A 57,671-nucleotide genomic window follows, 5' to 3' on the forward strand; every position below is an offset into this window, starting at 1 on the left:
GAGTGGAATCTGGACCACCGGCCGGGTCCGTTTGAGGATCGGGCACCGAGGTGGCCAGCGGAATTCATCCGTGGCCTCCGCTCCTACTCTGGACGGTGCCGTGGTCCCCGCTTTTGCAGAAGTACCGTATTCACAAGGTCACTATCGACCGTGATCTGCGGCGAGGTCGCCGCCGGCCACGCGTCGAGCGAGTCAGTGTTCAGCACATCATCGATACATCGGGTACTGCCGCCGAGATAAGCGCATGGGAAGTCGAAGTGTGTTGCCACGTACCAGGCTCGATCGTCTGGCCACCACAAGTGAGCTTCCAGCCCGTGGAACGTGTCTGCTGCCCAAGCGACCCACGTAAGTCGATCCCTTGGGGGTTCTTGCGGTGGTCGCAACACTGAGCGAGTGGAGAGTGTTGTGGCGGAGTTGCCGTTAGCGTATCGGCCTCAGTTGGTGCAGCGGTGCCGGGCGGCGTTGCAGGCTGGTCAACTCCTGAGCGAAGCGGCGGCCGGTACCGCCGCCGTGGGGATGGCGTTGTCGACGAGGACGGCTGCGATGGCGGCGGCGGTGGCGAAGGTGTCGGTGTTGAGGACTCGACTTCGAGCAGAGGCGCCGTCCAGGAGCAGCGCCAGCTGCTCGCCGAGCCGCTCCGGGTCGTCGGCGCCGGCCTCGCGGGCCGCTTCGGTGAGCCGCCCCGCAAATGCCTTCTTGTAGTCGCGGGCGAGTACACGCGCAGGATGGCCCGGGTCCGGGATTTCGACGGCCGCCGCGATGAACGGACACAGCGGCGCGTGGATGTCGAAGACGGCCAGGAGTCGTTCGCGCGGTGTGAGGTCGGTGCGCTCGAACACCTCGGGCAGGATGTCGGGATCGAATCGGCGTAGGTGTTCGGCGATCAGCTCGTCCTTACCGGTGAAGTGCTGGTACAGCGTGCGCTTGGACACCTGGGCCACCGCGCAGAGCTGCTCCAGGCCGGTGCAGTTGATGCCCTGATCGCGGAACAGTTGTTGTGACGCGCCGAGGATGCGCTCTCGTGCGCCCCTACCGCGGCGCAGGCCTCGCGGCCCCTTCTCCACCTCTGTCATGAGCCCAGCGTAACCCACTTGGGTACCGATCGGTGTGCATAACTTGCACCCCGCGCACCGGTTCGCTACGTTAAGTACTCAGATCGGTGTACATAACATCGGCACGGCACGTGAATGGAGTGGTCATGGGAAAGCTCGATGGCAAGGTTGCAGTGATCACCGGCGGATCCACCGGCATGGCGCTGGCCGGTGCCACACTGTTCGTCGAGGAAGGAGCGCACGTCTTCATCCAGGCCCGGCGCCAGGAAGCACTGGACGACGCCGTCAAGCTGATCGGCCGCAACGTCACCGCCGTCCAAGGTGACGCGGCCGAACTGGACGACCTGGACCGGTTGTACGACACCGTCAAGCGGGAAAAGGGCTCGATCGACGTGCTGTGGGCCAGCGCCGGGATGGGCGAACCCGCCGTCCTCGGCGAGATCACCGAGGAACAGTTCCACCGCGCCTTCTGGCTCAACGCGCGCGGCACCCTGTTCACCGTGCAGAAGGCACTACCGCTGATCAACGACAACGGCTCGATCTTGATGACCGGATCCAACGCCTCCCTCGGCGCCTTCCCCGGCTGGAGCCTCTACGCGGGAAGCAAAGCCGTCCAGCAGGCCTGGGCCCGCGTCTGGCTCAACGAACTGCGCGACCGCAAGATCCGGGTCAACGTCCTGACCCCCGGCCAGGTCGCCACCGCCAAACAGGAAGAACTGTTCGACGAGGCAACCAAGGCCGCATTCGAGTCCCTCATCCCCCGCGGAAAGATGGGCCGCCCCGAAGAAATAGCCAGCGTCGCCCTGTTCCTCGCCTCCGACGACTCCAGCTACGTCAACGGCCTGGAACTGGTCACCGACGGCGGCACCACCGCCATCTGAACCACACACCAGCAATGCCGCGGGCACACCCCCACACCAACCCAGTCGCCACAACCAACTGATCTCGAACGTGCACGAACGAGACACAGCGACATCTTGAACAGGAAGCGAGCACATCTCATGAGCAGCATCACCCTCATCGGTACGGGGAACATGGCCCGCACCATCGGCACGCTCGCGGTGGCGGGCGGCAATACCGTCGAGGTCATGGGACGCGATCAGTCCAAGGCCGACGCCCTGGCCAAGGCCCTGGGTGGCGGCGCCACGACGGGCACGTGGGGCGCCATCCCGGCCGGGGACATCGTCATCACGGCCCTGTTGTACGACGGTGTCGTACCGGTCGTCGCCGAGTACGCAGACGCCCTCGCGGGCAAAGTCATCGTCGACATCAGCAACCCCTTCAACGCCACGTTCGACGGACTGGCCCACAGCGAGGAGACCTCGATCGCGCAGGAAGTCGCCAAAGTGGCCCCGGCCAGCGCCAGCGTGGTGAAGGCATTCAACACCATCTTCCGTAATGTCCTTCAGAAGGGTCGACCCAACGTCTGAGGCTGCCCCCTTGGAGTGGACACCCCTGACAATGGTTCCAGGAGAGCCAGGAGGGATGTCGAAGTGGGACGCCAGTCTCTATACCCGGAGGAATTCCGGAAGGATGCGATCGCGCTGTACCGCGCGGCCGACGGCAAACGCACCTACGCGGCGGTCGCCGCGGACCTGGGCATCAGTGGCGAGACGCTACGGACGTGGGTCCGTAAGGACACCGCCCGCAATGGTCGCCATGAGGCCCGCAGCACCGCCGGTGGGGAAACCCAAGCGGACGAGCTCGCGCGGCTGCGGGCAGAGAACGCTCGGCTGCGCGGTGCCGAGAAGGAATGGCAGCTCGAACGCGAGATCCTGCGCCGGGCAGCCGCGTATTTCGCAAAGGAGGTGAAGTGAAGACCCGCCGCTGGGACTTCATCTCCGCTCATCGCGCCGAGTTCGGCGTGCAGCGGCTGTGCCGGGTGCTCGGGACCTCCCGCTCCGGTTACTACAAGCACCTGGCCACCGAACCGGCCCGCGCCGAGCGCGAGGCCGAGGAGGCCGCGACGGTGGCCGAGATCCGCGCCATCCATGCCGAGCACCGCAGCGCCTACGGCGCCCCTCGGGTGCATGCCGAACTCCGGTCCCGCGGGCGCAGGATCAACCGCAAACGGGTGACCCGGCTGATGCGAATCCACCACGTGGTGGGCCGGCACCTGCGCCGCAGCAAGCGCACGACCATCGCGGACAAGTCGGCCCCGTCGGTGCCGGATCTGGTGATGCGAGACTTCACCGCTACGGCTGTCGATAGCAAGTGGTGTGGGGACATAACCTACATCCCGGTGGGATCCTCGTGGTTGTATTTGGCCACGGTGATCGACATCTTCTCACGCCGGGTGGTGGGCTGGTCGATCGCCGACCACATGCGCACCGATCTCGTCACGGACGCGATCGACATGGCGGTGCGCACCCGCGGTGGTGACGTCGATGGCGTGGTCTTTCACAGCGACCGCGGATCTCAGTACACCGCAGCAGCTTTCGCCGATGTATGCCGCCGTCATGGGATCCGCCCGAGTCGAGGCCGCGTCGGGTCAAGTTACGATAATGCTCTCGCCGAATCGTTCTTCCAAGGACTCAAGAGGGAATGGCTGCACGGACGGAGCTGGACGTCGAAGTCGCAGGCACGGCTAGAGTTGTTCGAGTGGCTCTCGTACTTCAATCGACGTCGCCGTCACTCCGCCCTCGGATATCTCACCCCAGTGGAGTTCGAACAGCGGCTGATCGCGTCGTCTACGCTGTCAGTCGCCGCATGAAATCGGGTGTCCACTCCCGAGGGGCAACCTCACTTCCTGTCCCGTCACGATCTGGCAGGGACAACCCGGAGCGCCGTCCGATCACCGGGCCCGTCGTCGTCGGCGTCGACGACCCCGAGCTCAGTGCAGGAGCGGTCGCGTTCGAGTACGCCCACCTGGTCGATGCACCGGTGGTCGCCGGCCACGCCTGGTCGGCGTTTCACCACACCGGAGGCGGTCGACGAGCTGGTTCGGCCGGTGAAAGTCGTTCGTGCCCGGTGACCCCGGGGCCGGGCGTTCCCGCAACGACACCGGTACTGGCCGCAAGCCCGGGCATTGTCGGAGCCGGCGTCCTACGATGCGGGCATGCTCTCCCGCCGTATCTTCCTCGGGACCCTCGCGTTCAGCGCGGCGGTCATCACCGGCTGCACCAACGACAGTTCGGGAGGGAGCGCGAACCTGCCGGACGCGGACAGGCTGCTCGCCGAGTCCGCGGCCGCCCTCCGCGACATCACGAGCGCACACTTCACGATGACCGTCACCGGCTCGATTCCGGGCATCAGCGTGCAGACCGCCGAGGGCGACCTGACCAGGGAGGGCGGCCCGGCCGGTGGCGCGAAGGGCACGGTGAAGCTGACCCTGGCCGGGCAGTTGATCGAAGGTGAATTCGTGCTGGTCGACGACTCGCTGTACCTGAGGGGCCCGACCGGCACGTTTCAGCGGTATCCGTCCTCGCTCACCTCCGAGTACTACGACCCGACCGCCATCCTCGACCCGGACCGGGGCTTCGCGAAGGTGCTGACCGGCATCACGGATGCGAAGACCGAGGCGAGGGAGAAGGTTGACGGGACACCGGCGTACAAGATCACCGGACGGGCGGACAAGGACGCGGTGGGCAACATCGTTCCCGGGGTCGAGTCCGAGGTGGACATCACGGTCTGGCTCGAGGAGGACGGCATGCACCTCCCGATCAGAGCGCTGGTTACGTTCCCGAAGCCGGACGGCGCAGACGCCCCGACCGTCGACGTGGTGGTGTCCGAGCTGGACAAGCCCGTGACAGTGACTCCCCCGCCGTGAGTGTCGAGCTGATCCCGCGGCGGCGCAGGACCGTCGCCGTCGGCGCCGCGGCGCTCGCCGTGCTGCTCGGCGCGCTGGACACCTACGTCGTGGTGAGCATGTTCCGGCAGATCATGGACGACCTGCTGATCCCGGTGAACCGACTGGAGCGGGTGACCCCGATCGTCACCGGGTACCTGCTCGGCTACATCGCCGCGATGCCGCTGCTCGGCCAGGCATCGGACCGGTTCGGCCGCAAGCTGGTGCTGCAGAGCTGCCTCGCCGGGTTCCTGGTCGGCTCGGTGATCACCGCGTTCGCCGGCGACCTGCCCATGCTCGTTGCCGGGCGGGTCGTCCAGGGTGTCGCCAGTGGGGCGTTGCTGCCGGTGACCATGGCGCTTGCCGCCGACCTGTGGGCAACCCACCGGCGGTCGAACGTGCTCGGCGCGGTGGGTGCCGCGCAGGAGCTGGGCAGTGTCCTGGGTCCGCTGTACGGGGTGGCGATCGCAGGCCTTGAATTGTGGTCCAGCGCGTTCGGCATCGCCGGCTGGCGCGGCGTGTTCTGGATGAATGTACCGCTCGGCGTGCTCGCGATGATCGCGGTGCAGGTTTCGGTGCCGCGCCGCGATCCGGCGCACCAGCCCGTCCGTGTGGACGTGGCCGGGGGGCTGCTGCTCGCGGTCGCCCTCGGGCTGGCCGTCGTCGGCCTGTACAACCCGGACCCGCGCACCGCCGTGCTGCCACCGTGGGGCGGGCCGATGCTGGTCGGGGTCGGTGTCGCTACCGTCGCCTTCGTCGGCTGGGAGCTGCGCGCTAAGACCCGGCTGATCGACCCGGTCGACGTGCAGATGGGCGCATTCCTTGCCGCGCTCGGGGTTTCCGGAGCGGCAGGCATCGCGCTGATGGTGACCCTGGTGGACGTCGACCTGTTCGCCCAGTCGCTGCTCGACCGGGACGATCGGGGAGCGGTCATACTGCTGCTGAGGTTCCTGGCCGCGCTCCCCGTCGGCGCGCTGCTCGGCGGCCTGCTGGCAGCACGGCTGGGCGACCGGGTGGTCACGGCGGCCGGCATGCTGCTGGCCGCGGCGGGCTACTTCCGGATGGCCAGGTGGCCGATGGACGTGCTGTCCGCGCCGTACCAGGTCGGGCCGATTGGGGTGCCCCGGCTGGACATCGACCTGGCCATCGCCGGGCTCGGTCTCGGCCTGGTGATCGCGCCGCTTTCCGTTGCGGTGCTCCGCGCCGTGCCGCCGACCCAGCACGGGATCGCCTCGGCCGCCGTGGTGGTCGCGCGGATGACCGGGATGCTCGTCGGGATTGCCGCGTTATCCGCGTGGGGTCTGCACCGCTTCCACGGCCTGACCGCGAACCTGCAGGTGCCGTTCCCCATGGGCAAACCTCCCGAGCAGGCAGCACGGGAGCTGGCCGAGTACACCGGGGGAGTCGACCGGGCTCTGCTCACCGAGTACACCGGGATATTTCTGGTCACGTCGTTGGTGTGCGCGGCGGGAGCGATGCTGGCACTGTTCCTCGGCCGCCACCCAGCCAACGCTTCGGTCTCCGCCGACAACAGCATCACCAAGCGGACATGACCCGTCGAACGGTGACCTGACCGAGTACGAGCACACCGGGCGAGGCGATCTCTTCCGGCACCGTCGTGCATTGCCGCGCCCTTCGCCGACCTCCGCCGTGAGTGCCGGGCACCCGGGACGTGGGCACGCCGCTCACCTCACGGGTGAAGCCCGCCCGCGCGACCGCGGGGAACCAGTTCGAACCACGCGCTCGTTCCGCCACGTAGATGCGGATCCGGATAGCACAACCGAGGCCTTGCGCATCGAACGCGGTGAACCGCTCCTGCCAGGAAATGTGCACGAGCTCGCCGGTGCGGACCCCGGAAAAATCGATATGCAGAGCGCCTGCGGTGTCGGTGTGCGCCGCCGATCGTGCCGGCGCGCCGCGATGCGCCTGAATCCACCCGCGGATCTCGTCATGATCGATGGTGACGTGCCGGTGTGAGGTCATCGGATTTGTCCTGCTTCGGAGCAGCCGTACGCGGGTGTCGCCTCGGATGGGGTTTTCGGGTTACCCGCGACAGCGCGACTCGAATCCCACCCCGGGAACGGCTGCGAGCCGAAGCCGGACCCCCTGTTTTCCGCATCAACAATCCCCAGGCTGTCCCACACGACATATCGATCAAGTTACGATCCGCGGTGTGACGCTCGGCGGCCTCACGATGGCCCTCCTCCGGTTCCCCTACCGGCTGCTGCGCGTGCCCCTGCAGCTGGTCGAGGTGATCACGCAAACCCACCTCGACGAGCAGGCACCCACCCGGCTCGCCTTCGAGCGGTTCCTCATCGACTGCGACCGCGCCGCCGCGTACCTGCTGGGCGACGAGAACGCGGCCCGCCGCGCCGACACCCTGACCCGACACACCGCCGCCGTCCACCTGCTGATCGCCCGCGAGCATCACCGGGTCCGACACCGGGGCCTGATCCTGCTCGACGAGTAGCGGGACCGCTTCTACGCGCGACGACACCACCGGCCGAACCGAATCGATGTCGTTCCGTCGACACTGCCGCTAGCCTGGGCACCGGTCACTGCCGTCCACGAAGGGGAGCTGACCGCCCGGGTGGTGCGTAGCGCAGTTTCAGGGACGTGTCGGCGGCGCTGGCCGCTTGGCCCCACGGCTTGTGCGGCGCGCGGGTGCGCAGGCGGTGCGCTGGGCGCCGAGACGGGGACTTCGCATCAGACGTCGTCGTGCCTCGCCCGTCCGAGACGGTTGGTCCTCGGGGAGCGTGGCGATGAAACCAGGTGGCATAGCGGTCGGCCAACGGGCTGCACTGGGCCCGTGGGCGAGAACCGAGAGTGCGAACGTGATGGGGCGATGGTCAGGAGCAGATCCACGTGGAGCAGCTCGCCGGGTTCTTCGCGGATGAGGATGACGAAGACGATGCGGCAAGCCGGCCGCCCGACACATCAAGAAACGCAATCACATTCGTGGGCCGAGGCTCTGAGTTACACCGTCCCCCTCCACCCCGGCAGCCTGATCCGAACCACCACCGATCCGAACCTCGGGAGACCACCTCACACCGACAACACAGCGCGTGTCCCGACGCACGCACCTCACCCCATTTTCGGATGAGAGCCCGAGGGTGGGGATTTCGGGAAAGGATTTACTGGTGAATAGAACCGACCATTTACTCTGCCAATCACAACCGGAGTGGCGACCTTGTATCCACAGACTTTTGTGACTTAAGGTGAGGTGCGCGCATCGCGCGGGTTGTCGGGGTCTGGGCGAGTTGCGTTGATAGACATGCTAATTAGCCCTTCAAAGGATCAGACCATGTCGACCAGACCCACGGGACCGACGCTACGAGTACTCCGATTCTCCTCTTTCGGCTCGTCACTGAAAATGCACGAGCGGGCATCACCTGCAGTCAGGCGCATCTAGTCAGTTTCTTCAGGGTCGGCGGCGCCTCCCGCCCGCGCCGACGGGTCGCGAGGTCTTGGTGGCAATCATCCGCACCATCGCCGGTGCGGCCGGACTTCACGGCGTGGCGCCTCATCCCACAACGTCGGCCGTTTCGCCTCCAGTCGGTGAATCACACGAGCTTTCCCGCGCTGGAGGAGGGCGCTCGGGGGGCGCGCTCAGACGAAAGCTCCTGCACTAAGTCGAGGGACCTCATCAAGTCGTTGCACCGGCGAGAGACAACGTAGTGTCGCATCCCTCACGCTGAAACTGGGCACAGCGATGTTCACAAAGACGTTGTTGATCGACAACTACGACTCCTTCACATACAACCTCTATAGCTTTCTCAGCGACGTCAACGGGTGCCCGCCGACGGTGGTGCGCAACGACGTGGACTGGTGTGCGCTGGAACTGACCGAGTTCGATAATATCGTCATCTCTCCGGGGCCTGGTCATCCAGCGAGCGAACGTGACTTCGGCATCAGCTCGCGGGCAATTCTGCAGGGCGGGCTTCCGACATTAGGAGTGTGTCTCGGCCATCAGGGGTTGTGCCAACTGTTCGGTGCGCATGTCGTCTTGGCACCGGAGCCGAGGCACGGTCGCAACTCAGAGGTATTTCACAACGGTAGAGAACTGTTCGCGGGTCTCCCCTCGCCTCTGTCGGTCGTCCGCTATCACTCTCTCGCCGTCGAAGACCTCCCTGATGAGCTGGAGGCGACGGCGTGGACCTCCGACGGGGTCCTCATGGGGGTAAAGCATCGTTTGCGCCCGCTGTGGGGGTTGCAATTTCATCCGGAATCGGTCTGCACCGATCACGGACATGAGCTCCTGGCCAACTTCCGTGACCTCACCCCGACCCGCCGGAAGGGATCCGCACCGAGGCCTCGACGTAGGCCGCGGACCTTATCGCCGTATGTGGTGGAAACCCAGCGGATAGAACGGCGAGTCGATTCACAGACGGTGTATGAGCGCCTTTTCGCGCACGGCCCCAACAGTTTTTGGCTCGATGGCAGCTCCACGGTGGAGTCGGAGGCGCGCTTCACCATCATGGGCGACGCATCTGGCCCGCGTGCCGAGTACGTCACGTACAGCGTTGCGGACGGCACGGTCCTGGTGCATCGTTCGGGCGTTCCGGACGAGAAACGACGCGTACCATTCTTCGACTACCTCGACGAACAGTTGCGGGTTCGTGCTGTGCCGCGATCCCAGGACCTGCCGTTCCCGTTCGATCTGGGCTACGTCGGCTATCTGGGCTACGAGTTGAAGGCTGAAGCCGACGGCAATGCGCAACACTCCGCGGACACACCAGACGCGGCCCTGGTGTTCGCCGACCGCGCAGTCGTGATCGACCACGCCGACGGCAGCTGCTACTTATTGGCCCTCAGCGAGCAGGCACACGACCCCGACAATCGTGACTGGATGCGCCGTACGGCGAGGGTGATCTACCGGATGCCCGTCACGACCGACGAGGCTCATCCCGCGCGGCCGCTCATCAGGTCGGCGGCGGACCCGCGCATGACGCTGCGCCACAACCGCGAAACCTACCTCAGCAAGATCCGTACCTGTTTGGAGAACATTCGGGTTGGAGAAACGTACGAAGTGTGCTTGACGAACCATGCCCAGATCGATGTCGAGATAGACCCCGTCCAAACCTTCGCCTACCTCCGATCCCTCACTCCGGTGCCTTATGCAGCACTCCTGAGGTTCGATGCGGCGGACATTCTCAGTGCCTCACCCGAGAGGTTTCTGCGCGTGGGCACCGACCGGGTCGTTGAGTCCAAGCCGATCAAGGGCACCCGGCCTCGGGGTGCAACCGCTGCGGCGGATGATGCGCTTCGCCAGGACCTGCTGACGAGCGAAAAGGACCGTGCCGAGAATCTCATGATCGTCGACCTCGTGCGCAACGATCTCTCACGGGTCTGCACGCCCGGTTCGGTGCACGTACCGCGATTGTTCGACGTCGAGACCTACGCACCGGTACATCAACTCGTGTCGACGGTACGGGGGACGCTGCGCAGTGACGCGACTGCGGTCGGGTGTGTGCGCGCCTGCTTCCCAGGTGGCTCGATGACCGGGGCGCCGAAGATCCGGACCATGGAAATCATCGATCGGTTGGAAGAGGGGCCGCGCGGTGTGTACTCAGGCGCCCTCGGCTGGTTGTCGATCAACGGAACCGCCGACCTCAGCATCGTCATCCGAACCATGGTGTCCCGGCACGGGACCGTGAGTTTCGGGATCGGGGGCGCCATCGTCGCATTGTCCGATCCCGACGAGGAGTTCACCGAGACCCTGGTCAAGGCGGCCGCCATGCGCAGAGCCCTCACGATCAGCACCGGCAGATCGCCCGCCCGCGCCCACAGCGTTAGTCCGCAGACCGAGAGTGCCACCATCGATCGAGCTGGGCGACGACTCTCGCGGGCTGAATTGGGCGGTGTCGAGGTGTGGGTCTGCCCCGGTGTGCCAGAGCCCATGGCCAACGCCGAACTCGTCCTTGCCGAGGCTCTCGCCGATATTTCACATGTCACGACACCAGTGGTCGTGGACCTGTGCACCGGTTCGGGAGCGATCGCCCTCGCAATCGCACATGCCCGAGCCGATGCCGGTGTGCACGCCGTAGACGTGGATCCGACCGCCCTGACCGTGGCGCGACGCAACATCGAACGTCAGATCCGGCTCGGCGAGAGCCCGATCGTGCTTCACGAAACCGCCGTCACCGCGCCCAATCTGCTGCCGGGCCTCAACGGTACGGCTGATCTGGTCCTCGCCCGTCCACCGTGTATCCCCGAGGACGAAGACCTTCCCACACAGTGCGGCGAGTACCACCGACGGCCCGTCGTCGGTGGTGCAGAGGGGCTGAAGCTTGCCCGGCAAACCATTGTTGCGGCGGCACGGCTCCTGCACGCGGGCGGCAGCCTCGTCGTCGAGCACCGTCCCGGCCGCTTCACGACAGCGCTCGCATTACTCGCCGAGAACAAGTTCTTTGCCAACGCGACAACACATTTCGACAACGCTGGAGAACCTACCCATACCACGTGCGCGCGGACATCCGTGCAGTACGTGCCTGCCGATGTCGGGCCTGAACCCGACCCTTGCGCGCCCCTATGGGCCGGGATCGCTCGGAACGGAGAAAGTCGTGGACACCGCCCCACCATTGATCGCAGGAAATGAGATGGGTTCGCGGGCCAGCCTTCCTCCCGGAGCGTGTCGTTTGTCTGCCGCGCAGCAGGGAATCTGGTTCGCTCAACAACTGGCCGGCGAGTTGCCGATCACGATCGCGCAGTATGTCGAGGTCTTCGGCGAGTTGGATATCAATTTGCTCGAAGCAGCAAGTCGCACAGCGGCCAGGGAATTCGGTTCCGGGTTCTTACGCCTGGTAGATCACGACGGTGAATTGTATCAACTGGTCGACGATTCTTCCGACGGCGGGATCTTGCGAATCGACTTTCGCGCGGAGGACGACCCCAGGGTCGCCGCGCAACAGTGGATGCGCCGCGAGTTCAGCACCCCGATAGACCTCCTCCACGATGCGCTCGCACTCTCGTCGGTACTCCGAGTCGGCGACCGGCACTGCTACTGGTACTCACGCATCCACCACATCGCCCTCGACGGCTACGGCGCCATGACTCTGATGCAACGTATCGCCGAGTTGTATTCGGCCTCAGTTGCCGGTGTCGACGCTCCGCCACTCCGCGTTCTGGATCCCGCGCAGATCGTCGAAATCGATTCTGCCTACCGGAACTCCGATCGCTTCGAAGCGGATCGAAGGTACTGGGCGGAACGGACCTCGGGACTGCCGGAGCCTACGAGGCTGGCCGGGCGGTCAGCGCCCATCGATGCGCACCCGCGAGTTGCCAGCGCGGCCTTGGCACACGACGTAGCCGCAATGCTCGATTCGGTCGTCGCAAAGCACAACTCGAGTGCGGCACCTGTCGTGGTCGCTGCTCTTGCCGCCTTCCTGTCCCGGATGACAGGCAGATCGGACATCGTCCTCAGTCTTCCGGTTTCGGCCCGAACGACCGCACCGCTGCGGCGCTCGGGAGGGATGGTGGCCAATGTCGTGCCCGTCCAACTCGAGATGGGCGCGGACGTGACGATCGGAGCACTGCTCAAGTCCGCACAACTCGAATTGACCGGGGCGCTGCGGCGGCAACGGTACCGGCGCGAGGACATCTGCCGCGATCTCGGCAGGGACAGCAGTCGAAATCGCTCGTTCGGTCCGACTCTCAACATCATGCCGGCCGGCAGAGAGATCCGGCTGGGCCCACACCTCGGCCGACTGCACGTCTTGACCTCCGGTCTCGTCGACGACCTGTTTGTCAACATCTACCCGAGCGTTAGCGGCACCACGACACACATCGACTTCCAGGCCAACCCGAATCTTTACGACGAAGACGACCTCGATCGCCATCACCACCGGTTCCTGTCCTTCCTCGACCGCTTCCTGTCCGCCGATGCGGGGAGTCGGGTCGGTGACCTCGACATCCTCGACACCGACGAACGACGGCAACTGCTCGACCGCACCGGCGGCCCCGCACAACCGGCAACGACACTGCCACAACTGCTGGCCACCGCCGCAGCACACGACCGCACCACACCGGCGGTGACAGACGGAGACCACCACCTGTCCTACGAACAACTCGACACCACCTCCACCCAACTCGCACGAATCCTCATCACCGAAGGCATCGGCCCCGAAGACACCGTCGCCATCGCACTCCCCCGCTCCCCCAACGCAGTCCTCGCGATCTGGGCCACCACCAAAACCGGCGCCGCATTCCTCCCGATCGACCCGAACCACCCGAACGACCGCATCACCCACATGCTCTCGGACTCCCGAGCCGCACTCGGGCTGACCACCACCCAGCACGCCACCACCCTGCCCGCACCACTGCCGTGGCTCATCATCGACACCCCCGACTTCGAAACCCGCTGCAACACCATGGATTCGAGACCCATCACCGACACCGACCGAATCCGACCCCTGCACACCACCAACACCGCCTACCTGCTCTACACCTCCGGCTCCACCGGCACCCCCAAAGGCGTCGCCGTCACCCACCAGGGCCTGGCCAACCTCGCCGCCGAACAACGCGAACGATTCACCACCACCCCCGACTCCCGAACCCTGGCCGTGGCATCACCGAGCTTCGACGCCTCGGTGTTCGAACTGCTCCTCGCCGCCGGAGCCGGCGCCACCATGGTCATCGCCCCACCCACCGTCTTCGGCGGCGACGAACTCACCCAACTCCTCCACCGCAACCACGTCACCCACGCCGTGATCACACCGGCCGCCCTGGCCACCATGGACCCCACCCACCTCCACACCCTGCACACCGTCCTGTCGGCCGGCGAGGCCTGCACCCCCGACCTGCTCACCCGCTGGGCCACAACCCCCGACGCACCACACCCACGCCGCCTCTTCAACGGCTACGGCCCCACCGAGACCACCGTGATGAGCAACTGCAGCGGCCCGCTACCACCCAGCGGCCCCATCACCATCGGCGGCCCGATCCGCGGCACCCACACCTACGTCCTCGACGACCGACTCCGCCCCGTCCCCACCGGCGTGACCGCAGAACTCTACGTAGCCGGAATCCAACTCGCCCGCGGATACCACAACCGACCCGCACTGACCGCCCACCACTTCGTCGCCAACCCCTACGGCCCACCGGGGGAACGCATGTACCGCACCGGCGACCTCACCCGCTGGCACCCCGACGGCAACCTCGAATTCCTCGGCCGCCGCGACCACCAAATCAAACTCCGCGGCCACCGCATCGAACTCGGCGAAATCGAAACCACACTCACCACCCACCCCGACATCACCCAAGCCGTCGCCGCGATACACCACGACCCCCACACCGGCGACCAACTCGTCGGCTACGTCGTCCCCCGCGACCACACCCCCCTCGACCCCACCGCGATCCGCGCCTTCGCCGCCCACCGCCTCCCCGACTACATGCTGCCCACCCCCATCACCATCCTCGACGCACTACCGCTGACCCCCAACGGCAAGATCGACCGCCGCGCACTCCCCGCACCCGTACCACCGACACCCCGGTTCCGGCCACCGGTCACCACCGAGCAGCGAATCGTCGCCGACATCTTCGCCGACATCCTCGGCCACGACCGCATCGGACTCGACGACGACTTCTTCACCCTGGGAGGCAACTCCCTCCTCGCCACACAGGCGGTGTCGCGACTCGGCTCGACCATGAACGCGCGGGTGCCGATGCGGGTGCTGTTCGAGGCGTCGTCGGTGCGGGCACTGTCGGGGTGGCTCGAATCCCGGGCGACGGCGGGTGCACACACAGCGCTGCTGCCGCGGCCCCGGCCCGAACGCATCCCGCTGTCCTATGCGCAGCAACGGATCTGGTTCCTCAACCGGTTCGATCCTCACTCACCGGTCTACAACATCCCGATCGCCGTGCGCCTGTCGGGACCCATGGACTCGGCCGCACTGCTGGCAGCGATCGCCGACGTCGTGGACCGGCACGAGACCCTGCGGACGATCTACCCCGAAGCGGAGGCCGGCCCGCACCAAGTGGTTGTCCCCGGGGCGGAGGTCAGCGGGGCGGTCACCACCGCCGTGGTGACCGAGAACGAGATTGCCGCGCGGCTGATGTCGATGGCCTCGGCCGGGTTCGACGTCACCACATCGGTACCGGTGCGGGCGGCCTTGTTCGAGACCGCCGAAAACGAGCATGTGCTCGCCGTAGTGCTGCACCACATCTGCGCCGACGGCTCCTCGATCGCCCCGCTTGCGCGGGATCTCATGGCCGCCTACACCGCTCGCTCCCATGGGAATCCACCCGCCTGGACTGCACCGACGGTGCAGTACGCGGACTACACGCTGTGGCAACGGGAGTTACTCGGCTCCGACGACGACCCCGATTCGTTGCTCACCCGCCAGCTGACGTACTGGCGTTCCACACTCGTCGGGCTGCCGGAACAGCTCGAGCTGCCCGTGAACCGAACGCCGCCCGCCGTCACCCACCGTGGAAGAACACACAAGTTCACCATCGACGCGCCCACCCACCGCGCGGCAACCGCGCTAGCACGACAGCACACCGCGACCGTGTTCATGGTGGTGCACACCGCGTTCGCGGTGTTCCTGGCCCGGACATCGGGCACCACTGACATCGTCATCGGCACCCCGGTCGCCGGTCGCGGCGACCCGGCCCTCGACGATCTGGTCGGCATGTTCGTCAACACCCTGGTGCTCCGAACCCCGGTCGACACTGCCAACAGCTTCACCCAGCTGCTCTCGACGGTGCGAGAGACCGACCTGGCCGCGTTCGAGCACGCCGACGTGCCATTCGAACGGGTGGTCCAGGCCCTCAACCCGGCACGATCGACCACCCGACACCCACTGTTCCAGGTGATGCTCGCCTTCCAGAACCAGGAGCACCCGGAGCTCGAACTGGAGGGACTGACCGCCCGCATCGAAGACATCGACCACGCCGCCACCCAGTTCGACCTGACCCTCACCCTCAGCGAGTGTTTTGGCGACAAGGCCGCCCCCACCGGGCTGAACGCAGCACTGATCTACGCGCAGGACCTGTTCGACGAGGACACCGTGCGCGGGTTCGCCGACCGATTCATCCGACTCCTCGAGGCTGCAGTGGCCGAGCCCGACCGCCCGGTCGGCGACATCGACCTCCTCGACCCCACCGAAAAACAGCTGGTCATCAGGGACTGGAACCACACCGATCATGCGACAACCACCGACACGCTGGTGTCAATGTTCGGTGCGCAGGTCGCTCGCGCACCCGACGCCATCGCGGTCATCGACGGAAACCGAACACTGTCCTACACTGAGTTCAACGCTCGAGTCAACCGGCTCACCCGACACTTGATCACCCAAGGAGTGGGCCCGGAAACCGTTGTGGCACTGCGGATGCGCCGCTCCATCGACTTCGTCGTCGGCGTCTACGCCACCCTCACCGCCGGTGGAGCCTATCTGCCCATCGACCCCGATCTCCCAGCCGAGCGTGCACACTTCATTCTCGCAGTGGCACAACCCACCTGCATTCTGACCACCACCCACGACGAGCAAGACGATCTGCCCGACCCGGTGCCGGTCTTCCACATCGACACCCTCGATCTGGCACCGATGTCCGCGGCGCCGGTGACCGACGCGGACCGTCGTGCACCCCTGCGCCCGCAGAACATGGCGTACGTGATGTTCACCTCGGGATCGACCGGCCGGCCGAAGGGGGTGACGGTGACGCACAGTGCGATCGTCAACGAGGTGCAGTGGGTTGCGTTCGACTACGGCTTGGGTGACCGTCTTCTGCAGAGCAACGCGGTGACCTTCGACGCGTCGACGCCCGACCTCTTCGCCCCCCTGCAGGTCGGCGGCTGCGTAGTCTTGACAGGACCCGACGGCCAACGCGACCCCGACTACCTCGCCGAGCTCATCCGCACCCATGCGATTACCCACATGGCGTCGGTGCCGACGGTACTGACCGCCCTGATGGCCTGCCGGTCACCCGACGTTCTCCGCGGCGTGCGGGTGATCTACCTCGGCGGTGAAATGCTGTCCGGGCAGACCGTCGCGCGGTTGGCGGAATTCGGTCCGGCGACGGTGTGGAACCAGTACGGGCCCACCGAAACCACCGTCAGCGTCATCTGTCACCGCTGCACCCAGCACGAAGAGAGAGTGGTGCCCATCGGCACACCGCAGACCAACTGCCACGCCTACGTGCTGGATCATCGCTTGCATCCGGTACCGGTGGGGGTGGTGGGCGAGTTGTATGTGTCCGGGGTGCAGCTGGCGCGGGGGTACCTGGGACAGCCGGCGTTGACGGCAGAGCGGTTTGTAGCAAATCGGTTCGGCCCACCGGGGGAACGCATGTACCGCACCGGCGACCTGGTGCGCTGGCACCCCGACGGCAACCTCGAATTCCTCGGCCGCCGCGACCTCCAAGTCAAACTCCGCGGTCACCGCATCGAACTCGGTGAAATCGAAGCAACTTTGACGGCGGATCCCGACGTGACCCAGGCTGTCGCCGCGGTCCACCACGACCCCCACACCGGGGACCGGTTGGTCGGCTACGTCGTCCCCCGTAATAGCGCCCACCTCGACCCGAATCGGGTCCGCGCCTTCGCCGCCCACCGCCTCCCCGACTACATGGTGCCTTCACCGATTACGGTGGTGGATCGTTTGCCGTTGACGGCGAATGGGAAGGTGGATCGGCGGGCGTTGCCGGCACCGGTGTTTCCGGTGCCGCAGTACCGGGCGCCGGTGACGGTGGCGGAGGGGGTCGTTGCCGGGGTGTTCGCGGATGTTCTCGGTCGCGAGAGGGTCGGGCTCGACGACGACTTCTTTGCCTTGGGTGGCAACTCGTTGCTTGCGACGCAGGCGGTGTCGCGGCTGGGTGTGGCGATGGATTCGCGAGTGCCGATCCGGGTGTTGTTCGAGGCGTCGTCAGTGCAGGCACTGTCGGGGTGGCTCGAGTCCCGGGCGACGGCGGGTGCACGCACGCCTCTGGGTACGCGGCAGCGACCCGAACACATCCCACTGTCCTATGCGCAGCAACGGATCTGGTTCCTCAACCGATTCGATCCACACTCACCGGTCTACAACATTCCGGTCGCCGTGCGCCTGTCGGGGACCATGGACGCGGCGGCGTTACGGACGGCGGTCGGTGACGTCGTGGACCGGCACGAGACCCTGCGGACGATCTACCCCGAAGCGGAGGCTGGCCCGCACCAAGTGGTTGTCCCGGCGGCGGAGGTCAGCGGCGCATTCGACACCGCCGCAGTGACCGAGAACGAGGTCGCCGCGCGGCTGATGTCGATGGCCTCGGCCGGGTTCGACGTCACCACATCAGTACCGGTGCGGGCGGCCTTGTTCGAGACCGCCGAAAACGAGCATGTGCTCGCCGTAGTGCTACACCACATCTGCGCCGACGGATTCTCGATCACCCCATTGGTCCGGGATCTCATGGCCGCCTATGCGGCCCGCGCCGGCGGACACGCGCCATCGTGGCCACCGCTGGCGGTGCAGTACGCGGACTACACGCTATGGCAACGGGAGTTACTCGGCTCCGACGACGACCCGAACTCGTTGCTCACCCAGCAGCTGACGTACTGGCATTCGACACTGGACGGTCTGCCGGATCAGTTGGAATTACCGGGCAACCGGACCCGGCCCGTGGTCTCGCACCGTGGACGGACACACAAGTTCACCATCGACGCGCCCACCCACCTCTCGGTCATTGATATCGCACGGCGGCACGCCGCGACCGTGTTCATGGTGGTGCACACCGCGTTCGCGGTGTTCCTGGCCCGGACATCGGGCACCACTGACATCGTCATCGGCACCCCGGTCGCCGGTCGCGGCGACCCGGCCCTCGACGATCTGGTCGGCATGTTCGTCAACACCCTGGTGCTCCGAACCCCGGTCGACACTGCCAACAGCTTCACCCAGCTGCTCTCGACGGTGCGAGAGACCGACCTGGCCGCGTTCGAGCACGCCGACGTGCCATTCGAACGGGTGGTCCAGGCCCTCAACCCGGCACGATCGACCACCCGACACCCACTGTTCCAGGTGATGCTCGCCTTCCAGAACCAGGAGCACCCGGAGCTCGAACTGGAGGGACTGACCGCCCGCATCGAGAACATCGACCACGCCGCCACCCAGTTCGACCTCACGCTGACGGCAAGTGAACGCGTCGACCGCGATGGTGCCGCTCGCGGTCTGACCGCCGCGCTGACCTACGCACAGGACCTGTTCGACGAGGACACCGTGCGCGGGTTCGCCGACCGATTCATCCGACTCCTCGAGGCTGTCGTGGCCGACCCCGACCGCCCGGTCGGCGACCTCAACCTCCTCGACCCCACCGAGAAACAACTGATCCTCGAGGACTGGAACCACACCGAACATGCGCCAACCACCGACACCCTGGTGTCGGTGTTCAGCGCCCAGGCAGCCCGTACGCCCGACTCGGTGGCGGTGGTGGATGGGGACCTATGCCTGTCCTACACCGAGTTCAAAGCACGCGTCAACCGGCTCACCCGACACTTGATCACCCAAGGAGTGGGCCCGGAAACAATTGTGGCACTGAGGATGGCCCGCTCCATCGACTTCGTCGTCGGCGTCTACGCCACCCTCACCGCCGGTGGAGCCTATCTGCCCATCGACCCCGATCTCCCGGCCGAGCGCACAAACTTCATTCTCGCAGTGGCACAACCCACCTGCATTCTGACCACCACCCACGACGAGCAAGACGATCTGCCCGAACCGGTGCCGGTCGTCCACATCGACACCCTCGATCTGGCACCGATGTCCGCGGCGCCGGTGACCGATGCGGACCGTCGTGCACCGCTGCGCCCGCAGAACATGGCGTACGTGATGTTCACCTCGGGATCGACCGGCCGGCCGAAGGGCGTGGCCGTGGCGCACAGCGCCATCGTCAATCAGGTGCGGTGGGGGGTCGAGGCGTTCGATCACCGTGCGGGTGATCGTCTTCTGCAGAGCAACGCGGTGACCTTCGACGCGTCGACCCCCGACCTCTTCGCACCACTGCAGATCGGCGGCTGCGTGGTGTTGGCGAGCCCGGACGGCCAACGCGACCCCGACTACCTCGCCGAGCTCATCCGGGCGCAGAAGGTCACCCACGTGGCGTCGGTGCCGACGATCCTGACCGCCCTGATGGCGAGCCGGTCGCCGGAAGCGCTCCGCGGCGTGCGGGTGATCTACCTCGGCGGTGAAACACTGACCGGGCAGACGGTCGCGCGGTTGGCGGAGGTCAGTCCGGCGACGGTGTGGAACCAGTACGGGCCCACCGAAACCACCGTCAGCGTGATCTGCCACCGCTGCGGGGAGGGTGAGGGCGCAGTGGCTCCGATCGGTGCACCGCAGACCAACTGCCACGCCTACGTGCTGGATCATCGCTTGCATCCGGTACCGGTGGGGGTGGTGGGCGAGTTGTATGTGTCCGGGGTGCAGCTGGCGCGGGGGTATCTGGGACAGCCGGCGTTGACGGCAGAGCGGTTTGTAGCAAATCGGTTCGGCCCACCCGGCGAACGCATGTACCGCACCGGCGACCTGGTGCGCTGGCACCCCGACGGCAACCTCGAATTCCTCGGCCGCCGCGACCACCAAATCAAACTCCGCGGCCACCGCATCGAACTCGGCGAAATCGAAACCACCCTCACCACCCACCCCGACATCACCCAAGCCGTCGCCGCGATACACCACGACCCCCACACCGGCGACCAACTCGTCGGCTACGTCGTCCCCCGCGACCACACCCCCCTCGACCCCACCGCGATCCGCGCCTTCGCCGCCCACCGCCTCCCCGACTACATGCTGCCCACCCCCATCACCATCCTCGACGCACTACCGCTGACCCCCAACGGCAAGATCGACCGCCGCTCACTCCCCGCACCCGTACCACCGACACCCCGGTTCCGGCCACCGGTCACCACCGAGCAGCGAATCGTCGCCGACATCTTCGCCGACATCCTCGGCCACGACCGCATCGGACTCGACGACGACTTCTTCACCCTGGGAGGCAACTCCCTCCTCGCCACACAGGTCACTGCGCGGCTGCGAGGGGCTCTCGGCGTCAACATCCAGGTATCGTGGATCTTCACTGATGCCACCGTGGCAGCGATCGCCGGTAGAGTCGAGGCGGTCTCCGGCGGGTCGACACCTATTGTGCCGACTTCGGCGTTCGACGTCCTGTTGCCGATCAGATCAGCCGGGGATTCCGACCCGATCTTTTGCATTCACCCAGCTAGCGGATTAGCTTGGTGTTACGCAGGTTTGGCGCCATACACCGAACCGGGACGGCGAATCTACGGGATCCAATCCCCCGAACTCGCCGAAGACGACCCGCATCCCCGTTCGATCGAGCAGTTGGCGGAGGAATACGTCCGGGTGATCCAGGCCGTGCAACCGCGCGGCCCATATCACCTGCTCGGCTGGTCATTGGGCGGAGTCATCGCCCACGCCGTAGCCACACGATTTCGCCTTCTCGGGAAGCAGGTCTCATTGCTGGCGATGTTGGACAGCCGGCTGCGCGAAGCGGAATCGACTGCAAACCAGGAATTCACTGTAGGAGACATCCTGGTCGAGCTAGCCGATCTGTTTGGATTCGGTGCTGAAGACTTCGATGCCGCGGAGGAAACCATATCGGCCGAACGAGCGACCGAACTGATTCATCTGCGGACTGGTGCATTCGAGTTTCTCCAGCCATCACACATGAAGCAGATCGTCGCATCCTTCAATGACGCGCCACGGCTGGTCGCCAATTACCACCCCCCCGTGTTCGACGGAGACGTGGTCTTCTTCGCCGCCGCAGCCGACGAGATTCACCGGGAAGTTGCCGAAAGTTGCTGGAAACCATATGTAACCGGTTCCATCGACTACTATCCCATCGATACCACGCATATTCGTATGACCACGCCGCGTGCATTGGCAGACATTGCACGAGGTCTCAACACCTACCTCGTCGACGCTGTCAGTTAGACGGTATGAGGCGCATGGGCTGGGGCTCACAACACTGCTCTACGACAACACCACCATTCAAGTCCGCTCCGACCGACGCACCGCCCAGCCCTATGGTCTCAACGGCGGCCACAGCGGTGCCCCGTCAGCAAACATCCTCAATCTCGGTGCCAATAACGAGGAACTGTTTCCGTCCAAACCACACCGCGCTGTCGGTGCCGGCGACCGGCACCGACAGGTCACAGCGGCGGCGGCTACGGTGACCCCCTCACCCGGGAGCCGCAACTCGTCCTCGACGACATCCTCGACGGCAAAGTCACGCCCGGGCGGGCACTGCACGACTGCGGAGTCGTTCTCGACGCATCAGCGACCACGGTGCTCGCCGAAGAGACCCGCGCCGAACGGACGAATCGCACCCAGTAAGTCCGGTGTCCGTGTTGTGGTGTCCTCGCGATACGGCACGGACAACACCCGCACGATCCACACCTCACCAGGCCCGTCCTAGAGATCGACAAGCACTCACGCGAAGTGCCTCATGGTAGATGGTCCCGACGAACCCCTGCCCCTCGCCGACCGTTCACCTTCACGGCTGGAGTTGCCAGACGAGATTTCCGGCGTAGCGTCCGTTCTGGGTGGGATTGCAGTACAGCGTTCGACCCTGAGAGTCGGCGGTGAACGCATCGGTGTCGAGGCAGTTACCTCCTGGATCGACCGGGAAGTGCGGATCGGTGGCGACAACACCCTCGTTTGTCGACCAGACGTATGCGTCGGTGAACTGGACGCGGACGCAGTGAACGGTGGTTCCGTCAGCGAGGACGCCGGTGGCACCTTCTTTCGATGAGCAGTAGTCGCCCAAATCAACCGTTGTCGAGTCAGATTCGGCCGCAGTCGGCGCAGGAACAGGGCTAAATTGCGGCGTTGACGTCGGAGCAGGCGTCCATGTGCCGCAGCCTTCGGATTCGAAGTACTGATCACTGGGTTTGATGGTGACGATGATCTTCGGCGAGTCGGTGAAGTCATTGGCAATGATGTCGTCGATCTCGCCGCTCGACCCCCTCAGTCGCGCCCAGTAGCAGCCGTATTCGTCGGTTTGTCCATTGCCGATGTATGTTCCGGGTGCGATGTCGATGCCGACGACTTGCGTACCGTCGCCGAAGGTAGTTGCGGGATTGGCGTGGGCCACCGCGGTACCGATTCCAATGATGGCGAGAGCTAGTGCAACGGTGCATGAAACCCTGCGAAACATGTACTTGATCTACCTTTGCTCACCGTTTGCGGACAGTTGTTGAATGGAAAAGTATCAGGGTTCGATCCTGTCCGCTCGCGCGGATGAGGAATAGCCAATCCCATGCACGCGAGTGGCCCGGAGGCGTCCGCCTTATGTCATTCACGTAAAATGACAGAACCGGAACGCCGTCATCCCTCCGCCGCCTGGGTTTTCAAAGTCCCGATTGAATACCCATGAAACACGGTGTCGTAGTGCCGGGGTTCCGTCACGAAAACTCAGCTGGGGTGTCCGCCGGGCCTTCCACACACTTGTGGCCAGTGGTTAGTGCGGGATGTCAGGCCACGATGCCGGCTCTGCGCGCGGCGCGGAGCCATTCGGGGAACTCGCTCAGCAACCGGCGATACAGCTCCGCATCGCTGATCTTCGAGATGTCGTCGACGCTAAAGAAGCCGGCGTTGTCGACCACCCGCCCTTTCAGGGTGTCGAGTTTTTCCAGAATCCCGTAGTCGGCGTGGCCAATTCCGACGAACTGCCAGAACGCGGGAAGGGCGGCGGCCCGCTTCATCAGTGCGGTGATCGGACCCTTCTTGTGGAATCCGCCATCGGTGAAGAACAGCACCAACGTCGGCATGGTTGACCCGGGTACGAGCGAAGACATGATCTCCTTCATGATCGGCAGCTCGTCGTTATAACCGCCGATCTCTGCGTAGTCGATCCCCCCGTGGGTGCCGTGAAGATGCAGATACGTCGCTGACCAGCTGTCGACCTCGTGGACCGCGATGTCGGGCAGGCGCGCGAAGCTGGCACCGTAGAGGTACGGTTCGAGCTTGCCGTCGTCGTCGACTTGCACAGCGACCGGGACCATCCGCTCGACCACCTGGTTGATGCGCTTACTCCGGTACTCGGCTTGCATGCTTCCGGTCTTGTCGATGACGAGCACCACGCGGGCACGCACCCCGGAGGCGCCCTTGTCGAGCAGAACCTTCGCGACCTCACGTTTGCGCAGGTCCAGCTTCTGCCGTTTGTCGAGCGAGAGCTTCGCTTCATCGGCCACCGTCCGGACGCCGAGTGGATCCGGCTGGTTCGACTGATGTGCCTGCGGGGTGACCTGCGGCGGCGCTTGTGTCGTTGGCCCATCCGAGATCTCGACGCCGTGGTGGTTGACGAGGGCATGCAGACCGGTGTCCCAGCCGGCGGATACGTTCCGGACCTTCCAGGTGTTGTTGCGGCGGTACACCTCGAGCAGGATCGCCGCTCGCTCCGTGGTCAAGCCGAGGGCTCGCGCGGTGACACGTTGACCGGTCGACTGCTCGACGGTGACGCCGAGGTTCGCTACTGCCGACAGGCTGCCCGCGGCGTTCTCGTCGAGCGCCACCGCGATCGACAGTTTCACGATGTTGGCGGGGACGGCGCGGAGGTCGATGGTGATGCGGTCGGCCGCGACCAGCCGCACTGCGCCCTCCGGCGATGACGGCTGGTTGAAGAAGATGAAGTCGTCGTCGGAGCGTACCCGCTGATCAGCGCCGAGTTGGAAGGCCAACAAGTCGATGGTGCCGCCCTGTTGGACGCCGGAGATGGACAGCGTCACGGGTCCGCCGTCCAGGGTCGTGTTTTCACCGCGGGCAAGCTCTGACATGAGATCCGGCCGGATGGCCGATTCCTTTCTGCTGGGACCAGGGAGCACGGTCTAACGGAGGTCTAACTACGGTGTGGCGGGCGCGGATGGAAGCGACTTCATGAGGTGGGAAGTCACTGTTGGTAACGCTCGGTCATCTGCAAGATATACAGACAACGTGAATGTGTTCTGGTAGCACTGAAACCGAGCCCGAACGAGGCAGATGTCCGCTCGTCTGGGTAAGTCCGGCAACCGATCACGCGCTGATAGTACGTGCTCGGCTACCAGACGGTGACCTCCTCTCACGTGTCCGAATCCTCACGATCTATGGTGAGCGTGCTCGGACACTCGAGCGGGGTCGCCAAATGAAGCGCTCCCCCAATTCATGCGTGAAAGGATCCCCATGGGCGTCACTCTTGCCAAAGGCGGCAACGTTTCCCTCGACAAGCAGGCGCCGAACCTGACTGCAGTAGCGGTGGGACTCGGCTGGGATGCGCGGTCCACCACCGGCGCCGACTTCGACCTGGACGCGAGCGCGCTCGCAACCGGCGAAACCAAAAAGGTTCTGTCGGACGATCACTTCGTGTTCTACAACAACCTGCGCTCCCCCGACGGCTCGATCGAGCACACCGGCGACAACCTCACCGGCGACGGGGACGGCGACGACGAGGTCATCAACGTCGATCTGCAGGCCGTGCCGCCGAACGTCACCAACATCTTCTTCCCCGTCTCCATCCACGACGCAGTCACGCGGGGACAGAACTTCGGTCAGGTCACCAACGCCTACATCCGCGTCGTCGACCGCGCCACCGGCAGCGAACTGGTCCGCTACGACCTGTCCGAGGACGCGTCCAGCGAGACCGCGATGACCTTCGGTGAGCTCTACCGGCACAACGGTGAGTGGAAGTTCCGAGCCATCGGCCAGGGCTACGCGTCCGGGCTGGCCGGTATCGCCCGCGACTACGGCGTCAACGTCTGACAATCGTCCCCCAACGGACGCTGGTCACCTCACTGCCCAAACCACTGCCGGTGGGCTCACGTGCCTCACGTGAGCCCACCCCAGTGCTTTTCCCTGCAGTAACCACCCTGCATGCCCACTAGAGAAAGGCCACGCTTCGTGGTTCTGCGAATATTCGGCTGGTCCTTCGCGGTCACGATCATTGCGTTGATCGTCGCCGCCATCTACGGCGGACCCCAAGCCGTCATGCTCGTCGTGATCCTCTCGATCCTCGAGATCTCGCTGTCCTTCGACAACGCCGTCATCAACGCCACCGTCCTGCGACGCATGAGCGAGTTCTGGCAGAAGATCTTCCTCACCGTCGGCATCGTCATCGCGGTGTTCGGCATGCGACTGGTCTTCCCCCTCGTCATCGTGTGGCTCGCGTCCGGCCTCGGCCCCGTCGCCGCCCTCGACCTGGCTCTCAACCCGCCTGCCGACGGTGCCGCGTACTTCCCCGACGGCAGCGCCAGCTACGAAACCCTGCTCACCGACGCGCACCCGCAGATCGCGGCATTCGGCGGCATGTTCCTGCTCATGCTGTTCCTCGGCTTCATCCTGGAAGAGCGCGAGATCACCTGGCTGTCCTGGCTGGAGAAGCCCCTCGCCCGCATCGGCAAACTCGACCAACTCGAGGTCGTCATCGCCGGCGCCCTGCTGCTGATCACCGCCGCCTACATCGCCCCCGACGACACGATCTCCACCGTGATGATCGCCGGCGTCCTCGGCATGATCACCTACATCGCCGTCAACGGACTCGGTGAACTGTTCAACACCGAAGAGGGTGACGAAGACTCCGAGACCACCACATCTTCCGGACCCACCCAACTCGCGAAGGCCACCGGCAAGGCCGGGTTCTTCCTGTTCCTCTACCTCGAGGTCCTCGACGCGTCGTTCTCCTTCGACGGCGTGATCGGCGCCTTCGCGATCACGTCCGACCCGATCATCATCGCCCTCGGCCTCGGCTTCGTCGGCGCGATGTTCGTCCGCTCCATCACGGTGTTCCTGGTCCGCAAGGGCACCCTGTCGGACTACGTGTACCTCGAGCACGGCGCCCACTGGGCCATCGGCGCACTGGCCGTCATCCTGCTGGTGTCCATCGGCTACCACGTCAACGAGAACATCACCGGACTCGTCGGTGTCGCCCTCATCGGCGCCGCGTTCATCTCCAGCATCATCCGCAACCGTCGCAACCCCGAGCCGATCGCGGTTGACGACCACGACGACCAGGCCGAGTCGGTCCCCGTCGGCTGACCCCGACCCCGAGATCAAGGAGCCACCATGGCGATCGACTACACCAGACCCTCCACCGGGGCACCACAGGGCGGTGTGAACCTGAGCAAGGTCACGCTGTCAAAGACGGCTCCGACCGTCAGCCTCGCCAAAGCAGGCGAGCAGCAGGGCGCCATGCGGGTCAACCTGAACTGGTCCACGGGCGCACCGCAGCCGAAGAAGGGCTTCTTCGCAAAGCTGGCGGCCGCGGCCGCGCCGGCGGGCGGAGTCGATCTCGACCTCGGCTGCCTGTACGAACTCGCCGACGGCTCGAAAGGTGTTGTCCAGGCACTGGGCAACAGCTTCGGCGCCATCAACGCCCACCCGTTCATCCAACTCGACGGCGACGACCGCACCGGCACCAACGTCGGCGGCGAGAACTTGCATATCAACCTCGCCCGCCCGGAAATGTTCCGGCGAATCCTGGTGTTCGCGATGATCTACGAAGGCGCACCGAACTGGGCGGCCGTCGACGGTGTCGTCACCCTCTACCCCACCTCGGGTCCCCAGGTTGAGGTGCGGTTGGACTCACCGAACAACAACGCACCGATCTGCGCCATCGCGATGGTTCAGAACACCGGCCGCGAAATCACCGTCACCCGCGAAGTCCGGTACATCAACGGCAGCCAAGACGAACTCGACAGCGCCTACGGGTGGGGCCTGAACTGGACCCCCGGGAGCAAGTAGCGCCTCCGGACACCGGCAGAAAAAACAGCGGGTGCCGTGGACAGTCACACTGCCCACGGCACCCGCCCTGCGGTTCGAGAGGAACACCATGCAACTGCGCAAGGGACAGAACCGTGCACTCGCCGCGTCCAGTGCCACAGTGACCTGCAGGTGGAGACCCATCCCGGACGCCGACGCCGACCTGTCCGCTCTCCTACTCACCGCGGGAAAGCTCCGCAGTGACGCCGACTTCGTGTTCTACAACCAACCACACTCCCGCGACGGTGCAATCCGCCCCGAAGGAAAACGGGAGACCGGCGGCCTGATCGAAGACCGGACTTCCTGCTCACCATGGCGACAGCATCGCGCTCCTTACTTCACCAGCGACGTACTGGGTCCCTTAGCCGACACCCCACTGGTGGGCGGGCACGATTCTGCGCTGCGCCTCAGCGTATTCGCAGTAGCGACGAGAGGCGGGAACCCAGAGCGCCGCCATCGCCACGATTCCGCTGAGTACGGTCACCACCACGATGGGGCCACCGAGGAGACCGAACAATGAAATGACCGCAAGGACGGTGCCCACGATTCTGGGCCACGGCCGACCTCTGAACACGGCAACCCCGAAGGCGGCGTAACTGGCGGCGAAGATCACTGGCATCCCGACGACAACCCACATCAGTCCGGTCGCGGTCCCCTCGACATAACCACCCCCGGCTTCGGCTGCCCTACCGGTCGTGTCGAACGAGAGAAGCGTGTTCGTTCTCCTCTGGACCTGGAGGATCGACACAACTTCGACCACACCGGAAACCACGCTGAGCACGGACGCCAGCAGCAGAGTACCGAACGCGATGTAGATCGAAGGCGGCTTGGCCACCCTCGGCGCGGGTGTGGTCACCGCCGACGCAATCGAATGGAGGAACGGGTTGTCGCCGGGATGAAACGCCCCATTCGTCGCCGTCTCCGGCGCTCGACCCGCGCCGCCCCCAACGAACCAGGGATCATCAGGTTGATTCAATGTCAGAACTCCTCGCTGAAATCGTCCCGCCTCTTATAGGACCCCGTGCTCGGAGAGCACCCATCGGACCGGATCCAGGCAACGGAACGGCGAGATGCCGTTCTGGTGCAGCCTTTCGCCGACCGGGGACGCACCGAGAGCGGAGACTGCGAAGAACCTGTTCCGGTACTGCTGACCAGTGACCGGGTTCTCCATCGACTGCAGCATCGGACCAGCGTCCAATTTCTGCAGCAGGCTCCGCACCTCCTCATGCAGCAGCTGACCGTCCTCGTCCGCATACGGGGCCTGATCGAGGCTCGGATCGCGAGAAAACGCCGCACCTGCATTGGACATGATCTGACTCCACTGACCACCCTGGACTTCCTCCAAGGCTTGAAGTGCATCGAACTTCGACAGAACCACGGCAACCCGAGGAGTTCCGTAGCCCAACATGTTCATCACGGTGCGCAGCACGACCTTCGGATCGCCGCCGCGATTCGCTTGCACCGGAACCAGATCGCGAAGCTGATCGCCGATCTCCTCCACCCGCAGCGGATCGAACAGGAACAGAATGGCATCGGCGACCTGAAAAAACTGCCAAGAATGACCGTCCGTGTTGCCCGACTCCAAGTCTTCGCCCGCGACATCCCGGATCACAAGGAACCGTCGCACCTCATTCCACACGCCAAGGCTGAAGATCAGTGGCTCACGCTGATACGAATCTCCGGTATTCGACGACGGTGTCGACACCAGGATCCCGCGCTCCTCGAACAGCGGGTTCTCATAGTTCTTCCGGTAGTTGTAGTCCGTTTCCGGGGTTGCCGGCTCGACAGCTCTGTTCATCCGCTCGGCCAGAAGCTGCAACTGCTTGATCATCACCGCGATGTAGACGGTCTTCCCGGTCGCCCGCGCTCCGGCCATCGCGATGCACGTCGCTTGCCCCCATCTCCAGTGCGGCGGAAGGACGTAATGGCAAATAGGGCAGATCTCTACCGCGGCGCCGCCGAGCTGAGTCTCCGGGAAGTTCGGCGGAGGTGTCCAGTCCGGTGCGGCGTCGGCGGGCTTTTGAAGATCACAGGTCTTGCCTCCAACCACCGGAGATCCCGTGAACGCCGTCTCACGTTCATCCGGTTCGGTTCGCTGAGGGGCCGCTTCCGTCCACGCGAACCACTCGTGGGTGAGAGTGTTGAAACACCGTGGGCACTTCGTCATGACACTGTTCCTGGCAGGCGGCCATGAACATGTGCCAGGGGCCGCAAAAGGGCCTCGACGACCTGGTCGACGATCTCCGGATCTCCGAGCAGAAACTCGGACGTGCCGACCCCGTTCGGCGACGGCGGTACCACTGCGCCGACAAAATCAGGGGAGGACAGCGCGGCACGAGAGGGCGATGCGACAACGGTGACCGCGAGGGGATGGTCACTCCCACGGGCGGCGCCCGAGGCTGAATCCGTGACGAACAAGGTCATTCGACGCACGCCCGACACCGGCGCCACAGTGGTAACCGAAGGGTCGAAGCCGACACCGCACTTCGACGTCAGCAGAGCCTCTTGTGTGCGCGCGGCCAGTTCGGTCACGTCGGCCGCAGGCAAACCGGCACTTCGATGCCCGATCAGCGATACCCGCGGCGCCTCGTCCGCGGACACCACCGATGAGATGCCGGCGACGATGTCCATGATTGCGTGGACGCTGCCGTTCCGAACAGATCCGAGCATCGAGAGACTGGTGTCGATGCGCACGTCAATTCCGGTCTGACGCTCGTCGGGGACCTGGTCCACCCCTAGGACGGCGCGGGCGGCGGCGCGGGCTCGGGAGGCCAGGGGTCCCAATGGCACTTCCGGGTCTTCGAGCCGGGTAGTGACCGCAAGCCGGTCACCGTCCGGGCCGATGGTAGCGAGCTCGAGGTAGCTGAGCCCGGACACGTCACGTGCCGTCAACTGCGCCCGATCGGGATCCGGGTCCTGTGCGCTGTCGACAGCGACGGAGACATGGATCGTCGTGCCGGTCGGGAACGTCGATCGCCCCTCACCCGGCAGAGCCACGATCAACGTTTCATGCTGCACGCGCGGCAGAATCAACAGCACCGGGCTGTGCACGATGGCGCCCGCGTCAGCGTTTCCATCCCTGCGGGCGGCAAGCGCAGCCGAACCCGGCTCCCCCACCACGGCCATCGACACGGCGAGTGGGCGGCGCGGGAGGTACGCCCGGCTCTTGCCATCCAGAACGTGGGTCACCATGAGGTTGGTTCCTCTCGCTGAGCTGTCGGCCTGTTCGCGCGTCTGCCGCACACGCTGCGGCGGATCGTCAATGGATCCATGTGTTCTGCCTTTCCGTGGATCCGATTCCAAATTCCCGGAGCCATTGCGCCGCGACGGGCTCATAGCCGCGAATGGTTTCCTCACCGCGGGCGGCGGACATGTTCCGCACGTCGGGCCAGATGGCGTCGCGGATGTCGGAGGTGGTGCGGGGCCCGGCGTATCTGCCGCTCTGCACCAGACTCTCCGCAACGTCGTCCAACCACAACGGCCCATGCGGTTGCCCGTGTGGATTCGTTCCGAGCACACCGATGAAAGTCGAATCGTCTGTCTGAGCGGATGTGTGTGCGAGGGAAATCAAGATGGCCTGCGCAACGACCCAGTCGATGTCGAGAGCACCGCCTGCCACGAGTTCGGTGACGGCAGGAACGATGTCAAACACATGGGTCTCGAACAGTGACTCGAAGCGCAGAGGGCTTGATTCACCGGCATCCGCCGCCCAAGGAACGCCCATGGACTGGGCAGCGACGATGAGCACACACACATTGACCGCAAGATCGACTGGCACCGACTCCTCGTTCAGGAGACTGCATTCGGGGATCAGCACCTCGGCATGGTTGTGCACCAGCTCTTCCAACGCGGTCTGATCAATCACACTCCACTCTCGGATCCCACGAATCGACGCAGCGGCGACTGCGACGCAATCCGCGCCGCAAACCGACGACTGCACACGTAGGACGCTATCGTGCTGTGCACCAAGATAATTGATTAGATCGACCAGGTCGGAGTCGTACTCACACCGCAGCAACGAATCCGCCGCCACACCGGGCGGAACACGATCACCGAACTCATCGAACAGCACCAAGATCTCCGTGACGGTCAGCGACGCAGCTCGGGTGAGTTCCACCAGTTCCGCGTGCACATCCGCATCGGTCCGCTGATCTGCCTGAAGTAGGTGACGAACAGCCAATTTCGCATACGGGAGAACCTGCTCTCGATCCTCGACGGTGCCGTTGTCAGAGACGAGGACCGAATGAACGTACTCGGCAAACAACATGCTCTCGACGTTGCCGGTACCTGCAACCTCCGGTCCGGACGCCTCTCGCGGGAACAGCCACCGAAGTACGGGGCCGCTCAGCCGGCGCCCGAAATCGCCGGAAGCCATGTTGGGCGCCGCCTCGACCACGGGGCGCACCACATTCCCCAGAGTGGACCCCGAAAGCTCTCCGACACGCGCGACGAACGCGTCCCCGAACACGTCATCGAACAACACATCTAGACGAGCGCGCTCGAGCACCTCGGACAGCATGTCCTGCACCTCGGCAGTGACTGGACTCGAAGCCATCGTCAACATCGCCAGGTCGGCGACCCGCAGCGCACGAAACAGTAACTCTTCGGACCCGCGCTCATCGATGTCAGGGCGCCGAGCGGACTCCAGCAGACCCTTGACGGCGGTGTCGATCGCAACTCGGACCTCATCGGAAACCCGCGGAACCAGCTGCGGCGGAACCACCGGCGGGACGGTAGGTCCAAACAGCCAATCCTCGTCCTCGAGAGCACGTTCAACATAATGAACCGCGGCCATCGAGGCATACGCATTCCGCACATCCAACTGCATCAGCAGACGCCACGCCTCTGCAGCCCGTCCTGGTGCCGCCGAACCATAGATTTCACGCACTTGCTCGAGCAGCCTGGGGGTGTCATGCACATGGGTGGGCGAATCCTCGAGGATGACCTTGATGGCCTCCTGGTGACCATCGCTCACCTCTTCTGTGGACGCCACGGCCATCGCCAGCGGCCACATCGGCGACAACCCGATATCGCCGACCTCATGGGCGAGATCGTCCTGCTGGGTCAGCACCTGCTCGGCGGTACCCGCATCGATCAGGATCGACTGCGCAAGCATTGACCACGGTGTGACCGCGACCGTCGTAAGCCCGTCCTTGGTGACATGCGGTTCAGAACCGAGCAGTCCCAGGCTCGGTTCCTCGTACTCGTCGATCACCACGTACGAAGGATCCGTCTTTAACCCGTCCCGGTCCGATACCGGCACCGCAATCAGATGCAGGCCCCGCCGGACACCTTCGGCAACGGAATGCGCCTTGTCGTGGGTGGACCACGCAAACCGCCGAGCGGAACCAGGTGACATGAAGTAACTCACGGCACCGATCCACATCACCGCGGTATCCGCATCGCTTACCGTCAGCACCACCGACGGACCACCGGCCATCGCCCCGGCAACCGCATCGAGAAGGACCTGGAAAAGTCCGACGCGGAATACCGCGGGATCGTCCAGAAACTCGAGCACCCGCGCCCGCGTGACCGGCCCGTCCGGCACCGGCGATCGCGCGCCCTCGAGCGACGACTCCAACACCGCCCTGGCCCCGTACGGCGTCAGCCACCCCGACCACTTCCACAGCTCGACGGGTCGCAGCGACGACGTCGACGCATCAAGTTCCCGATCCAGAACCACGTGCGCGAACACGTTGCCCGGGCGCCCGGATCCATCCAATCCGGCATCGACCGTGTGCCAATACGCGGCACCACCTTCGGCCGCCGCATACATCAACCGGGCGGGCCGCCCGTCGATATCCGCCGGAGTCGGGAACCGGGGCAGCGGCGGCTCGAGGTCGAATCGAGTGGAAATCCACGCCGTCAGAGCCGAACGCTCACGGTCGGAAAGCTCACCCGCGGTGCTCTTGACCTGCCACCCGCCTCCAGAACCGGACCCATCATCGAACGAGGTGTACGTCAGCTCGCCGAACCGACTCCCAGGAGCGACGACCTGTGGATACTCGGTCGGCTCGGGCAGAACAGAGCTCATGCCGACGACCTCGAACCCGGCTCCAGCCTCAGCGTGGAAATCGCCGGGTCGAGCATGGCGAATCTCCTGGCACCGAACTGGGCACGATTGGAGTCGACGAACAGACGCACGTACCCCGCGTGACCACCCACGTCAGCCTTCCAGCCGGTGTCAGCCCAGCCCCTCGACAATCGGGGCAGAACGCACTGCATCACCGGCCGATCTTCGCCGGCACCTCGCAGCGGCACACTATTGCCGTCGCGGGAGCTGAGCGGCAACCGATCCCGATTGAACACCAGCACGAGCGGCGGAGGCGACTCCACATCCTCCGCACAATACAAATGGATGGAGACCCACGACGACGCGCCGGGATTGTCGTCGCGCCGCAGGCCGTACGCCATCCGCACCAACCCGTTGTACTCGATCGACGTGACCGTTCCCGTGATCTGTTCACCGCGGGAGAACGCAATCGGCACGAGGTGCACCGAGCATCCGCCGGCGGGAAGGGTCGACCGAATCGACATTCCTCCGTCTCGCCGGTACTGGCGCGCAGAGATCTCATCAGCATCGGCACTGGTGGAAACCTGATCGAACGGCAGCCCCATCGGTCCGATGTAGGCGAGGACCGCCGCCGCCGACTTGGGCCAGCCAAAGGTGACGATCTGCTTGTTGCACCGCTCGATGATCCGCGCATTACTGACCGGCGCGATGGGCCGCGTCTGGACTGTCGTGGCGCCGACACGTGCGGTGCCGTTCAGCAGGGTGACGGGAGTCAGATACGCGCGATCCCACCCGCTCGGCCACGGAACACCGACCATCCGCGATGTGCGGCCCTCCCCCGCCACTGCGGGGTGCGCCAGCCGGGTCTCATCGGTGAGCCCCTGCGGGTCGAGAGAAGCCTCGGGCACGTCCGAATCCTGCAATCCCGCGTCCGGCGGAGACTCCGTTCGGTAGATGACGACGCGACCGGCCGACGGATCTGTCCAAACGAGGTCGAAATACGGGATGTCGCCGACGTCCTCGGACTGCACCGTCAGATCATTGACCGACTCCAGCACCACCGACACCAGAATTTCACCCTGCGCGGGCTGCGATAGCCGTGTGCCACCGTTGACGACAACCTCGGACATCGCCCGGTAGAGGTAGCGGGCGCCGCGCTCGACCTCACGGTCCACGAAACCTGTGAGATTCGGTTGCCCGGAACAGATTTCGTTACGGGGGTCATGAACCACCGGCGATCCGGCGCCCAACGGTATCCGGTGGATCCGCACGGCCTGGGTGCCCGACCAGACGTTCCATTGGCCGATCACCCGGCCTTCGTCCTCAGTGAGAACGAAATCAGTAACAGGGCTGACGATCTCGCCCTGCGCGATCAACACTGGTTGCCGTTTACGTGCATCGTCGACGTCCGCTCCGGCGTGACACCAGATCTGCAGATTACGCACGGCTGACGCGAAGAAGCGCCCGTCATCCCACGTGGTGTCGAGCGTGACACCGACGAGGTCACCGGCTTCGGGCTTATGCGGCACCGAGCCTTCACCCGACACGATCCGGTACAGGGTGACCGCGGTCTGGGACGCGTGCGGTGTCCAGGAGAGCGTGTACCCGTCCACGGTCTTCGTGAATTTCAGTCCGGTCGGGACGACGTCGGTCTCGCCGTATTCATATTCGCAGAAGTCCGCGGTGACGAGCTGATCCAACAGTCCTACAGTTCCGGTCTCACCCGGCGGCACTTGCACCGCAGGCTCCGGCCTGGAACCCGCAGCCGAAGCGGGCTTCTCGCTGGACGGCTGCTCGTCGACGGGCTCCGCAAACGAGGCGAGAATTGCTGCGATCTCTTCGGCAAGTGCAGTCGCAGGACCCCTCAGTTGTCGTCGAACCTGCTCGACTGAGGTGTGGCCGTACTTGATCAGATTGTGAAATGTGGCGTCTTTGATGGTCTCCGCGTACTCCACGCCGTTCGCAATCTGCTGCGCACGCCACGCGAACAGGGCGTCGATCGGCGTGAGAACCGGTTCCGACTCCGGGACAGGCTCGGGTGCGGGCGTGGGGGCGGGAGCAGTGACGGGGGCTTGCCGGCGAACAGGCCCACTCGCGGGGATCAGAAGGTCGTCCGGGAGGTGGCGGACGACCTCGAGAGGGTCCATGCCGAACTTGATCTGATGCAGGATGTGCACGATCGTGTCGGCCCAGTCGACCGCCGCGGCGGACGGCGACTCGGACCTCCATGCGTCCTGGCTGGCTGCTATCCGCCGAATCTCGTCCTCGGTGGGCACATCGAAGCCAAGAGCACCAGCGGGACGGGACCATGCCAGCAGTGCGGTCTCTCGTCGGGCCTGCTTGTCGCTTGCCATGTCAGAACCTGAAGCCCTCTTCTGCCCGTGGTGGTTCAAAGCTGTCGACCGCGGGTGTTCCGGACGGTGCGCGGCCACCAGCGTGCGCTGTCGGGAACACCGGCACATCCCACTGGTCTACGTGCGTGTCTGACCCGGTGGTCGGTGCGAACTGAAGGTTGTCGACGGACAACCCATCGCTGAACTGTGTAACGACACTGACGGATCCGATGCCGGCGTAGGTACGAGTACGCACGTCATCCTTCACGGCGGTGAGTCCCCCGGTGGTCGCCGAATCGGTCAACACCCCTCGATCGAAATGGTCCGCCCTTCCACCCGGGCGTTCCTCCCCCACACCCGCCATGAAGTCCTCGATCGACGTCGACCTCGTCAGCCCGTCGACCTCCACATCGACAGTGCCCACCAGCGAACGAACCAACTCCGACTTCGGACCGAGGAGATTGGCGCGGGCCTTGTCCCACATCAATGCAGCGCCGGTGGACGTCACCGTCCCGTCGAACAGCGTCGACGACCACCGCTCGAGCGGCGAACCCGATCCACTACCTGCTTCCGACCACAGCATCCCAGGGTTCGCAGCGATGTCGCGGCCTTCAATCCCGAGCGACGTGCCCGCATTGCCGAGGATCCGCTCCCACGATGAGGTCAACCATCCCATATTGAACAGGTCCTGCCGCAAGTACTCGGCCGCAGTCGACACCTCCTCGGAGTGCGGCGACGCGTACCCGATCGCGGTGCTCTTCGGCAGACCCCATGCGATGCGTCCGTCGTGCGAGGGGCGTACTTCATCCGGTCCCAAGGGCTCGGCGAGGAACGCGCCGAGCGCTCGGCTCCACACCAAGTACTGGCTGTACGCGCCGGCAAGACGATCGAGGTCACGCAACCCACTGCGAAGATTGGCTTGGTCCACCTCGAGATCGGCGACCCCCTTCTTACGTTTGTTCAACTGCTGGAACAGCTCTTGCTGGCTACGCATGAAGACGATCACCAACCCGACGAGCCACAGCACGATCGCCGCCACAATCACCAGCGCTCCACGCCACCACACCAACCAGTCCTGGGCGATGGCCACCGCCGACGCCGCGATGACAATCACCAGCAGGACGAACGTGATCTGCGCCCACCGCGCAAGAGTCGTATGCCGCCGGCTCCCCTCCACCGGCTCCTCACCAGCTGCCCGCAGCCTGGCCAGCAGCTCCCGGACCTCTTGGAACGTAGCGTGGAACTGTCCTGCGATTCGCTGCCCCACCACGACACCGAAACTGTTGGCGCCCCGTCGTTGCCACTCATCGAGTGCGGCACCAGTACGCCGGGCCTCCAGACCGATGTTGGGGTCCTGATCCAAAGTCCCGAGCTTGTTCCGGAGCTCACGAATACCCAGACTGTCGGTGGCATCGACGCTGTGGGTTCCCACCGTCGCCGCCACGATGCCCGGGATCTGGTCGAACCTCTCGGACGGACCCGGCACCGCATCGGATGCTCGTCGGAGGATTCCCCGACTGGCCCCCACTTGCACGGGAGGAAGATCCGCCGATCGCGCGCCTGCATCCGCGAGCGTCAAAGATGCGCGGCTGTAGTCCTGCCACAGATCGGACAGGTCCACCCGCGCCGAATGATGCTGTTCGTCACCAGGCGAATCCATGGTTCCACCGAGTTGCTCCGAGGCATAACCGATCTCGGACCAGCTCGCCAGATCACCTTGCGATGTCCGGCCCTTGACCACGACCTCGTAAGCAGACGGCGCAGCCCCGAACACCGTTGCGTGGACCGCATTCGCCACTCCCGTGGACACGCTGTTCACCACTCGCGCATACCATGCCGCCGGCGCATTTCGCAGTGCCGCCCACAGGAACGAGAAGAACATGCGCAGCGCTTCCCAGAAACCGACACGCTGCGAATCGATCACCTCGTAGGCCAACCGTGGGCCCCGAAGCACACTGGCGTGTTTGCGCCACAGAGCGTCCGCCATCGACCGGGTGGCCAGCGACACGTCGTTGATGTACGTCACCGGGGCACCGTTCTCCCGCGGCAGCGGGAAACCGCCCTCCTGCGCAAGGATCTTGCCTCGAAGCTCGTCCTCTGCCACCGACGTATCGAGCCGCCGATAGAACGACCGGGCAATGCGGACCAGGTGACCGGGAAGAACCGGCTTGTCATCGAGTGGAGCGTGCTCGACATCGCTCCACAGTCCGGTCACACCCGCCACAACCGGCGCCGCGAACCGCCCCAAATCCGCAGCTCCACTGGCAGGACCGAGTGCCACATGTCCCATGCCCGGACCACGCGCGTCCTCAGGCGCCACAAGCACGTTGTGCCAACCATCGAGCGCACACACCGCGCCCGCGGCCGGAGCACTACCCGGGCGCGCGAGAAGAAGCCGAACACGAACGACCCGGGCACCCCCAGACGTCGAGGTCGCCAACTCCGCGAAACGCCGCTCCACGGCTGTGTCCAGCGGTTCCTCGCCGCCGATCACCGGAACGAGAACACCGAGCCGAAGAACATCGATCCGCTGCGCGGACACGACCTCCTGCAGCGTCGTGTCAAACTCACACCCCCGCTCGACCCGCACCGCCTCGACCGGGTTCCTGGCCGCCCCGTCACCGTCGATCCAGATGAACGGTTCGATCAACCGTGCAGCAGACAAATCCTTCAGGACATCCTTGACCCCCTCCGCGATGCCGCGGGGCGCCAGGAACACGGTCAGTTCGGACATGTCAGATCGCTCCTCGTTGGGGGATCTCGAATGCGTCACCAGATGCCGGCCAACTCGATGTGGGCGGCTGCGGCACCCCACTGTCCACACCCACCTTCGGGCGCAACGCAGCCAACGCACACTCGTCGACCAGAGAAATCAGCTTTCCTGTCGCCCAGAACACATCGGGGGCGACGTCCCGGAAGATGGGCGTCTTCGATGCCTGAGCCCGCACCGTAATAGTGGAGAACACCCCACCACCGACAGCTCCCGCCTCTCCGACCGCGCCGCCCGACCCAGGCGGCATGTAGTGCCGACCCGCGAACTCCCGCGACTCCTCCAGCGACAACTTCACCCGCCCGGCCCGTTCCTGCACCGTCACCGATTCGCCGGTCTCCGGGACACTCGATCCCACACCCGTATTCGTCGCACCCGTGCGGAGCCACTCGGTCAGATGCGTGGCCGCCGACAGTCCGAAGATGCCGCTGACCTCGTCCTCCGCCGACCCGTCATAGATTCGCCGCAGTGCCCGGTACGGCAACATCGACGACATCACCGGCGGTTCGTGCGACTGGGCCATCGCCAACAGCACCGATTCGAGGACCGCGGGCAGCCAGTCGTAGTCCGCCGAAAACTCCGACGGCGGTGTCAACAGCGGGTTCGGGAACTCGAGCCACCGCCCGGCCTCCTCATCCCAGATCCGGGCCGGTTCCACGAACGGCGCCTGGGGCAGATGAATGCGGCCGACGATCTGACCGAGAATCCACCCGGCCACCAGCGCCCGACGCTCAGCAACATGCATGGGCAGGGACGCAGCCAGAGGACGAGCCCGCCGCATCGTCCAGAACGCCTTCCGCTGGGACGGCGACGACTCGAGCCATTGGCGCGCCGCCGGCTCGAGGACTGAGTTGTACGCCAACGGAGAATAGTTGGGATACGACCCGAAGATGTCGATCCGCTTGATCTGCTTCTCGTCACTCAGCGCATTCCTGAGGACATCTTTCGTCTTCTCATCGATCCGCGAACCCTCGTCGAGGGCGGCGAGAAGGTCATCACCCACTCGCAACCCGCGGAACGGCACGGACGAGAACTTAAACCGGTACTCCATCTGGCGATCGCCGTGAATAGCCTGCAACGCCTGCTCATTCACACTGGCCAACGGTTTCGCGAGCGAGATCGCCTGCCCGAACTTCGAGACCACATCCCGGTGCCGGCCCGAGAGTTCCGACTCCGCAGCACCCACACCGGTGACGAACTCCTGCAACGACACCGAACAAAACTTATCGAACGACTCACCCGTCCGCGCCACATACCAACGAGCACGCGAGAGCAACTCAGCGGGCCGAGTGTGCACGTCATACTTGGACGGTGACGAGATGATCGACTCCCCGGTCCCGGGATCAGTCGGGAACACCCGAGATCGCCACGTGGCGGTCCGTTCGACGAGCGGCAACTCCTCCCCCGGCGCCCGCGTCCCATCAAGGGTCTGCCACTGCCCCGTGATCACCTGAGCGGCCGCACGGACCACCGCCTCGCCGAACCCGCGTTGATCGACGCTCTGCAGACCCACCGACGCAGGCAAATCGAGCTCGTACCGCTGCTTGAAATCAGCAGAGCTCGTCAACATCACCTCGTTGTTCGCTTCCGCGAACCGACTCGGCACCCGCTCATCGCTGTCCGACGGCCACGCCGCATACTGCGTGGTCTGCAGTCGCGCCAGACCGAGATCACGAGTCTGTTCCAACGACGCCTGACGCAGGAGCGTGTGCGACTCGTTCAATGCAGCGATCAGCGGATCGAAAACCTCCGCCACCATCGCACCCGCCGCAGCACTCAGATGCGCCGACAACGTCGCGTAGATCTGCCGCTCCACCGTCCTACGCGCCCCCTCAATGACGCTCTGAACAATCTCATTGGCGTTGGCGATGTTGCCCCGCAAAGCCGCCAAAGTGGTCCGCACATCCTCCGGCGGAGCGGCGATATCCTGCGGCGCGTACTTGCTGATGTCCTGCGTTGTCGTCAAGATGTCGTTCTGCATGTACTGCGACACCCGCTTGACCAACGCAGTCGCATACGGCAACCCGAGCTCAGCGATCGCCGCCGCGACGACACCCTCGAGCCTGCGCGCGAAGTCCAGATGCCACCGGTAGGCCCACGAGTACGCGGCGCTCTGCGCGCCCGACAGCAACGCGGCACGTCGAACACTCAAAGCGCGGTTCACCTCGGGAACCCAACTCGACGCATTCAGACCGTTACCCGACGGGATGTAGTCACGCAGCTCGCCGTCCACCACCTGCGCCGACAAACCAAGGGCGTCGCTCGACGGAAGGACCGTAGAGGTCACCCAGTTGCCGATATCCAACGGCAAATTCGAACCCGTCGACACCGCCGGCAGACCCAGCCTCCCGCGGATATTGCCCCACTGATTGTCGAGAATCGCACCCGCCTGCTCATCTTCCGACGCCGGATTCCCGATCTGCACATGCCCCCGCAGCAACTTATCCGCGCTGCTCCGCGCCAATCGCTGGGCCGAGTACTCCGCGTACCGGTCGCGGCCCATACTCAGACTCGCGAACCCGAAAGTTCCCCACGGCAACGGATCCCAGATCTCGTTACCCCAACCCAGAAACTCCCGACTGCCGGGCAGGCCACCACCGTTGGTCAAGTCCCACTCGACGAACTGCTGCGTTGCCGACTTGCTCATCATCAACGCCGACAGCCCACGCCCAAGCCCTCGATACACCGCATTCGGGGTGCCGTCTCCGAACAAGGTCCGTTCCGCCCCGACGTACCGGCCCACCGGGAACACCCGCGCAAACGGAATCAGTTCACCTTCACCGTTCTGCTGACCCAGAGCCCGCAGAATCGACACATCGTGCTCCCGAGCAGACCCAGTCTGGCTGGCCACGATCTCCCCGAGCATCGCCAGGGCATTCGCACGCACTCCGGTGGTCGCCGACGCATCCAGCCCATCGAAGATGTCCGGTGCCACCATGAAGACACCCATCAGACGTGGATCGACACCCGGAATCAAGGTCAGGAGTCGGCAGATGTCAAGAGCCATCGACGCGCCGGCCCCGCCAGCCATCGACGACACCACCAGAACCACTGGACGCTCGGCCGAATCGTACTTCCCCGCACCGGGGACATCGAGATCACGCATCTCGGCCTCGGTCTCGACGAGAAACAACTTCTCCCAGGCACGTTGAAGAGATTCACGAACCGTGACAGCCCGACTCAGCGTGATCATCCGGCCCAGGGCGCGGAACTGACCCGCTCCCGTACTGAGCGGCGTGTGCACAGTGGCAGGATTCCGCGGAGCCCACGTCGCGATCGCGTCCAGCTTCTGCTTACCCGCGAACTGCTGACTCATCGCGTTATCGAGAACGTTGTAGCTGTCACTCTGCGGACCGGTACCCACGTACTGGCCGCCCTGGTCACGCACATTCCCCATACCGTCCGGACCCTGCGACGGGGCGGTCGGGACATCGAGATGGATGAACTGCCAACCAGCCGGAATATCGTTCACGCCATGCGCAGCCAGGTCCGACCGTAGCTGATCCATCATGTAGGCCAGCGTGGCTCCACCCGAACCACCGCAACCGACGACGAGAAATCGCCTCATCCGTCACCCTCCACCTTGTTGTCGATCCAGGTTGTCGTTGTCGCCGGTGCCGTCATCGATTGCTTCCACCACGAAAGGGATCGAACGGGTCGGACGGAGCCGCGCCCGGATATCCCGGAAGCGGGGACGAACCCTGCGGAGTTCCACCGAACGGATCGAACGAATCCGCAGGAGGACCCGAAGCTGGCGCGCCAGGCGAACCCGATGCCGGTGTCGCACGCGCGCGCAGATCCGAGAGCACGCCGGGCAACCGACTGCGCATGTCGTCGACCAACCCACTCCGTACCGTTGGCCCTGCATCGTCTCCGACGAGGAGGACCACGGTGGCGGCATCGAACGGACCCGCCGGGTCGTGGAGCACGAACCAGGTGTTGTGCACGGCCAGAGGCAACCTCGCATGTGGTCGCGGCCCGGACGTCGACGGAGAGGATCCGGATGCCCCGGCTCGCACACCGGACTCAACCACCACGAACCCGGCACCGACGGGCGAGCGACCAACGCGAGTCCTCAACACGAGGCCGCCGATGTCGAGCTGCCGCGCCGGCGAATCGAGCCCCCGAACCACCTCGATGAGATCTCGATCGGTAAGCGCGAACGGCCTCCCATCGCGAAGAACGGTGCTCCCCGACACGGTGACGGGGAACTGCTGCGCCTTGAGCGTGCGCGCCGGTATGCGCGAAGTGAACCACTTCCCGCCGTACAACAGCAGCAGCGGAATTCCCGGGCCGAGCAGCAGTGCCACGATCAGCGCAAGAATGAAGTTGCCCTTATCCAACGGCTTTTCAAGCGCTGCGGTGAAGGGCACGTCGACGGCAAGCGCTCGATCCAGCTCACCTGCAGGCGCAACCATCAACGTGACTAACCCATTGACGACACCGTTGACCGAGTTCGGAACTGACAAAGACACAGGAATCGACCCGGTCTGTCCTTCTTCGACCTGCACACATTCGGCGGCAGCGGCGATCGAGGAGGCGACAGTAATGCTGCCGGCCCCATCCGGCGACGCCAGCACCGACGCCGGAGGTGAACCGGGAAGCCACACACACCCGGGCCCGGCAACAGGCACATCAGCACCAAATTGTCCGGAACCTTCGAGCGTGCCGAAGTCGATCTTCGAGGGCAGCGTGGGATAACCGATGGGCGGAGCAATCGCGAGCGGAATATCCACCGACTGCGGCGCCAGCGGCGTACCGGGTTCGGTCTGCCCCGACACCGTCAACGCATCAGCCGTGGTGACATCCAACGTGAGGCGAAGTGTCGCTCGACCCGCCGGCACATCGGTGAGGTCGAGGGCCACCGGCTGGTCGATGCCATCCTTCGGAATGCCAGCCGCAACTGTGCGCTGTTGACCATCCTGTCCGATCAGGACCACCGACAGAGAAGCCCTACCAAGCAACGATTCCGGATCGATTTCGGAGCGCGCGGAATCGACGATCGCAAGGTCCACCGGCACCGACGGCTCGCCGCTGTGAATGGCGACGGTGTGCTGCACCTTCCACGCCGGGAAAAGATTGCCCGAGATGTGGATGTTCGACTTAGACCGCGCAGACGACGAGCCGGCAGGGTCGACAAAGACCAAGGACCACAATCCCTGCCACTGCGGCGCCGACGCATTCGACATCTCGATCGAAATTGTCCGGGCCGACTGCCACCGGTAGTCGATGTTGACGCCACCGACATCGGTTCGCCCCTCCTGACTGGTGTCCGGCAAAGGAACCTGATCGCCGAGCGGCGAAACCAGGGTGGGAACCAAACCCTCCATATCGGCGGACCCGAGCACCGCGACGCCGCCGATCGACCGGTCCAACACGAAACGGTGCTTACCCTCCTCACACACGCTCTGAGCGCAGACCCCAGCCTCCCGGCTCAACGGTGACTGCCCCGGAGTGCTGAACGCATCGAAAGCGAACAACAACTCATCGATGTTCTGCGCCAGGAAGAAGTCGCCCGGGCTCGGCGACGAGATCGCCCCACATGTCGTGGCACCCGACGGCTCACCCGTCGCGATCGACCTCATCACGTCGAAATCTGCAGGCGACGCCGTCCCCGCGGCGAGACCAATACCGAAAAGTACGACACCGGACGAACGCAATTGGTCGGCGACGCCACCGGGGCGGCAGATCGATTCCGTCGCGGTCCCCACCACCTGATCTACCCCGGCCTGAGAGTCGAGGGATGTGTCCGGAGCATAGGGTTTGCGTGTATCCCCGCGTGACGTGAAATCGATCTTTCCATCCGAGAACCACGCGACGGCCTGACACGACCCAGCTCCCTCGACGCCCGCGGTGCGGGCAGCAAGGGTCTCGCGCGCCCCGTCCAAAGCCAACCAGTAATCGGTATCAATACCCTGGTTCCGAGCGCGGAATCCGTCCAGCGCCTCGTTGATGGCAGGCAACGTCCCGCCGTCGAGCGCAGTCCAGTCAAGGTCGACCGAATACGTATCGGCGAACCCTGCGACGGCGACATTCAAATCGACGCCGGACGACTTCTCGAATGCGGCAAGCTGTCCAACCAGGTACTCAGCCGATGTAACCCGCGCCGCACCAGGGTCGGACGTCTGCAAACTGGAAGATTCGTCGATCATCACCAGCAAGTCGCCAGAACGCTGAGACGCCAGACAAGCACCGAAGTCGGTAACCGCGGAGCCCGATGGAGCAGCAGCGGCTGTCAACGGATTGACAAAACCCACGCTAGCAGCGCTAGCGAGGAGCACAGCCGTCACCCGCGTCGAAATCCTCACAGCCGGCCCACCCAATTCGCAACTCGCAACGCGCCGACGACGATTCCTACTCCTGCCACCGCCAGCACACCCCAATACGCAGCAGTGATCCATGTCGGCTGCATGTACACCGGGAGAGCCCGACGTTTCGTGTCCAGCAACGTGAAGGCCGACAACACCCCGATCGCGCCCGGGCCAGCCAGAGCCCAGCCAGTAAGGGCCAGCGGACCAGAACCACCTGCCAGGACACCGAGCACAACACCAAGTACGGCGACCGCTCCGGCGACCGCGAGGAGCCCGGTAGGCGGGGTCGCCACCGCCAGACCACGTCCACCACCGGAGGCACTGGGACCCGCGCCACCAGCGCTGGGTGTGAATGATGGCGGGACCGGTGACCCACCACGGTAGGAGGGCGACCGGGCAGCGAAGGGATCGGAAGCGAACGGGTCCGAGGGTGAGGTCACCGTGACGTCTCCTGAGAACGCGAAAATGGGCGCGACGGCCCCTGACCAGGCCTGTAAGTCATCCTCGCACAGATACTTCGGCAATCATGTTCGACACTCGCTCCCCCTGAAAGTAGAAAATTGCCGTCAGTATTTCACCAGTCGCGGACTTGCACAGTCAGTCATTCAAACGACAGAGACCGCAACGAACGAGCCGTGAACCAGTGCCGATCAATGGTCAGCATCGAAAACCAAATGACCACAACCTCCGCACCCGCTGCTCATTCGTCGGGAAACCGCTCGACACTGACCACCTCAGCACACGTCGACCGCCGGAACCCGTGGGCCGCCGACTTGTCATCGCTCGACGAAACCACCGTCCCCACGAGCTCCCGCCGCCACCCCTGCATCGACAGGTACAACATGCGTGGGCAGGAAACCCAGCGAAGACCTCAGCTGCCTCCCCTCGTACCATTCGCGCATGGTGGTAACAGATGCGCCCAGTGATGCTCTCGTACCTAGATGGTCGGGCGACGTCGACGTGGCAAGGTGGGCGATTGGCCAGGGGTACGGCGACCGGACGTATCCGTTCAACCGGGACGGCTTGACGCAGTTCAAGACCGAGTTCCCAACCGAGCGGAGCGGTCTCTACCTGTTCGAGTGCACCAACCATGACATCTACATCGGCATCGCGAAGGATGTCGCCCAGCGCCTACCGCACCACCTCAAGAAGCACCCCGACGTGCAGGTCTTCCGCTTCCTTCCGCATCCCGGGGGCGAACCGGAGCGGCGCAAGGTCGAACGGCAACTGGTCCGCGACGCGCAACTCGCTGGGCTGATCGTCCGCAACCGTGAACACGCCAGCGGCCACGTCGGACCGTCGACGCTCGACGCACTCATCACCGAGGACGAACAGCATGCCTGGCTGCTCGATCCGATCGGGCTCAACGCCCTCGACCAGTCCCCACTGATCGAACTGGATCCCAGTCAACTCGCCGCCCATGACGGTGACTTCCGACGCCTCCAAGAACACCCTCGCTATACCGAGATCGTCGAGGCCCTCGGCGTCTATGCCGCTCAGTGCATTCCGCTCCCACGCCGCACCGAAGCGACCTTCTGGACCGTGAGCTGCTTCCCCAGCTCCAACCGAAGACGAATCTTCTGCGTCTCGATGGCAGCCCTGGAGACGTTCTACATCGCGGCCTCCGATGAGACTGACACCATTGGAGCTGCATTCTTCGTCGACAAACGTCATCTTCCGACCGGCAGGTGGGGCCGGGCCCTCCTCGCCGCACGCGGAGTGATGTTCGACGACGACTACACGCACAAATCAGGTGGCGCGTTCGAGCAATGCCTATACATCGACGACATCCGCCATCTTCGCTCGGGCTTGAAGTCGAAGCACGTCCGCGCTGCCGCCGCAGCATTCAATCTCGACCTGATGCGCAAACGCCAATCCGCCTACAAGCCTTCACACTGCAGACAACTCGCCGCGACCGCACTCGAAACCACCGGCCCATAGACGACATCAGCGACCCCCGTTCCGACTCCACCCCGACACCGCGCCCACCAGACCAGCCGACAGAAAGAACCTGGCTTCCCACATGCCCGGCAGCCCGGCTCGGGAATCCCCTGGTAGGAGTCCCACCCTGGAAGCCACAAGCGGCGCCCATCCTCGTCGAACCACTCCTCGCCTCATGCGAAATCTCGAAAGGACATCCGCCGCAGGTAGATCGGCTGAATGACATTCGGCTGAATGACTAGCCCGAAGGACCTTGAGGAATCACACTGGATCACAGCGCGGTGCCGACCCTGCGATGCCTCACTAACTGACAGCACCATCGCGACCGTGTTCACACTTGCGTGAATCCCACCTCAGTTGAAGGACGACACCACGTGTCATGCGCTTATCCCTCACCCACCGAAGACAACTATCAAGCTGAAGGATTTCTCCGACCTCGGACTCGCGGTCGAGGTGGCACGCAGCTACCTCCACGCCGCGATCGCGCAGCCCAAGGACACGATCGTTGACAGTTGGTCGATCAGCTACCTGCCCTCGACCGGGGCAGGCCGGCGTTTGTTCACCATCAATGTCGGCGCCGTCGAGGGCGCGCACATGTCAACAATCACCGAAAACGGTGTCGCGGACGGCTACATCATGACGGTGTACGTCGGCGGTGGCACTCTCGAGACAGCATCGGGACTGTCCCTATCCGAACTGATGCAGAGGTTCGAGGACGACGTGTTCTTCAGCAACGCCACTCACACAAAGTTCAAACGTCGCGCGGTCAGCCTATCCACGGAGGTGTCCGCGTCAAACGTGGCATTCCCGGCTGACCTGCCCTGGCAGCAAGCAGCAGCCGCCCTCGCCGATCAGCTTCTGGACGAAAGCAAATGCCTGTACTCGCGATACCACAATGCGCGGCTGGGTTCGAAATAGTCCGATGCGGCGTAGAAGACCCGATCCCAGCCACGTCAACGCGAACTCATGCAATGGTGGACACATTGCAAGGTGTTCCTGCTCGAACGGTGTTCGAATCGATTCCGTCCACAGCGGAATATAGCCAGCGGAGACAAGATCGCGCTCATGATCACGTATCTCACGAGCCCAGCCGCTCCCCGCTGACGCAGCTAGCACCAATCTTGCATCGGTTCCGACGAGCCCGACGTGCAGTTCTCGACCTTGGACCGCGAGCACCCGCAGATCCAGAATCCCTTGTACCTCAATGTATGATTCGTAGCTTGGAAGCAGAACTTCGACGACGGTGCGACTCGTCGGGAAGATCGCTCCAATCGCCATTTCGGCATGACTGTCCAGAAAGACAACTGGAACACCATCGAGGCCAATCCGAAATCTGACTATTCCCAGAGGGTGCGCATACCGTCCCCCAGGACTGCCAAGTGCCTTCAGAACTTGCGCCTCAAGGAACGCCTGAGCTCCAGCTGCCGGCCGTATCGGACCCGCGCCAACGCCAGAGGACTTTAGATACTGAAAAGACTCGCCTGTGTATGAACAGAACCGGTGAAGTGAACCGGACAAGAACCCGCCAGCAGGCATGTAACCCATCCCGGATACCGCCGCCCTCGACATCCGCAAATGATCGATTCAACAACGGACAACGAGCAGAACGGTAGGTGGAGCGCAGCTTCTTCATCCCATACGCGGTGCAGTAAGGGGCGGACTGCACCGGGAACGGCTTCCTATACAAGCCAACTCATACTGTTGCAGCGGTCCATGACTGGCGCAACTCACCACGCCGCAATTTCCATTCTCGGTCGGAGCGTCATCTGTCTCCATCCGTGCGCCGAGGATCCCCCGCGTCCCTGCGAGCGGGCGCCCCAATTCGTCCCAGACGCCGCCTCGGGACGGCGGAATCATCGACGTCACGATCCCGGCATGAGAAGCGGGGTAGAACGCATCAACCAGCCATCCCTCAGTGGATTCTTCTGCGGCGCGCCATGTGGTCGTTGAACCCAACCCACTCTCGCAGCAGCAGGCGCCTTCCAATCGGCGTGCACTCGGGTGACGTGATCTTTGGCATTCGCGAACCCCATTCAACAACCCCGTCGCAGGACTCCCTGTCAGCTCCCAGTAGAGAATCCGATCAACTCGCGCGACTCGGAAATCGCTCACCACAACTGGGTAGCGGCATCAAAGTGCTCTCGCAATGCCGCCAGATCGGGCCCGGGAACAATCGGTGCGCCACACAGTTCGCGGTACTGCGGGTACCGATCCAACGCGGGATGCGTCACAACAACCAACTTCTCGGGATCGACCGCGATTCGTCCCGCATCGAACAGCTTGTGGATGTCGGATCGCAACAAGATCCCGCCTTTGAGATCGTGTTTCTCGTGTTCGGCAAACCCACGAATGTGGGCTGCCTCGAGACTCTCAGCCGGACACGGTCCTGTCATCGCGCAGACCAATCCATATGTCCGCAGCAATTCTTTGCGGAACTTGCTTTGTCCTAGCCTAGTTCGACCGATCGCCTCACGGTGGCCGCCGGGGATCTGCGGAGGAGGACTCGGATCCGGCGCGGCGCCAACCGCGGGGACCTCCACGGAGATCCGGTTGAGCAATTGCTCGAGGCCATCAATCTCGCACGGCCGTATCGCGTTCTGCGCCACCCCACCTAGCAGCGGCTCCAGCTCTTCATACATGATCGCACCGTCCAGAGCTTGCCAACCCTGTCCGTAGGTCGCGACGTACTCGGTCACGGGCTCGCTGCGTTTGACAGGAGCGGCGAACTCGCCCTTGCAGTGCCGACACACGTACACGCCCCTACCCTTGCGGTGCTCGACACCGGTCCTGTCGCACTGCGGGCATCGAGAACGCATTTTCGTCGCCGGCGCCTGATGAATGTTATCGAGACGCGAAATTCCGAGAACCAGATTCTCGTCGCGGACGACGACAAGATCGCCTGGCGCGACCTGCAGTCTGTAGGCGACCCCGCTGTCGTACACGTAGTGCGATCCAAGGACGTCATGGTAACCATCGTTGCTCTGCCAACTACGCTCGCCCGATACCGACAAGAACACCCACGCCTGCATTGATCCCCCTCTGAAAAGTCGACAACTTGTCCCCTGCGACGCGTAGCTTACGGTCCCGCCCCTGACATTCCGATCAAGTTTCAGCACGTGCCCTACCCGGTTGCTGATCGGGGGAGCCCCCAACAAGACTGACCGACCGGCTACCCTCGCGTAGCCGGTGCGGTCAGTGCGTTTCGTTGACGGACGGCATTGCATCGCTGGCGCCGAACCCAGAGTCGATCGTTCGGCATTCGACTCGCTACACGAGGACCGCGGCCGAACCGCTGGTGAATTGGTTCTCAAGCCATGCACGCACGGCATTCGCATCTCCGTATCCGTGCTCACGCAGGATGTCCACCACGTCCTGACCACAGATCATCGCAATCGGATGCCCGTCCTCCCGTACTTCGTTGTAAACCTGATCGTTGAAGTACGACAGGGTCACGAAGACACCGAAGTTCCGGTGCCGCAGCCGAGAAACCAGGCGGCTGACGTCTCGCACTCCCACCGACGTCGTCGGTGCGTAACACTTCGCCTCCAAAACGAAGTCAACCGCAACGCGGTCCGCGAGTGGACCGAGCAAATACTCCCCGATAGCGTCACGACCACCGTCGCGGCTAGGTCGGGTGACATCACATCGCCCTGTCGCGGGAGCGATGAGTCGCCAGATCGCGACGGCGCACTCTTCGAACGCGTGTGGGCGGCCTTCGAAGAATTGGTGGATGGTCCGCAGCATCGCGATACCGGCAGGGTCGGATGGCAGTTGCTCGGATTTCTTCCGCACGACTGTGGTCGACGGTGCAGCCAGCACTTTGTACGCGCGGCCTTCGACCCAGTCACGCCACGCCTCGGGGCAATCCCCGGACGTCGTGTCCGCACCTTGCACAAGGTCGTTGATCCAGCTGCGTGGAATCGTTGCTGCATCGAGAACAGTGAACCGGGCACGGTAGTTCTGAAACCGGCTTCCGCCCTGGCTTCGCCAGATGGCGGCGAGTTCATCATCGGAGGTCAACGTCGCCGACCCTGGCGCCAGCAACCCTCGGAACCGGACAGCCCGGCCAGGAGCAGCCCGCTCGAACAACAGAAACGGCGGCACCCGCAGCCGATCTGCCGGAGAACCATGAGCAGCCTCGAACGCATCCCGCAGCAGAAGGTTGCCACCACGCTTCGTTGTATGCAGTTCGTGACCGGGGCTGCGATTGTCGCCGTAGTAGGTCAGCATGCCGGTCTGCGGATCGAGCGAGTCCGGCCAATCGGACTCCGCTCCGCTGGTGTACAGCGCCGACAGCTTGACCGTCTGCTTCCATGGCGATCCGGTGTGCCTGAAACCGCCCATGTTGCCGACGGGGAGCAAGCGCTGCAGCGGGTCGTCGTTGATGTTTCCGCTCGTTCCCGCCAGATACACGGCGTCGACGTGCAGGTCGGCGTTTGACAGTGCGTCGAACGGAATGGTGTGGTCGGCATCCGGCATGAATCAGGACCCTAAACGACGGTACCGACGCGCTAGGTTGGCGGGCATGTCACAACGGTTCGAGCAATGAACGGCCACTCCCGCCGCCGCTTTTGAGGGGTTTGTTGGGTCCATCCACAAGCGCATGCTAGACGTGTCGAGGACGAACCTCGCTACGCGATCAACTACCCGATCATTGGAGCTACTCGGATCGGCCGGGCCTTCCGCCTGCTCAACCAATGCAGTCAGTCTCTGCATGCGGTTTGACGACAAGTTCATCGAATCCCAACGACTCCGTTTCCCGCGGCCACTTCGCTTGAGCATCGCGCAAACAGCCAAGGTGATGCACCGTGCATCACGACTTCCGCAAATATATGCAGATTCGGGCCGACACCAAACCAGTTGCTCCGCCCACCGCGTACCGATGGCCCAACTCTCCACCGATGTCGGTCGCCCCTGGTGATCCTGACCCATGCCTTCAGTCTGCCCACGCGGGGACGGGTCGCGGGCCCCCTCGCTGAGGCTCTACCCGCGCGGGGACCGATCCGATAAAAAAATGGGGACCGCACTCACCGGATGCGGTCCCCACATTGCACTGGTCAGACAGAGCGCACGTTCGTGGCCTGCGGGCCCTTCTGCCCCTGACCGACCTCGAACTCCACACGCTGATTCTCATCGAGCGACTTGAAACCGCTGCCCGAGATTTCCGAGTAGTGCACGAAAACGTCCGGAGTTCCGTCGTCGGGTGCGATGAAACCGAAGCCCTTCTCACCGTTGAACCACTTCACAATGCCCTGCGCCATGCCGATACTCCCTCAATCTCGATCCGGACCCTCACATCGAGGTTCCGATCTCGATGACGTGATCCTGCCATCCTCGATGTAGTCGCGAAGACCGCGCACCGTATTCGCGTCGACCTACGACCGGTCGTCGATGCACCATCAAGGACCTTTCGTGGCGGACTGATGGTGTCGCTGTCGCACGTGACCGGGTCGTGAACACTAACCGGGAACGTCGCCGGGAGTGGGCGGGGATCGCGGCGACGCACTCGTGGGTTCCGCCGACATAGGTGGCATCGATCGACATTGCTTTGCACCGATCGCAGTGGGGGGATTGCAAATCCTTGTTTTAGTCTTCTAGACTAAAACCATGGAAGCGATGACGGAGGCACTCGACGTCGTCGGTGCGGCAATCGTGCCGAGCGACCTGTTCGGCCCAATCAGCCTCGACCCGACGGCTCAGCGCGCTGCCCGTCGGCGGTTCCGCCGCCTGTCGGTTCTGATTCACCCGGATCGGGTTGATCCCGCGTACGCCGCCCGCGCCGCAGCGGCATTCACACACGTGACCGACCTGTACCGCCGCTGGCAAGCTGCTGCGTCCAGCACGAATTCGGCCATGGCGATCGTGTTGGACGGCAGTTGCGGATCCTATCGACTCAAGGTGCGGCATGCCCGTGGTTCGATCGCCGACCTGCACCATGCCACCGATGTCGGCGGCGCGGGCGTGGTGATCAAGGTTCCCCGCAGTGTCGCCTCGAACACACTGATCGATGCGGAACGGGCCGCGCTCACGGAGATCGCGGCGTCCGCCGGGGGCGGGAATGAGTGGTTGCGCGTGTACTTCCCGCAACTGATCGACCACTTCACCCACGCCGACCCTGTGACCGGCGCCCGGCGGCAGGTGAATGTGCTGGACTCGCTGACCACTGGATTCGTCACCCTCGGCGAGGTGCGGGCCGCGCACCCGGATGGGCTCGATCCGCGGGATTGGGTGTGGATGCACCGGCGCCTGCTCCGGGCTCTTGCCGCCGCCCATCGCGCCGGGTGGGTACACACCGCGGTAACGGCGGACAACGTGCTCATTCACCCTGAACGGCATGGGGTGGTGCTGGCCGGGTGGTCGTTCGCCACCCGCCCAGGCACGGCGCCGCTGGCGACGATCCCTTCTCTGCGGGATCACTATCCACCCGAGAGTTCCACCGGCTCCACCGCTACCCCAGCCTGGGATGTGTTCATGGCCCATCGGTTGATGCTGACCATGCTCTCCGACATCGCCCCCGCCCGCCTGCGCGGGTTCGCCCGGGGATGCATGCAACCACAACCGAGTCTGCGACCTGACGCCGTCGATCTGCTCGACGAGTTCGACGACCTGCTCGACACGCTCTACGGGCGGCGACGCTTCCGCCCGCTCACCATGCCCACCACGAAAGGACAGTGATCCACCATGGGATACGGCAAGTGGGATGACGACACCTACACCGCAGCCAAGACGTTCCGCGCCGCCCGCGGCGTCGACGACTTCGGCTACACCAGCGCCCTCTACGCACGACCGAGAGACCAGTGGAAGGCCGACCCGACCCTGGACCCGCTGGGTGTGACCGTGCGGGAATGCCGGGATTCGGCCGGGCACCCCGAGTCGCTACCGATCGCCGTGCTCTTCGACGTCACCGGTTCGATGGGCACGGTACCGCGAATCATGCAGGACAAGCTCCGCAAACTGCACGGGCTACTGCAGCGCAAGGGGTATGCCGACGACCCGCAGATCCTGTTCGGCGGCATCGGGGACGCCGACTCCGACCGAGTGCCCCTGCAGGTCGGTCAATTCGAGTCCGGCAACGCCATGGACGAGCAACTCCGCACCATCTTCCTCGAAGGCAACGGCGGCGGGCAGAAGTCCGAAAGCTACGAGCTGGCGGCATATTTCATGGCGCGGCACACCGCCACCGACGCGTGGGACAAACGCGGCCACAAGGGCTACCTGTTCATCATCGGCGACGAGCTGAACAAGGCCCGACTGTCGGCCCGGCACGTGCGCGCGGTGATCGGTGACAACCTCGACCGCGATGTCACCGTCGAGTCGGTGTACCGGGAACTCGAACGCCGCTGGAACGTCTACTTCGTACTGCCGAATCAGTCGGCGTACTACCACGATCCCGGAATCGCGGAGCACTGGCAGCACCTGCTCGGGGAACGGTTCCTGAAGCTGGACGACCCGGGTGCGGTGTGCGAGCTGATCGCGCTGACCGTCGGCATCGGCGAGGACCGCATCGACCTCGGAGAGGGTCTGGCGGACCTGCGCGACATCGGCTCTGCCGCCGAAGCGGACACCGTCGGTCACGCCCTCGCCGTCCTCAGTGCGGCGCGGGCCCCTGTCACGGTGAGCCCACTGCCGATCGACCCGGCCGGCAGCGACGACGTGTCCTTCACCTGACACCTCTTCGGGAGGCGGGACTCTTGATCCCCCACACCGGGTGCGAGCCCCGTCTCCCGACTCCCCCTCTACGACAGGAGATCCCATGACCACGGTGTTCGGTGACCGCGACATCATCGTCGTCGACCTGGGCTTCGGCGACGCCGGCAAGGGCGCCACCGTCGACTGGCTCTGCTCACCGAACGCCGACCTCGACGTCGCAGCCGTCGTCCGATTCAACGGCGGCGCACAGGCCGCACACAACGTCGTAGTCGACGGTCGCCACCACACCTTTTCCCAGTTCGGGTCCGGGACCTTCTCCGCCGTTCCCACCGTGCTGTCGCGGCATGTCCTCGTCGAACCCATCGCCCTCGCCGCCGAGGCCCGCGCCCTCGCCGGGCTGGGCGTGCCGAATCCGCTCCAATTACTGCACATCGACGCCCACGCGCTACTGACCACACCGATCCACGTGGCCGCCAACCGCGCCCGCGAGGATGCCCGCGGCGACGACAGGCACGGATCCTGCGGCAAGGGCATCGGCGAGACCGCCGCCTACGCACTCGACCACCCCGACGCACCCACCATCGGGGACTGCCACCGCCCAGCGGTTCTGCGCGCCAAACTCGCCGCGATGGAAGAACACTACCGGGACCTGCTCTCCCCCAGCATCCACCGGTCGCCCGACCTCGACGACATGGTCACGATGTACTCCGAATTCGCGGCCGCTGTCCGGATCACCGACGACGGTGATCTCGCCGCCCTCGCGAACAGTGGCCGCGTGGTTTTCGAGGGAGCCCAGGGAGTGCTACTCGACGAGTGGCGCGGATTCCACCCGCACACCACCTGGTCCACCGTGGAACCGACCAACGCCCACGCACTCTCCACCGAACACGGCCACGACAGCCACGTCCTCGGCATCACCCGCACCTACACCACCCGACACGGCGCAGGACCGATGCCCACCGAGAACCCGACACTCGGCGCGGTCCTACCCGAACAGCACAACGACACCGGCAGCTACCAGGGCACCTTCCGGATCGGAGACCTCGACGAAGTACTGCTCCGGTACGCGACAGACGTCTGCGGCGGCGTGGACAGTCTCGCCGTCACCCACCTCGACGCGGTGACCCGCGCCGCAGCCGCCGGAATCCCCCTCCGGAGCGCACGCCGGTACCCCGGCGTCGGCCACCTGCTACCGCTCGGGCCGTGGCAGGACCTCACACATCAACAACACCTCACCGGCATCCTGGCCGCACTTACTCCCGATACCGTCGAGCTGCCGACACATCCGGCAGACGTCGCGGCGCACCTCGGATCGCTGGTCAGTGCACCGGTCGTGCTCACCTCCGACGGCCCCAGCCGGGCCGCCCGCCGCGTCCGCGAGCCCGCTGCCGCATGATCACCATATGGAACAGTCATCCGTCTCCGTCGACGTGATCGCACTCCGGTTCGGCAACCCGGAACCCGGCGCGCTGCGCTACGGCGTCGCGCCCCGCCGCTGGGAGCCGTACACCGGGCAGACCGCCTTGCCCGGTGTCCTGCTCGGCGCCGGTGAACGCCTCGACACGGCAGCCCGCCGCGCCGTCACCACCAAGCTCGGTCTCCCGGACGACGCGATCCTGGCGGCGGGACAACTCGCGGTGTTCGACGAACCCAGTCGCGACCCACGCGGGCCGACCCTGTCCATCGCCATGTGGGCCGTCATCACCCCCGACAACATCACCACCGACCCCTCCGCCGCGACACTGTGGCGCGGCTTCGACGAAGGCGGCGACCTCGCCTTCGACCACGACCGCATCGTCGCCGAAGCACGCCGCATACTCGACACCAGCCTCCTCTGGCGGAACACAACATTCACCCGGGCCCTCCTCGGCCCAGAATTCCCCGCCACCCACGCCGTCGCCGTCACTACTGCACTCGCCGGCAGCCGCCCCGATCAAGGCAATCTCAATCGCACGCTCAAGGCAATACCGGGACTCGAACGCACCGACGAGCGCGTCCGCGTGCAGGCCACCGGCCGCCCCGCAGTCGTATGGCGTTGGACCACAACATAAGCGACACCCACCCACCCACGCGGACACCGTGGCACGAGCGCACCCTTATTGCTCCCCGCCCTGCTGACCTCGATTGCCGACGCGCGGTTGCACGCAGCGGAGAGCTCGGGTCACAGCTGTGCGAGATCACGCACGGATTCAGCAGGATCCACGGGATCGAGGAACGCAACGTTCACGTCACGACGATCGCACAGGTGTCCGCGTATCCCGCTGATGTCCGGTGAAGTGATCAACCATTCCCGGTCCCGACACGAGCACACCTCTTTCGTGCTCAGCAGGCACAAGCGCGGCCGCGCGCCCGACCACGACGCCGCAGAAGTGTCAGCGACGCCACCGTGACTCGCTAGTTGGCTTCTCTGCGGCCAACCATCGGGAACGATGCACCCGACCGATCAAACCGCCCGGGTGCTCCGCCCGGCCGGACCCTGTCGATCTCACCTGCGGCGCAGCACCAGCACAGGGATCGTCCGGATGCCGGCAGTCTTCTCCGCGTACTCAACGAAACCGGGATACCGACGGCCCTGCTCGGCGTAGATGCGATCCCGTTCGTGACCGGTCACCTCGTCCACTGTCACCGGGTAGTGCTCGGTGCCACGTTCGATCTCTGCCTCGCCGGCGGTGACGAGGTTGTAGTACCAGTCGGGATTGGTCGGGGCGCCGGCTTTGGAGGCGAAGATGTACATCGTGTCCGGATCTTGCTCATCGGGCAGATACATCATCGGGTTCACTCGATCGCGCCCAGTCTTACGGCCTCGGTGGTGAACCAGCACCATCGGTGCGCCCTCGAATGGGCCGCCAACGCGGCCCTGGTTTGCCCGGAATTCAGCGATGATGTTCGCGTTCCAATCGTCGGCGCTGCTCATCCTGTGCATTCTGCTCGTCGGACGCAGGATCGGTCAGCATTTCCGGTCGACGGGGTTGCCTCCGTGTCGCACTCGTTCCCGTCGGGCCGCGCTCAGCACATCCCGGCGCCCCACAGCTGTCCATATTCTCGTGGTCGTGAACCATCCACTGTGGCACCACGAGCCATAGCGGTGCAGCTGCAAGCCTC

The 57,671-nt window shown here is 64.7% G+C and carries 33 protein-coding genes and 2 pseudogenes; 18 read left to right on the top strand and 17 right to left on the bottom strand.

The genetic code is table 11. The features are described 5' to 3' along the window. Nucleotides 1-473 precede the first annotated feature (473 nt). On the bottom strand, nt 474-1,073 hold the full coding sequence (locus RJ1_RS30930) for a TetR/AcrR family transcriptional regulator (RefSeq protein WP_073366325.1): 600 nt from the start codon (nt 1,071-1,073) through the stop codon (nt 474-476). A 125-nt stretch (nt 1,074-1,198) separates the two neighbouring features. Here RJ1_RS30930 and RJ1_RS30935 point away from each other — a divergent pair, with 125 nt between their 5' ends. From RJ1_RS30935 to RJ1_RS30965, 5 genes are all read left to right on the top strand, one after another. Next, nucleotides 1,199-1,933: an SDR family NAD(P)-dependent oxidoreductase gene (locus RJ1_RS30935; RefSeq protein WP_073366326.1), complete on the top strand. Its 735-nt coding sequence runs from the start codon at nt 1,199-1,201 to the stop codon at nt 1,931-1,933. Nucleotides 1,934-2,053: 120 nt separating this feature from the next. Then, nucleotides 2,054-2,482 carry an NADPH-dependent F420 reductase gene (locus RJ1_RS30940; RefSeq protein ID WP_205415423.1) on the top strand — a complete coding sequence of 143 codons (429 nt, stop codon included), beginning with the start codon at nt 2,054-2,056 and terminating at the stop codon, nt 2,480-2,482. Between the two features lie 63 nt (nt 2,483-2,545). Further along, nucleotides 2,546-3,765, top strand: a protein-coding gene (locus RJ1_RS30950) for an IS3 family transposase (protein WP_143049009.1) whose coding sequence is annotated in 2 segments (ribosomal slippage) — nt 2,546-2,801 and nt 2,801-3,765 — 1,221 coding nt in all. Because the reading frame shifts where the segments join, the coding sequence is not laid out codon by codon here. A gap of 345 nt (nt 3,766-4,110) precedes the next feature. After that, on the top strand, nt 4,111-4,821 hold the full coding sequence (locus tag RJ1_RS30960; RefSeq protein WP_073366329.1) for an LppX_LprAFG lipoprotein: 711 nt from the start codon (nt 4,111-4,113) through the stop codon (nt 4,819-4,821). Further along, nucleotides 4,818-6,392 (top strand): MFS transporter, encoded by a 1,575-nt coding sequence (locus RJ1_RS30965; RefSeq protein ID WP_073366330.1) that lies wholly within the window; start codon nt 4,818-4,820, stop codon nt 6,390-6,392. The genes RJ1_RS30960 and RJ1_RS30965 overlap by 4 nt, the downstream gene beginning before the upstream one ends. Before the next feature lie 137 nt (nt 6,393-6,529). Here RJ1_RS30965 and RJ1_RS30970 read toward each other — a convergent pair. Next, a pseudogene (locus tag RJ1_RS30970) lies at nt 6,530-6,822 on the bottom strand (hypothetical protein). 190 nt (nt 6,823-7,012) lie between these two features. Here RJ1_RS30970 and RJ1_RS30975 point away from each other — a divergent pair. The 3 genes from RJ1_RS30975 (at nt 7,013) to RJ1_RS30985 (ending at nt 21,755) form a co-directional block, all read left to right on the top strand. Further along, nucleotides 7,013-7,309, top strand: a complete 297-nt coding sequence (locus RJ1_RS30975; RefSeq protein ID WP_073366331.1) for a hypothetical protein — start codon at nt 7,013-7,015, stop codon at nt 7,307-7,309. Nucleotides 7,310-8,551: 1,242 nt separating this feature from the next. Further along, nucleotides 8,552-11,437, top strand: a complete 2,886-nt coding sequence (gene pabB / locus RJ1_RS30980) for an aminodeoxychorismate synthase component I (protein WP_073366332.1) — start codon at nt 8,552-8,554, stop codon at nt 11,435-11,437. Between the two features lie 40 nt (nt 11,438-11,477). After that, the gene (locus RJ1_RS30985; RefSeq protein ID WP_170008915.1) at nt 11,478-21,755 is read left to right on the top strand and encodes a non-ribosomal peptide synthetase; all 10,278 of its coding nucleotides are present in this window, start codon (nt 11,478-11,480) and stop codon (nt 21,753-21,755) included. Nucleotides 21,756-22,317: 562 nt separating this feature from the next. Here RJ1_RS30985 and RJ1_RS47200 read toward each other — a convergent pair. Continuing rightward, nucleotides 22,318-22,980, bottom strand: coding sequence for an Rv1352/Rv1906c domain-containing protein (locus RJ1_RS47200; RefSeq protein WP_174695043.1), 663 nt, complete (start codon nt 22,978-22,980; stop codon nt 22,318-22,320). 316 nt (nt 22,981-23,296) lie between these two features. Further along, nucleotides 23,297-24,598, bottom strand: a complete 1,302-nt coding sequence (locus RJ1_RS31000) for a VWA domain-containing protein (RefSeq protein ID WP_073366336.1) — start codon at nt 24,596-24,598, stop codon at nt 23,297-23,299. Nucleotides 24,599-24,980: 382 nt separating this feature from the next. On the opposite strand from RJ1_RS31000, the gene RJ1_RS31005 reads away from it, so the two are divergent. The 4 genes and pseudogenes from RJ1_RS31005 to RJ1_RS48000 form a co-directional block, all read left to right on the top strand. Beyond that, nucleotides 24,981-25,556 (top strand): TerD family protein, encoded by a 576-nt coding sequence (locus tag RJ1_RS31005; RefSeq protein ID WP_073366337.1) that lies wholly within the window; start codon nt 24,981-24,983, stop codon nt 25,554-25,556. A 138-nt stretch (nt 25,557-25,694) separates the two neighbouring features. Continuing rightward, nucleotides 25,695-26,828 (top strand): DUF475 domain-containing protein, encoded by a 1,134-nt coding sequence (locus tag RJ1_RS31010; protein ID WP_073366338.1) that lies wholly within the window; start codon nt 25,695-25,697, stop codon nt 26,826-26,828. A gap of 27 nt (nt 26,829-26,855) precedes the next feature. After that, nucleotides 26,856-27,533 carry a TerD family protein gene (locus RJ1_RS31015; RefSeq protein WP_073366339.1) on the top strand — a complete coding sequence of 226 codons (678 nt, stop codon included), beginning with the start codon at nt 26,856-26,858 and terminating at the stop codon, nt 27,531-27,533. An 88-nt stretch (nt 27,534-27,621) separates the two neighbouring features. Beyond that, nucleotides 27,622-27,822 (top strand): annotated as a pseudogene (locus RJ1_RS48000) (TerD family protein); the annotation flags it as partial. A gap of 90 nt (nt 27,823-27,912) precedes the next feature. Here the strand turns inward: RJ1_RS48000 and RJ1_RS48005 are convergent. The 9 genes from RJ1_RS48005 to RJ1_RS46895 all read right to left on the bottom strand — a co-directional run bounded on the left by RJ1_RS48005 (nt 27,913) and on the right by RJ1_RS46895 (nt 45,271). After that, nucleotides 27,913-28,407: a hypothetical protein gene (locus RJ1_RS48005; RefSeq protein ID WP_255284915.1), complete on the bottom strand. Its 495-nt coding sequence runs from the start codon at nt 28,405-28,407 to the stop codon at nt 27,913-27,915. 153 nt (nt 28,408-28,560) lie between these two features. Next, nucleotides 28,561-29,718, bottom strand: coding sequence for a TRAFAC clade GTPase domain-containing protein (locus RJ1_RS31025; protein WP_073366341.1), 1,158 nt, complete (start codon nt 29,716-29,718; stop codon nt 28,561-28,563). After that, a complete protein-coding gene (locus RJ1_RS31030) occupies nt 29,715-30,887 on the bottom strand; it encodes a hypothetical protein (protein WP_143169572.1) in 1,173 nt (390 codons plus the stop codon). The genes RJ1_RS31025 and RJ1_RS31030 overlap by 4 nt, the downstream gene beginning before the upstream one ends. Then, nucleotides 30,811-33,585, bottom strand: a complete 2,775-nt coding sequence (locus RJ1_RS31035; RefSeq protein WP_073366343.1) for a GAP1-N2 domain-containing protein — start codon at nt 33,583-33,585, stop codon at nt 30,811-30,813. The genes RJ1_RS31030 and RJ1_RS31035 overlap by 77 nt, the downstream gene beginning before the upstream one ends. Beyond that, nucleotides 33,582-35,918, bottom strand: a complete 2,337-nt coding sequence (locus RJ1_RS31040) for a SaeA-related protein (RefSeq protein ID WP_083602267.1) — start codon at nt 35,916-35,918, stop codon at nt 33,582-33,584. The genes RJ1_RS31035 and RJ1_RS31040 overlap by 4 nt, the downstream gene beginning before the upstream one ends. A 1-nt stretch (nt 35,919) precedes the next feature. Then, entirely contained in the window at nt 35,920-38,631 is a 2,712-nt protein-coding gene (locus tag RJ1_RS31045) for a hypothetical protein (protein WP_073366344.1), read from the bottom strand. Nucleotide 38,632: 1 nt separating this feature from the next. Further along, complete coding sequence (locus tag RJ1_RS31050) at nt 38,633-42,235, bottom strand: tubulin-like doman-containing protein (protein WP_073366345.1); 3,603 nt, start codon at nt 42,233-42,235, stop codon at nt 38,633-38,635. Nucleotides 42,236-42,287: 52 nt separating this feature from the next. Next, nucleotides 42,288-44,924, bottom strand: coding sequence for a vWA domain-containing protein (locus RJ1_RS31055; protein WP_240320051.1), 2,637 nt, complete (start codon nt 44,922-44,924; stop codon nt 42,288-42,290). A gap of 47 nt (nt 44,925-44,971) precedes the next feature. Further along, nucleotides 44,972-45,271 (bottom strand): hypothetical protein, encoded by a 300-nt coding sequence (locus RJ1_RS46895; RefSeq protein WP_143049005.1) that lies wholly within the window; start codon nt 45,269-45,271, stop codon nt 44,972-44,974. A 607-nt stretch (nt 45,272-45,878) separates the two neighbouring features. Between RJ1_RS46895 and RJ1_RS31060 the strand changes: the two genes are divergently transcribed. Together RJ1_RS31060 and RJ1_RS31065 are read left to right on the top strand one after the other, a co-directional pair. Further along, nucleotides 45,879-46,919: a hypothetical protein gene (locus RJ1_RS31060; protein WP_143049004.1), complete on the top strand. Its 1,041-nt coding sequence runs from the start codon at nt 45,879-45,881 to the stop codon at nt 46,917-46,919. A 357-nt stretch (nt 46,920-47,276) separates the two neighbouring features. Further along, a complete protein-coding gene (locus RJ1_RS31065) occupies nt 47,277-47,837 on the top strand; it encodes a hypothetical protein (RefSeq protein ID WP_074873296.1) in 561 nt (186 codons plus the stop codon). Nucleotides 47,838-49,027: 1,190 nt separating this feature from the next. Here RJ1_RS31065 and RJ1_RS31070 read toward each other — a convergent pair. From RJ1_RS31070 to RJ1_RS31080, 3 genes are all read right to left on the bottom strand, one after another. Next, on the bottom strand, nt 49,028-49,948 hold the full coding sequence (locus tag RJ1_RS31070; RefSeq protein WP_073366349.1) for an HNH endonuclease: 921 nt from the start codon (nt 49,946-49,948) through the stop codon (nt 49,028-49,030). A 238-nt stretch (nt 49,949-50,186) separates the two neighbouring features. Next, complete coding sequence (locus RJ1_RS31075) at nt 50,187-51,398, bottom strand: restriction endonuclease (protein WP_073366350.1); 1,212 nt, start codon at nt 51,396-51,398, stop codon at nt 50,187-50,189. Between the two features lie 578 nt (nt 51,399-51,976). Continuing rightward, complete coding sequence (locus tag RJ1_RS31080; protein ID WP_005242781.1) at nt 51,977-52,180, bottom strand: cold-shock protein; 204 nt, start codon at nt 52,178-52,180, stop codon at nt 51,977-51,979. A gap of 355 nt (nt 52,181-52,535) precedes the next feature. Here RJ1_RS31080 and RJ1_RS31085 point away from each other — a divergent pair, with 355 nt between their 5' ends. From RJ1_RS31085 to RJ1_RS31100, 4 genes are all read left to right on the top strand, one after another. Then, nucleotides 52,536-53,594, top strand: a complete 1,059-nt coding sequence (locus RJ1_RS31085) for a hypothetical protein (protein ID WP_073366351.1) — start codon at nt 52,536-52,538, stop codon at nt 53,592-53,594. 6 nt (nt 53,595-53,600) lie between these two features. Next, nucleotides 53,601-54,587, top strand: coding sequence for a hypothetical protein (locus tag RJ1_RS31090; protein ID WP_073366352.1), 987 nt, complete (start codon nt 53,601-53,603; stop codon nt 54,585-54,587). A gap of 85 nt (nt 54,588-54,672) precedes the next feature. Next, a complete protein-coding gene (locus tag RJ1_RS31095) occupies nt 54,673-55,965 on the top strand; it encodes an adenylosuccinate synthetase (RefSeq protein WP_073366353.1) in 1,293 nt (430 codons plus the stop codon). A gap of 7 nt (nt 55,966-55,972) precedes the next feature. Continuing rightward, the gene (locus RJ1_RS31100; protein WP_073366354.1) at nt 55,973-56,620 is read left to right on the top strand and encodes an NUDIX hydrolase; all 648 of its coding nucleotides are present in this window, start codon (nt 55,973-55,975) and stop codon (nt 56,618-56,620) included. A 434-nt stretch (nt 56,621-57,054) separates the two neighbouring features. Here the strand turns inward: RJ1_RS31100 and RJ1_RS31105 are convergent, their stop codons facing one another. Beyond that, nucleotides 57,055-57,483, bottom strand: a complete 429-nt coding sequence (locus RJ1_RS31105; RefSeq protein ID WP_073366355.1) for a nitroreductase family deazaflavin-dependent oxidoreductase — start codon at nt 57,481-57,483, stop codon at nt 57,055-57,057. Nucleotides 57,484-57,671 lie beyond the last annotated feature (188 nt).

The organism is Rhodococcus jostii NBRC 16295 (assembly GCF_001894825.1).
GTDB classification, from domain to species: Bacteria; Actinomycetota; Actinomycetes; order Mycobacteriales; family Mycobacteriaceae; genus Rhodococcus_F; species Rhodococcus_F jostii.

Excerpts from the sequence above, each read along its gene's own strand:
- RJ1_RS31095 (WP_073366353.1), top strand. The coding sequence starts at position 54,673 with ATGACCACGGTGTTCGGTGACCGCGACATCATCGTCGTCGACCTGGGC.
- RJ1_RS31085 (WP_073366351.1), top strand. The coding sequence starts at position 52,536 with ATGACGGAGGCACTCGACGTCGTCGGTGCGGCAATCGTGCCGAGCGAC.
- RJ1_RS31035 (WP_073366343.1), bottom strand. The coding sequence starts at position 33,585 with ATGAGCTCTGTTCTGCCCGAGCCGACCGAGTATCCACAGGTCGTCGCT.
- RJ1_RS31045 (WP_073366344.1), bottom strand. The coding sequence starts at position 38,631 with ATGTCCGAACTGACCGTGTTCCTGGCGCCCCGCGGCATCGCGGAGGGG.
- RJ1_RS31030 (WP_143169572.1), bottom strand. The coding sequence starts at position 30,887 with ATGAGCCCGTCGCGGCGCAATGGCTCCGGGAATTTGGAATCGGATCCA.
- pabB (WP_073366332.1), top strand. The coding sequence starts at position 8,552 with ATGTTCACAAAGACGTTGTTGATCGACAACTACGACTCCTTCACATAC.
- RJ1_RS31015 (WP_073366339.1), top strand. The coding sequence starts at position 26,856 with ATGGCGATCGACTACACCAGACCCTCCACCGGGGCACCACAGGGCGGT.
- RJ1_RS30940 (WP_205415423.1), top strand. The coding sequence starts at position 2,054 with ATGAGCAGCATCACCCTCATCGGTACGGGGAACATGGCCCGCACCATC.
- RJ1_RS30935 (WP_073366326.1), top strand. The coding sequence starts at position 1,199 with ATGGGAAAGCTCGATGGCAAGGTTGCAGTGATCACCGGCGGATCCACC.
- RJ1_RS31000 (WP_073366336.1), bottom strand. The coding sequence starts at position 24,598 with ATGTCAGAGCTTGCCCGCGGTGAAAACACGACCCTGGACGGCGGACCC.
- RJ1_RS30930 (WP_073366325.1), bottom strand. The coding sequence starts at position 1,073 with ATGACAGAGGTGGAGAAGGGGCCGCGAGGCCTGCGCCGCGGTAGGGGC.
- RJ1_RS30960 (WP_073366329.1), top strand. The coding sequence starts at position 4,111 with ATGCTCTCCCGCCGTATCTTCCTCGGGACCCTCGCGTTCAGCGCGGCG.
- RJ1_RS31075 (WP_073366350.1), bottom strand. The coding sequence starts at position 51,398 with ATGCCGGATGCCGACCACACCATTCCGTTCGACGCACTGTCAAACGCC.
- RJ1_RS31005 (WP_073366337.1), top strand. The coding sequence starts at position 24,981 with ATGGGCGTCACTCTTGCCAAAGGCGGCAACGTTTCCCTCGACAAGCAG.
- RJ1_RS31105 (WP_073366355.1), bottom strand. The coding sequence starts at position 57,483 with ATGAGCAGCGCCGACGATTGGAACGCGAACATCATCGCTGAATTCCGG.
- RJ1_RS31100 (WP_073366354.1), top strand. The coding sequence starts at position 55,973 with ATGGAACAGTCATCCGTCTCCGTCGACGTGATCGCACTCCGGTTCGGC.
- RJ1_RS31070 (WP_073366349.1), bottom strand. The coding sequence starts at position 49,948 with ATGCAGGCGTGGGTGTTCTTGTCGGTATCGGGCGAGCGTAGTTGGCAG.
- RJ1_RS31040 (WP_083602267.1), bottom strand. The coding sequence starts at position 35,918 with ATGGCAAGCGACAAGCAGGCCCGACGAGAGACCGCACTGCTGGCATGG.
- RJ1_RS31025 (WP_073366341.1), bottom strand. The coding sequence starts at position 29,718 with ATGACGAAGTGCCCACGGTGTTTCAACACTCTCACCCACGAGTGGTTC.
- RJ1_RS31090 (WP_073366352.1), top strand. The coding sequence starts at position 53,601 with ATGGGATACGGCAAGTGGGATGACGACACCTACACCGCAGCCAAGACG.
- RJ1_RS31060 (WP_143049004.1), top strand. The coding sequence starts at position 45,879 with ATGGTGGTAACAGATGCGCCCAGTGATGCTCTCGTACCTAGATGGTCG.
- RJ1_RS47200 (WP_174695043.1), bottom strand. The coding sequence starts at position 22,980 with ATGTTTCGCAGGGTTTCATGCACCGTTGCACTAGCTCTCGCCATCATT.
- RJ1_RS31050 (WP_073366345.1), bottom strand. The coding sequence starts at position 42,235 with ATGAGGCGATTTCTCGTCGTCGGTTGCGGTGGTTCGGGTGGAGCCACG.
- RJ1_RS31080 (WP_005242781.1), bottom strand. The coding sequence starts at position 52,180 with ATGGCGCAGGGCATTGTGAAGTGGTTCAACGGTGAGAAGGGCTTCGGT.